Source organism: Actinomycetota bacterium (assembly GCA_040757835.1).
In the GTDB taxonomy this organism is placed as follows: domain Bacteria; phylum Actinomycetota; class Geothermincolia; order Geothermincolales; family RBG-13-55-18; genus SURF-21.
The window spans coordinates 256,952-311,253 of sequence record JBFLWJ010000001.1 but is presented as its reverse complement, the minus strand read 5'-3'; the positions used below and the strand labels follow the sequence as shown (position 1 = coordinate 311,253).

Annotated in this window: 47 protein-coding genes, 1 tRNA gene and 1 riboswitch (1 of these 49 cut by a window edge); of the genes, 15 read left to right on the top strand and 33 right to left on the bottom strand. The window is 64.2% G+C overall.

All coding sequences use genetic code 11. The annotated features are described in order from the left end of the window. Positions 1–437: 437 nt before the first annotated feature. Positions 438–1,592, bottom strand: a complete 1,155-nt coding sequence (locus AB1384_01395) for an MFS transporter (protein ID MEW6552927.1) — start codon at positions 1,590–1,592, stop codon at positions 438–440. Between the two features lie 96 nt (positions 1,593–1,688). Between AB1384_01395 and AB1384_01390 the strand changes: the two genes are divergently transcribed. Beyond that, complete coding sequence (locus tag AB1384_01390) at positions 1,689–2,258, top strand: hypothetical protein (GenBank protein MEW6552926.1); 570 nt, start codon at positions 1,689–1,691, stop codon at positions 2,256–2,258. A gap of 4 nt (positions 2,259–2,262) precedes the next feature. On the opposite strand, the gene AB1384_01385 is transcribed toward AB1384_01390, so the two are convergent. Continuing rightward, on the bottom strand, positions 2,263–2,799 hold the full coding sequence (locus AB1384_01385) for a DUF4190 domain-containing protein (protein ID MEW6552925.1): 537 nt from the start codon (positions 2,797–2,799) through the stop codon (positions 2,263–2,265). A gap of 144 nt (positions 2,800–2,943) precedes the next feature. Here AB1384_01385 and AB1384_01380 point away from each other — a divergent pair, with 144 nt between their 5' ends. Next, on the top strand, positions 2,944–3,759 hold the full coding sequence (locus AB1384_01380; GenBank protein ID MEW6552924.1) for a 5'-methylthioadenosine/S-adenosylhomocysteine nucleosidase: 816 nt from the start codon (positions 2,944–2,946) through the stop codon (positions 3,757–3,759). A 41-nt stretch (positions 3,760–3,800) separates the two neighbouring features. Further along, positions 3,801–4,220 carry a hypothetical protein gene (locus tag AB1384_01375; GenBank protein ID MEW6552923.1) on the top strand — a complete coding sequence of 140 codons (420 nt, stop codon included), beginning with the start codon at positions 3,801–3,803 and terminating at the stop codon, positions 4,218–4,220. Between the two features lie 81 nt (positions 4,221–4,301). Here AB1384_01375 and phaC read toward each other — a convergent pair whose 3' ends face one another. The 3 genes from phaC to AB1384_01360 are packed head-to-tail and all read right to left on the bottom strand — an operon-like array spanning position 4,302 to position 7,026. Next, positions 4,302–5,624: a class III poly(R)-hydroxyalkanoic acid synthase subunit PhaC gene (phaC, locus tag AB1384_01370; protein MEW6552922.1), complete on the bottom strand. Its 1,323-nt coding sequence runs from the start codon at positions 5,622–5,624 to the stop codon at positions 4,302–4,304. Between the two features lie 2 nt (positions 5,625–5,626). Then, positions 5,627–6,745 carry a poly(R)-hydroxyalkanoic acid synthase subunit PhaE gene (locus tag AB1384_01365; protein MEW6552921.1) on the bottom strand — a complete coding sequence of 373 codons (1,119 nt, stop codon included), beginning with the start codon at positions 6,743–6,745 and terminating at the stop codon, positions 5,627–5,629. Positions 6,746–6,765: 20 nt separating this feature from the next. Beyond that, positions 6,766–7,026 (bottom strand): hypothetical protein, encoded by a 261-nt coding sequence (locus AB1384_01360; GenBank protein MEW6552920.1) that lies wholly within the window; start codon positions 7,024–7,026, stop codon positions 6,766–6,768. Positions 7,027–7,310: 284 nt separating this feature from the next. On the opposite strand from AB1384_01360, the gene AB1384_01355 reads away from it, so the two are divergent. Together AB1384_01355 and AB1384_01350 are read left to right on the top strand one after the other, a co-directional pair. Then, complete coding sequence (locus tag AB1384_01355) at positions 7,311–7,877, top strand: hypothetical protein (protein ID MEW6552919.1); 567 nt, start codon at positions 7,311–7,313, stop codon at positions 7,875–7,877. A gap of 55 nt (positions 7,878–7,932) precedes the next feature. Beyond that, positions 7,933–8,934, top strand: a complete 1,002-nt coding sequence (locus tag AB1384_01350; protein ID MEW6552918.1) for a 4Fe-4S dicluster-binding protein — start codon at positions 7,933–7,935, stop codon at positions 8,932–8,934. A 616-nt stretch (positions 8,935–9,550) separates the two neighbouring features. On the opposite strand, the gene AB1384_01345 is transcribed toward AB1384_01350, so the two are convergent. After that, positions 9,551–10,399 (bottom strand): MaoC/PaaZ C-terminal domain-containing protein, encoded by an 849-nt coding sequence (locus tag AB1384_01345; GenBank protein MEW6552917.1) that lies wholly within the window; start codon positions 10,397–10,399, stop codon positions 9,551–9,553. A 36-nt stretch (positions 10,400–10,435) separates the two neighbouring features. Continuing rightward, on the bottom strand, positions 10,436–11,350 hold the full coding sequence (locus AB1384_01340) for an SDR family oxidoreductase (GenBank protein ID MEW6552916.1): 915 nt from the start codon (positions 11,348–11,350) through the stop codon (positions 10,436–10,438). Positions 11,351–11,724: 374 nt separating this feature from the next. On the opposite strand from AB1384_01340, the gene AB1384_01335 reads away from it, so the two are divergent. The 8 genes from AB1384_01335 (at position 11,725) to AB1384_01300 (ending at position 20,705) form a co-directional block, all read left to right on the top strand. Then, positions 11,725–12,309 carry a protease complex subunit PrcB family protein gene (locus AB1384_01335; GenBank protein ID MEW6552915.1) on the top strand — a complete coding sequence of 195 codons (585 nt, stop codon included), beginning with the start codon at positions 11,725–11,727 and terminating at the stop codon, positions 12,307–12,309. 26 nt (positions 12,310–12,335) lie between these two features. After that, positions 12,336–13,787, top strand: a complete 1,452-nt coding sequence (locus AB1384_01330) for an NAD(P)/FAD-dependent oxidoreductase (protein ID MEW6552914.1) — start codon at positions 12,336–12,338, stop codon at positions 13,785–13,787. Between the two features lie 169 nt (positions 13,788–13,956). Further along, positions 13,957–15,177, top strand: coding sequence for an acyl-CoA dehydrogenase family protein (locus AB1384_01325; protein MEW6552913.1), 1,221 nt, complete (start codon positions 13,957–13,959; stop codon positions 15,175–15,177). Positions 15,178–15,343: 166 nt separating this feature from the next. Continuing rightward, complete coding sequence (locus tag AB1384_01320) at positions 15,344–16,312, top strand: AIM24 family protein (GenBank protein MEW6552912.1); 969 nt, start codon at positions 15,344–15,346, stop codon at positions 16,310–16,312. Between the two features lie 271 nt (positions 16,313–16,583). Next, positions 16,584–17,696 (top strand): 2-hydroxyacyl-CoA dehydratase family protein, encoded by a 1,113-nt coding sequence (locus tag AB1384_01315; protein ID MEW6552911.1) that lies wholly within the window; start codon positions 16,584–16,586, stop codon positions 17,694–17,696. A gap of 5 nt (positions 17,697–17,701) precedes the next feature. Continuing rightward, positions 17,702–19,108: a 2-hydroxyacyl-CoA dehydratase family protein gene (locus AB1384_01310; protein ID MEW6552910.1), complete on the top strand. Its 1,407-nt coding sequence runs from the start codon at positions 17,702–17,704 to the stop codon at positions 19,106–19,108. 96 nt (positions 19,109–19,204) lie between these two features. After that, on the top strand, positions 19,205–19,927 hold the full coding sequence (locus tag AB1384_01305; protein MEW6552909.1) for a hypothetical protein: 723 nt from the start codon (positions 19,205–19,207) through the stop codon (positions 19,925–19,927). Positions 19,928–19,931: 4 nt separating this feature from the next. Then, the gene (locus AB1384_01300; protein MEW6552908.1) at positions 19,932–20,705 is read left to right on the top strand and encodes an AAA family ATPase; all 774 of its coding nucleotides are present in this window, start codon (positions 19,932–19,934) and stop codon (positions 20,703–20,705) included. 69 nt (positions 20,706–20,774) lie between these two features. On the opposite strand, the gene AB1384_01295 is transcribed toward AB1384_01300, so the two are convergent. From AB1384_01295 to AB1384_01275, 5 genes are all read right to left on the bottom strand, one after another. After that, positions 20,775–21,632: a hypothetical protein gene (locus AB1384_01295; protein MEW6552907.1), complete on the bottom strand. Its 858-nt coding sequence runs from the start codon at positions 21,630–21,632 to the stop codon at positions 20,775–20,777. Positions 21,633–21,864: 232 nt separating this feature from the next. Beyond that, a complete protein-coding gene (locus AB1384_01290; GenBank protein ID MEW6552906.1) occupies positions 21,865–23,703 on the bottom strand; it encodes an AMP-binding protein in 1,839 nt (612 codons plus the stop codon). A 482-nt stretch (positions 23,704–24,185) separates the two neighbouring features. Continuing rightward, positions 24,186–24,569 carry a hypothetical protein gene (locus tag AB1384_01285; GenBank protein ID MEW6552905.1) on the bottom strand — a complete coding sequence of 128 codons (384 nt, stop codon included), beginning with the start codon at positions 24,567–24,569 and terminating at the stop codon, positions 24,186–24,188. Positions 24,570–24,610: 41 nt separating this feature from the next. Next, on the bottom strand, positions 24,611–25,462 hold the full coding sequence (locus tag AB1384_01280) for a substrate-binding domain-containing protein (GenBank protein MEW6552904.1): 852 nt from the start codon (positions 25,460–25,462) through the stop codon (positions 24,611–24,613). A 135-nt stretch (positions 25,463–25,597) separates the two neighbouring features. After that, positions 25,598–31,081 (bottom strand): multicopper oxidase domain-containing protein, encoded by a 5,484-nt coding sequence (locus AB1384_01275; GenBank protein MEW6552903.1) that lies wholly within the window; start codon positions 31,079–31,081, stop codon positions 25,598–25,600. A 232-nt stretch (positions 31,082–31,313) separates the two neighbouring features. On the opposite strand from AB1384_01275, the gene AB1384_01270 reads away from it, so the two are divergent. Both AB1384_01270 and AB1384_01265 read left to right on the top strand, forming a co-directional pair. Next, positions 31,314–32,465, top strand: a complete 1,152-nt coding sequence (locus tag AB1384_01270; protein MEW6552902.1) for an ABC transporter permease — start codon at positions 31,314–31,316, stop codon at positions 32,463–32,465. Then, complete coding sequence (locus tag AB1384_01265) at positions 32,458–33,732, top strand: ABC transporter ATP-binding protein (protein MEW6552901.1); 1,275 nt, start codon at positions 32,458–32,460, stop codon at positions 33,730–33,732. The genes AB1384_01270 and AB1384_01265 overlap by 8 nt, the downstream gene beginning before the upstream one ends. 125 nt (positions 33,733–33,857) lie before the next feature. On the opposite strand, the gene AB1384_01260 is transcribed toward AB1384_01265, so the two are convergent. From AB1384_01260 to murC, 21 genes are all read right to left on the bottom strand, one after another. Next, positions 33,858–34,358: a hypothetical protein gene (locus AB1384_01260; GenBank protein ID MEW6552900.1), complete on the bottom strand. Its 501-nt coding sequence runs from the start codon at positions 34,356–34,358 to the stop codon at positions 33,858–33,860. A 146-nt stretch (positions 34,359–34,504) separates the two neighbouring features. Beyond that, positions 34,505–34,963, bottom strand: a complete 459-nt coding sequence (locus AB1384_01255) for a flavodoxin family protein (protein MEW6552899.1) — start codon at positions 34,961–34,963, stop codon at positions 34,505–34,507. Positions 34,964–35,238: 275 nt separating this feature from the next. Next, positions 35,239–35,315, bottom strand: a tRNA-Ala gene (locus AB1384_01250). Positions 35,316–35,400: 85 nt separating this feature from the next. Continuing rightward, the gene (gene rsfS / locus AB1384_01245) at positions 35,401–35,751 is read right to left on the bottom strand and encodes a ribosome silencing factor (GenBank protein MEW6552898.1); all 351 of its coding nucleotides are present in this window, start codon (positions 35,749–35,751) and stop codon (positions 35,401–35,403) included. A gap of 88 nt (positions 35,752–35,839) precedes the next feature. Then, positions 35,840–37,135 carry a LytR C-terminal domain-containing protein gene (locus tag AB1384_01240; protein ID MEW6552897.1) on the bottom strand — a complete coding sequence of 432 codons (1,296 nt, stop codon included), beginning with the start codon at positions 37,133–37,135 and terminating at the stop codon, positions 35,840–35,842. Continuing rightward, positions 37,132–37,761, bottom strand: a complete 630-nt coding sequence (gene nadD / locus AB1384_01235) for a nicotinate-nucleotide adenylyltransferase (protein ID MEW6552896.1) — start codon at positions 37,759–37,761, stop codon at positions 37,132–37,134. Before nadD ends, AB1384_01240 begins: the two co-directional genes overlap by 4 nt. A 1-nt stretch (position 37,762) precedes the next feature. After that, complete coding sequence (locus AB1384_01230; protein MEW6552895.1) at positions 37,763–39,010, bottom strand: glutamate-5-semialdehyde dehydrogenase; 1,248 nt, start codon at positions 39,008–39,010, stop codon at positions 37,763–37,765. A gap of 66 nt (positions 39,011–39,076) precedes the next feature. Next, on the bottom strand, positions 39,077–40,216 hold the full coding sequence (gene proB, locus AB1384_01225; GenBank protein MEW6552894.1) for a glutamate 5-kinase: 1,140 nt from the start codon (positions 40,214–40,216) through the stop codon (positions 39,077–39,079). A gap of 53 nt (positions 40,217–40,269) precedes the next feature. Continuing rightward, positions 40,270–41,550: a GTPase ObgE gene (gene obgE / locus AB1384_01220; GenBank protein MEW6552893.1), complete on the bottom strand. Its 1,281-nt coding sequence runs from the start codon at positions 41,548–41,550 to the stop codon at positions 40,270–40,272. 182 nt (positions 41,551–41,732) lie between these two features. Next, positions 41,733–41,987: a 50S ribosomal protein L27 gene (rpmA, locus tag AB1384_01215; GenBank protein ID MEW6552892.1), complete on the bottom strand. Its 255-nt coding sequence runs from the start codon at positions 41,985–41,987 to the stop codon at positions 41,733–41,735. Between the two features lie 25 nt (positions 41,988–42,012). After that, complete coding sequence (rplU, locus tag AB1384_01210) at positions 42,013–42,384, bottom strand: 50S ribosomal protein L21 (GenBank protein ID MEW6552891.1); 372 nt, start codon at positions 42,382–42,384, stop codon at positions 42,013–42,015. Between the two features lie 124 nt (positions 42,385–42,508). Next, positions 42,509–44,329 (bottom strand): DUF5719 family protein, encoded by a 1,821-nt coding sequence (locus tag AB1384_01205; GenBank protein ID MEW6552890.1) that lies wholly within the window; start codon positions 44,327–44,329, stop codon positions 42,509–42,511. Between the two features lie 118 nt (positions 44,330–44,447). Continuing rightward, a riboswitch (cyclic di-GMP riboswitch) is annotated at positions 44,448–44,537 on the bottom strand. A gap of 385 nt (positions 44,538–44,922) precedes the next feature. Continuing rightward, the gene (locus AB1384_01200; GenBank protein MEW6552889.1) at positions 44,923–45,600 is read right to left on the bottom strand and encodes a sortase; all 678 of its coding nucleotides are present in this window, start codon (positions 45,598–45,600) and stop codon (positions 44,923–44,925) included. A gap of 15 nt (positions 45,601–45,615) precedes the next feature. Further along, a complete protein-coding gene (locus AB1384_01195) occupies positions 45,616–46,896 on the bottom strand; it encodes an Rne/Rng family ribonuclease (protein ID MEW6552888.1) in 1,281 nt (426 codons plus the stop codon). A gap of 82 nt (positions 46,897–46,978) precedes the next feature. Further along, positions 46,979–47,575, bottom strand: a complete 597-nt coding sequence (locus tag AB1384_01190) for a TIGR03936 family radical SAM-associated protein (GenBank protein ID MEW6552887.1) — start codon at positions 47,573–47,575, stop codon at positions 46,979–46,981. A 2-nt stretch (positions 47,576–47,577) separates the two neighbouring features. Continuing rightward, a complete protein-coding gene (locus tag AB1384_01185) occupies positions 47,578–49,431 on the bottom strand; it encodes a TIGR03960 family B12-binding radical SAM protein (GenBank protein ID MEW6552886.1) in 1,854 nt (617 codons plus the stop codon). 226 nt (positions 49,432–49,657) lie between these two features. Further along, positions 49,658–50,719 (bottom strand): cell division protein FtsZ, encoded by a 1,062-nt coding sequence (gene ftsZ, locus AB1384_01180; GenBank protein MEW6552885.1) that lies wholly within the window; start codon positions 50,717–50,719, stop codon positions 49,658–49,660. Between the two features lie 447 nt (positions 50,720–51,166). Further along, the gene (locus tag AB1384_01175) at positions 51,167–52,315 is read right to left on the bottom strand and encodes an FtsQ-type POTRA domain-containing protein (protein MEW6552884.1); all 1,149 of its coding nucleotides are present in this window, start codon (positions 52,313–52,315) and stop codon (positions 51,167–51,169) included. Beyond that, entirely contained in the window at positions 52,312–53,310 is a 999-nt protein-coding gene (locus tag AB1384_01170; GenBank protein MEW6552883.1) for a D-alanine--D-alanine ligase, read from the bottom strand. Before AB1384_01170 ends, AB1384_01175 begins: the two co-directional genes overlap by 4 nt. Then, on the bottom strand, positions 53,307–54,245 hold the full coding sequence (gene murB / locus AB1384_01165) for a UDP-N-acetylmuramate dehydrogenase (protein ID MEW6552882.1): 939 nt from the start codon (positions 54,243–54,245) through the stop codon (positions 53,307–53,309). The genes AB1384_01170 and murB overlap by 4 nt, the downstream gene beginning before the upstream one ends. Before the next feature lie 3 nt (positions 54,246–54,248). Continuing rightward, positions 54,249–54,302 carry the 3' end of a UDP-N-acetylmuramate--L-alanine ligase gene (gene murC / locus AB1384_01160; GenBank protein MEW6552881.1) on the bottom strand. 1,350 nt of this gene lie beyond the right edge of the window, so the window shows 54 of its 1,404 coding nt (coding positions 1,351–1,404); the start codon falls outside the window, past its right edge — the gene reads right to left on this strand; it ends in the stop codon at positions 54,249–54,251.

The following is a 54,302-nucleotide window of genomic DNA, read 5'->3' as shown; positions in this document are numbered from 1 at the left end:
CACTCACCGTCTCAACTCGGGAGACCCGATCCATGCGAGGGCGAACAGACGCGCATCGAGGAGGCCGTTGGATATGAACTCACGCCCGGGTGTCGCCCTATACAAAACCCGCCAGCCCGGGATCCGGTGGTCGGTACGTAGCGCACCCCCATCTGCGCTGCCCCCCACCCGGGGAACTACCGGGTCGATCATGAGATATGGGCGAACAGACGCGCATCGAGGAGGCCGTTGGATATGAACTCACGCCCGGGTGTCGCCCTATACAAAACCCGCCAGCCCGGGATCCGGGGGTCGGTGTATAGCGACCGTCCATCCGTGCTACTACTTGCCCGAGAACTACCAGGTCGGTCTCAGTGAGGCCTTGCGAGCGAGACCGTTACCTGGAGGCTCGGGCTGTAAGAGCACCCGGAGCGAGGACCGTAACCCCGGGTCTCGGGCTATCTTAAACTGTCCCAGACAAGCCAGGCCAGAAACAGGAGCGGCACCGACAGGACGATCATGGTGGTAGGCAGCCCGTGGCGCGAGGCCAGGAAACCCCCGGCGGCCGGACCAAGGATGTATCCGACAGCCCAGGCCATGTTGAATACGCCGTAGGCGGTGCCGTACACGTCCCCTTCCCCTCCACCGGCAATCCTGTCGGCTATGAAGGGCAGGGTGGGGGTCTCGAACAAGGCTATGGATATGCCGCTGAGGGCGAAGAGGACGGCGGTGAGGGCGAGGTTGCGCGAGAACGCCAGCGGGGGGACCACCACTGCCGTGGCCACGAGGCCAAGGGTCATGATGCCTTTCTTGCCCGAGCGGTCGGCGATCTTTCCCACCAGCGGGCTGCTCAGCGAGTATGCCAGGACGGTGAGGGCGAACAGCAACCCGATCCCGGTGCTGCCGAGGCCCAGGTTGTCCTGGAGAAAGACGGGGAAGAGCGGCTCCAGCAGTCCCAGGCTGACCGTGCCCATCATCACGACGACGATGACCAGCACCATGCCGGGATAGGCGAGCACCTTGCGCATCATGTCGCGGTAGTCTGAACGGTTACCGCCCCGCGGCAAGCTCTTCAGCTCGCGGCTCGCAAGGGCCAGGATGCCTCCCGCCACGCAGAAGGCCGCTACCAGCAGGAAGGGTGCCTTGTATCCCAGCCAGTCGTAGAGGACGCCCCCCAGGGCCGGCCCGGCGATGGATCCGGCTCCCATCGCCGCCATCACCATGCCCATGCTGCTCCCCCGCTCCCCCGCCGGATAGACCTCGGCGATGATGGCCAGCCCCACCGACCAGGTGGCCGCCGCGGTCACCCCATCGAGAAAGCGCGAGAGGAAGAGCGCGGCATAGGTCGTTGCGTAGGCGTAGAGAACGAAGGCGCCCGCCATGGCCACCATACCGAAGACCAGAAAAGGCCGGCGCCCGGCGCGGTCCGAGAGGATGCCGAAGGGCACGGCGGCCACGATATTGCCCAGCGCGTACGAGGCGAAGAGCATGCCCAGGCCCAACTCGCCGATACCCAGTTCGCTGGCGTAAACGGGCATGACCGGGACCACCACGCCGTAGCCCAGGCTGTCCACGAAGATGACCACGCACACCAGCACCAGGAGCCTTTTCAAACCCGCACCCCGTATCTTCGCGCCAACTCTCTGCCGTTCCGGCTGCGGCTATTATCGCATGAAGCGCGAACTGCTTGGCCATTGTAGAATAAGCACATGGAAGACCAGCCGCGGCCGACGGACTTCGTCGACTATCAAGGTATATTTTCCAGGACCCTCATCCTGGTGGGCAGGGGCGCAAGCGTGCCTGACGCACTGGAGTCGTGTCTGAAAGATGCCTACCCGCTCACTTACAGGGAGATCCTGGTGGAAGCCAGGAAGATACTCTCCCACCTCAAGCAGGAACGGGAGTGGGGATCGCTGCGGGCGCTGCGTGAGCTCGCGGACAGGCCTGGCCTCGCGGACGAGATGCGCAGGAGCAGGCCTTCCGGGGAGAGGACGGACGGGGATGCCCCCGGCATGAGCCGCTCCGACGTCAATGCCGATTTCCCGCGTATCTTCGCCCTAGCCCAGCGCAAACGGCAGTCGGGGTTCTCCCTCGATGACTCCCTGGAGATGGCCGTGCGCGAACTCTACCCCCAGACCTACCGCAAGGTGACCGAAGCCGCTCGCTTCTACGTCCGAGTGGCGGCGCACAGGCGCGGAGAACACGAGATGCGCGCGCTGCGGGAACTGGCGGAGGACCCTCGGTTCTTCGCCGAGCTCGAGGATTCGCTCCCGGAATAACGGCTCAGGTAGACGTGTAGACCAGCAGGGAGAGGATGACGAGGCCGAGCACCAGGAGCAGGTTCAGCGCCCCCACCAGGATGCCTGCCAGGGCGAAACCGCTCCCCCCCAGCATGCCCCCGCTGTCTCGGATGCGTTCGCGCGACACGAAGCCCGTCGCGATGGCGGCCACGGCCGGCAATATCGGCAGGATTAGGAAACTGGCCAAGGCGCATACCAGGGACACGACAGCCAGGTCATCGGTGCGGCGCTGCCCGCTCACCAGTGGATAAGGCCCGTAGGCGGGATATGGCCCGGGCGGGACCGGCGGCGGCTGGCCGGGGGAAGGCGGCGCTTCCCCGGGAGGCACGGGTGGTGGAACGGCCTGCGGGGTGCCGCCCAGCCCCATGGCGGACTTGAAATCCTGCGGCCCCACCGCTCCCTGCAGGCCCGGTGACGCCGCGGCCCCGAGGTCGGCGCCGCAGGAATTGCAGAAAGCCGCCCCGTCAGGCATGAGCTTGCCGCAGCGCATGCACGCCTTGTAACCCACGCCTTCTTCCATGAACGAATCACCTTTTCTCTTCAGCCCTCCCGGGAGCGGCTTGCGAACTTCCCCGCCCCGCGGACCACTGCTACTATATTCCCGGTATCCTTGATTCTACCTTCAAGACCGTGGCGCCGTATTCGCCCTAGATGAGGAGGCCCCGTGATCGGCCTGTTGTGCGCGACCCCCCGGGAACTGGAGACGGTCATCCCCCTGCTGGCGGATACCGCCGACTCCGCCTCACCGTCCGGGACCAGGCTGGTCAGGGGAAGAGCGGGCGGGTCCGAGGTCCTGGCCTTCTCCGCCGGGATAGGAAAGGTCTCCGCGGCGGCAGGGGCCCGCTTCCTCATCGATCGTTTTACCCTGCATGCCATGCTGGTCTTCGGTATGGCCGGCGCCCTCTCCCCCCTGCTGCAGGTGGGCGACCTGGTCATCGCCGACGTGCTCGTGCCCGCCGACGTGGGGGTGGCACATTCCGGCGGCTATCATACCACGGGTCCGGGCCAGTGCGAAAACGGGCGTCTCGTCTTCTGCCCTTCCTTCGAGGTGCCGCCGTCCATGCTGCGGCGCGTCCATATGGCGGCGGAGGACGCCGGCCTGCCTTACCGGCTGGGCAAGGTGCTCACCTGCGACCAGATAGTCCTCGAGCCCGAGCTCCGCTCCCACCTCGGCGAGGCCTTCGGCGCGTTGGCGGTGGAGATGGAGGGGGCCGCCGTGGCGCAGGTGGCGGCCACCGAAGGCCTGCCCTTCGCCGCCGTGCGCGCCATCAGCGACGAGCTCTCCCACGATTTCGTCGGGTTCGAACGGCTCCTGGAATACCGTGGGCAGGCCCGCCGCAACATCTGGCACAATCGCTTCAGGCTCGCGGTGAGCGGCGCGGACACCGTGGCCAGGGCCAGGGAGATGTCTCGCGGCAGGGATGCCGCCCTGGCCAGTCTCGGCGTCTTTCTCCGCTCCTTTCTCGCCGAACCTGGCTGAGGGGCGGGTCGCTGCAATATAATCGCAGCATGGGAAAGAACGTGAGTCTGGACGTGAGCTGGGGGCGCCGCCTGCTCGGCGCGCTCCTCGGGGCCACCGGCCTGGGGACCACCACCTTCTGGATCCTCTTCTTCTCCGGGGCGATGAAAGCCACCGAGACGGAGCAGGACGAGGCCTTCGAACGCGCCTTCCCCCTTGCGGACGCGTGGATGAGTTCCCTGTGCATGCTGGCCGCGTGGCACCTGTGGAGGGGTGAAAGGGAGGGCGAGTTCCTGGGCACGGCCGCCGCCAGCTCCCTGGTCTTCCTGGCCCTCTTGGACATCCTCTACTCGCTGGAGAACCGCAAGTACTGGCCTCTGGACAGCAACCGCGCCACCATGCTGGCCATCAACCTCTGGACGCTGGGCCTGGGCGTGTCAACGCTGGCTTATCTCTGGAAGACCACCCTGCGGGAAGGCTGATTCAGGCCGCCGAAGCGCCGCCGGCGGATTTCTTCCGCACGGAATACGCGATTGCTCCATCCGCCTCGCCCTGCCTGCTGCTCAGGCCTTCTTCGCCTGCCCCGCCTTTGTTGCCTTCCCCGGCACGGCCTTCTTCTTGGCGGCAGCCTTCCTGGCAGGCGCGGCCTCCTTCTTTGCGGGCGGCTTCTTGGCCGCTCCGCCCTTCTTCTTCGCGGCCGCTCCCCCCTTCTTTGACGCAGCCGGCTTGGAACTCCTGGCGGCCGCCCTCATCTTCGCCTGTGGGTGTTCCTCGGTCCCCAAGGCGGGAAGGCCGCATACCTGGTGCCCGTCCCTGCCCTCCGGGCAGCGTTCGATGAGGAACTCGGAGACGGACGGCGCCAGCTCCTTCTGTGAGCGCGAGCTGACGTAGATGCCTATGTGTCCCCCGGGGAAGCTGTACAGGGTCTTGTCCTCGCTCCCCACCAGGTCGTTCAAGGGGATGGTAGAAGCCGGGGGGACCAGGTGGTCCTCGGTGGCATAGATGTTGAGCAGGGGCATGGTGATACGTCCCAGATCGACGCGCCGGTCCCCTATCATCAGCTCTCCCTTTACCAGTTTGTTCTCTTGGTAGAGGTCCTTCAGGAACTTGCGGTATGCCTCTCCCGCCTGGGCCGGGCTGTCGAAGATCCATTTCTCCATGCGCACGAAATTGGCCACCGTGGCGGGGTCGTCCAGGTTGTCCATGAGCCCGACGTATTTGTCCACCATGAGCTGGAACGGCTTGAGCATGAGGAAGCCTACGTTCATGAACTCGCCCGGGATGATGCCCATCGTGTCCACCATGTTGTCGATGTCCATGTACTGGCTCCATACGTTGAGCAGCCCGTCCGTGGTGTGGAAGTCGACCGGCGCCACCATGGTGATGAGGTTGCGGATCTTCTCCGGGTAGAGCGCCGAATAGATAATGGAAAAGGTGCCGCCCTGGCATACGCCCAACAGGTTGATGCGGTCGCATCCGGTCCTATCCCGCACGAAATCCACGCAATCATTGAGGTACACGTCGATGTAGTCCTCCATTGTCACGTAGCGGTCGCCGTGGTCGGGGTAGCCCCAGTCGATGATGTAGATGTCCAGCCCCTGTCCCAGGAGGTTGCGGATGAGGCTGCGGTCGGACTGCAGGTCCATCATGTACTGCCGGTTGACCAGGGCGTAACAGATGAGGATGGGCGTCGGACAGGTGAGGGCATCGCCTGGCAGATAATGGTAGAGCTTCATCTTGTCCTCTTCGAATACCAGCTCCTTGGGCGTGGGCTCCACCTCGACGTCGCTGATGGTGGTGAGGATCTCGGCGCCCTTTACCAGCTTGCGGTTGATGTCCTCCAGCTCCTCCACGAAGAAATTGGGGTCCATGAACTCCTTGAACATGCCTATCCCTCCCCTCCGGCCGCCCTGAGCTCCTTGAGCTCCTTCTTCAAGGTCCTGACCTCGCGCTTCAGCCGGTCCACGGTCTTGTAGAGATGGTCCATCTCCGAGCGGTTCGGGAAGGGAAGCTCCTTTGTGACCTCCTCCACATATGCCTGGAAATCGCGCCTGAACTGCATGCCCCTGTCCACCAGTTTCCCCTGCAGCCTGGCGAACTCCTCGGTGCGGAAGAGCTCGATGTAGAGTTCCTCGCTGGTCTCCCACCACAGGCGGTAGAATTCCCGGAAGGACATGGGCTCGGCTTCTCCCTCCGCCTGCACGGAGGCCAGTTTCTCCTGCAGCTTCTGGAAGGACTGCGCACCCGCCCCCTGGAGGGCCGCGTAAAACTCCGTGAGGACGATATTGAACTCGGTGATGGAGTCCACGGCATGCCCGAGCTTCTCCGCCGCTTCCCGGTAGTACCCCATGGCCGGGGCGCGCAGCAGCCTCCCGAAGCTCTCCTCGTATGCCTTCCTCCACCCCTCGTAGACCTCGGTGGCCGCGTCGACGGAGGGCCTCTCCATCTTCAGGCCGCTGTCCATGAGGCCGCGGGAGTACTCGAGCCAGGGCGACCAGAGATGGGTCGCAAGCCCCGCCATGAGCAGGGGTATCTCGGCGTCATACAGCTCGGCTATCCACCGCAGCTGCTCCGGCAGGGCCGGCGCGAAGACCCTCTGCACGATATCGCGGTACTCCCCGGCCCATTCCTCCAGCGCTTTGCTGACCGCCTCGAAGTCGTACTCGCCGCCCTCCCCCACGGCCTTGCGGTAGGCTTCGAACATCTGCATCCACATGGCATAGAGTCGCGAGTAGACGTCTGTAGCCTGGAACATCTTCATGTACGTATCGGGGCCGATACCCTGGCTCGGCACGGCGAACTTCTCCATCATCTCCCGCGTATACGCGGCCCACTGTCGATAGTAGTCCATCGCGTCAGGCAACGACGCCGAACCCGCCTCCCCTCCGCCGCCCCGAGACGGTGCCGCCATGCGGCTCCAGGCACCCATCCAGTCCCGGAACATGCCCGCCTGCATCTCCTGCCACTTTTTCCACACATCCGGCCACGGATCTGTCTTTTCCTGCATGAGGCGTCCCTTCTACGTGATTATTCCTGGGCCAGCAGGTCTTCCATCTTGCGCAGCCCTTCCTCCAGGTTGCGGCGGAACTCCTCACGTCCCTTGCGCATGTTCTCGAGCCACTCCTGCAGGACTTTCTCGCCTTCCTTCTGGAGCTCTCCGCTCTGGTCCAGCAGGGTCCTCCACATCTTCTCCACCTGCTCCTGCACGGAGTTCATGGTGTCGAAGGACATGAGCATGCCCGAGCGCATTCCCTCCATGACCGTCTTCTGCATCATCTTTGGGTCCATCTTCGATCCCCCCTTTTTCCATATGAGGTCTTTTCCTCTATAATTCCTTTCTAGACCAGCCGGTAAACATGGACAATGAGCCGGGTCAGGCCCTCTCTGCTGGGCCTGCTCGCTGCATCGGAGGTGGGCGAGGCCTCCTTTAACGCCGCCCAACGGAGCAGGCCGCCACCGTTCCATCCCGGCACGTATCTGCGCTATAGTAGGTCAATACCGAACGGCTGCCGGATGGAACTCTTACGCTGCAAGGGGTGAAGACTATGTGCCGCATCATCGCCAAAGCGTGTATGACACTTTTCATGCCCGTCCTGCTGGCCTCCCTGCTCTTTGCCGGCTGCGGCAGCGCCGACAGCGGCGACTACGAGCATGAAGTGGCCGAGATCAACCGGGCAACATCGCAGAAGCTCGAGGAATCGCTTCATCTCCTCGGCAAGGAGGAGCACGGTGAGCAAGAGGGGCAGGTGGAGGAAGAGGCGCATGCCGAAGAGGAGACGGAGGGAGAGGGACAGGTAGAGGAAGAGGAGCATGCCGAAGAAGAAAGTCAGGCAGAACTGCTCGTCAAGGCACTCGAAGAAGCGGTGATGATCCTGAAAGAGGCCTTGTTGGAACTGGAAGACGTCAAAGTGCCTGCCGGCATGGAAGACTATCACCTTCAACTGGCATCCTTCTACAACGCTAACCTGGCCGCCTACGAGGGATACCTGGCCGCCCTCGAGCCCACCGCGGAACATGCCGGGAGCGAGGAGGAGGGCTCCGGGTCCCACGATGAGGAGTCCACGGGCGAGGAGGGGGCTCCCCAGGAGGGGGAGGCTCCCCACCAGGAGGGGGAACCGGCTGAAAGCGCCGGCCACTGATGTATAATCTTGATATAACCCCACCGGCACCGGATGGTTTAACAGGAGGGACGGGATGAACGAGGAAGACCTGTACGAGAAGTTGGCCGAGCGCATACTCACCAAGGGGAGCAAGTTCATACCTGACCTCTTCCGCATGGTCGCGGATGAAGACGAGGCACGTATCATGCTGGCGACCCCCGGCACCGCCCCCGAGCTGGCCGAGAAGCTCGGGTACTCCCTTGAGGAGATGGAGGAGAAGCTCGATTTCCTCTATCGCAAGGGCCTCATCTTCAAGGCCGCAAAGCCCCAGGGCACCCTGTACCGCATGGGGCGCGACATCACCCAGTTTCACGACGCCACCATCCTCTGGGACGGCGTGACCCAGGAATACCTCGACCTGTGGCGGCGCCAGACCCAGGAGGAGCTGCCGGACTACATCAACATGGTCAGCATGATCCTGCCCAAGCCGGTCACGCGCGTTGTGACCGTCGGCCAGCCGGTGGAGGCGAGGCAGAACGTCCTCGCCTACGATGACGTGGAACAGATAGTCAAGGACGCTGGTCGCCTGGCCGTGGCCAAGTGCACCTGCCGCCTGGTGGACGGCAAGTGCGGCAAACCCCTGGAGGTCTGCCTGCAGCTGGGCAAGGGCGCCGATTACGCCATCGACCGGGGCAGCGGCCGCGAGATCAGCGTCGAGGAGGCCATGGAGATCGTCCGCATGGCCGAGGAGGCCGGCCTCATCCACGTGGCCATGAACAAGATGTACGGCAGCCATATCATCTGCAACTGCTGCGAGGACTGCTGCGTTGCCTTCGGACTGCCCATCCCCGCAACCGCCATCGTCGATCCCAGCCGCTTCCTGGCGGTGGTGGACGAGGACGCCTGCAGCGGTTGCGGCGACTGCGTCGGCCGCTGCTTCTTCGACGCCATAACGCTGCAGGAGCGTGACGGCGAGGAGGTTTCGGCGATCGACGCCGAGCTGTGCATGGGGTGCGGGCTGTGCCAGGTGACATGCCCCGAGGACGCGATCTCCATGAAAGTGGTGCGCGAGGAGTCCTTCATCCCCAACTACTAAAGGCTGCCCTTAAGGTAGCGACCGGCATTTTCATCCTCGGTGGTGTCGCGGCCACGATTCATGGATGACAGACCCTATATGAGATAAGGCACAACCCCGGATAGAGCCACGCTGCCCGATCCGTGCCCGTTAAGAGTGCGGGCAAAAGCAACGATATTCAACCTGTGGGCAGATTATTCGAACTCCTGTTAATGGCTTCAGTATATCCGCACATGTAACGGGAACGGCCGAGGAAGAAACATTTCGGCAAAGAACCGACACGGGAAGGGACAGAGGATCATGGCGGCTTCTATCCCCTTGATATGATGCAGGAAGAAGAAGGATTCCGCGAGCATCTGGCCGCGCGGCGGCTTGGCACCCTGAAGGAGGCGATCTGGGGCAAGGAGGAGCTGCAGCTGAGCCGGGAAAACCCCCGTATGCAACCTGCTCCTTATCGGCCTGGCCCAGGGCCTGTTCGAGCTGGTGTCTGGCCAGGATGGTACGGTGGAATGGAATATGGCCGATGATGGCGACCTCACGGCGGAGGTTTCGTCCTGGCGGCTCCAGGCCTCGACAGGCTGACAGGGAATAAAGAGGGCGGGGATCGAAGCCCCCGCCCTCATGCGTTTCGTCAGATCTAAGGGTTCAACCAAACCGCCGCGTTGGTGATGCAGTACTCCTCCGGGCGCTCGAGGGTGGTGCAGCGGAAGACGATCTTGTCGTCAGCCTCCTGCCACATCTGGGTGACGATGGTGTCGCCGGGAAACGCCGGGCGGCTGAAGCGCACCTTGATGGCCTTGAACTTGGAGGTGTCGTTGCCGCAGTACTCGCGCAGCACCGCACGTCCCGCGTGGCCGAAGGTACACAAGCCGTGGATTATGGGCCGGTCGAATCCTGCCATGGCGGCGAAGTTCGGGTCGACGTGCAGGGGATTGTAGTCACCCGACAGGCGGTAGATCATGGACTGGATGGGAAGGGTCTTCAGCTCTAAGACCTTGTCGGGGTCGCGGTCGGGGGGCTCGTTGCCCGGTTCCGGGCCGCGCTCTCCGCCGAACCCGCCCTCGCCGCGGATGAAACTGGAAAAGGTGTTGTAGAAGACCACCTCTCCCGACTCGTCCACGGTGTCGGCATCCAGGTCGATGACCGCGCCCTTGGTCTTGTCCCACACCGCGGCGATCTTCGGCTTGGTGGTGAGCTTGCCCGAGGTGGGGATGGGCTTGCGGATCTCCAGGTACTGCTCGCCGTGGACCAGCATGACCAGGTTGATGTCTACCCCCTCCACCGCCACCAGGCCCATGAGGGCCGGGAAGGGCGGGATGACCCCGAAGGTGGGTATGGCTTCCAGGCCGTTCTCGTACACGAACTTCAGTTCGTCCGCCTCGTAGCCGGCACCGATACCCAGATTGTAGAGCATGACGTCCCGGGTGGTGTATTCGTAGTCGAGCGGCGGCAATTCCTTCCCTACTACTGACAGATCGATCGGCATCTTATCAACCCCTTTCCTAATCGATGGCCGACTTCCTTAGCCGCCCTGGTTCATCTTGCCCAGGATGGCACCGGTCTGTTCGGTGGCGCTCCCGTAGGCCACGGCCCCTTCGAGGCTGGTGATCTTGTCTATGTTCTCGTCGATCATCTCCAGGGTGATTGGCTGCTTCACATCGAAGATCACGCCCGGCCCCTCCATGAACGCGGCGCGGCTGAAATAGCCGCCGCCGGCTGAGAGGGTATAGCCGGAGAACGTACAGTTCTCCGAGCAGGCCCATACCACCAGGGGCGATACGTACTCGGGCTTGAGTAGATCCAGCAGGTCGGGGGGGAGGATGGTGGCGGTCATGCGGGTCCCCGCCACGGGGACGATGACGTTGGCCATTATGTTGTACTTGGCCCCCTCCTGCTTGAGGACGTGCATGAGGCCGACGATGCCCATCTTGGCCGCGCCGTAGTTGGCCTGCCCGAAGTTGCCATATACCCCGGCTGCTGAAGCCGCCGACACGATACGGCCGTAGTTGTTCTCCCGCATGTGGGGGAAGGCCGCCTTGGAGCAGAAGAAGGTGCCGTCGAGGTGGACGGCCATGACCTTCTCGTAGTCCTCCATCTCCATCTTGATGAAGCTCTTGTCGCGCAGGATGCCGGCGTTGTTGATCAGGATGTCGACTTTTCCGTAGGCGTCGATCGCCGTCTTGATGATGTTCGACGCGCCCTCCCAGTCGGCCACGCTGTCGAAGTTGGGGACGGCCTCTCCGCCGAGGTCCTTGATCTCCTGGACCATCTTCTCCGCAGCGGTATGCCCGGAACCGGTACCGTCGAAGGCGCCGCCCAGGTCGTTTACCACGACCTTTGCACCACGGCTGGCAAGGAGCAAGGCGTATTCCCTACCCAGGCCGCCGCCGGCCCCGGTCACTACTGCGACGCGGTCGTCAAATCGTACCTCTGCCATTAACCCTCTCCTTTCCTTCCTCGGGGGAGCGCCCCCCATGGTCTATCGCCGCTTGTTTCCAGGCATTATGCCGGAGACGAGGCTCTCCTGACTTATCCCTATACCTTACCGTATACGCTGCAGGCCGCCAGAGCGGCTTTTTCATTATATACCCAATGCAGTCCACGTTACAGACAGCCCTTCAACGGTCCTAGTCGTGCTGCGCATCACCCTGAGCTTGAACTGCTTACCGAACTCCTCGATATTACCACATGGGGTTCCCCATATCGCTTACGCGCCAGCCGCTGACTTGCCGCACCGTCCACCCGCCCTGTAATGTGAGGGTATGGCAGGACAAGAGACACGGAATTCCCGATATTGAGAGGGTGATCGCCTTGCGCAAAGGTTACCGTTCCTCGAGGATCGGATGGTGTTTTGCCTCCGTCCTTCTCTGTCTCGTGCTGGCCGCCGCGACCGGGTGCGGCGACGAGCCGCCGCCATCCCAGGGCAGCACGGATGGGAGCGGAGGCAACGATATCCCCTTGCAGACCCTCGCCCAGGGGGTGAACAGCGAGTACGGCCGCATCGACGAAATACCAATCCCGCAGGACGCCCCTCCGGAATGCCTGGCCATCAGCGACGAGGAGGAGTTCCAGCGCCTCGTCTCCCAGGCCTTCTTCCAGGAGACCATCCCCGGCGTGGACTTCGATAGATACATCGTCATCGCGGCCATGCAGGGCCCCAAGCCCACCGCCGGCTATGCCATAACCGTGGCAAGAGCCGCCCAGGATGGCGGCGATGTTGCCGTCGTGATCGAAGTCACGGAACCGGATCCGGGGGCCATAACCGCCCAGGTGCTCACCAGCCCCTATCACCTGGTCCTGGCCGAGCGGGCCTCCTTCGACCCCCGGGGGGAGCTGGTCTTTGTCTTCCGGGACGGCGACGGCACCCTCATCTCCCAGGGGTTCACGGAAGTCTGACCCCGTACCGTCCCCGAGGAGCGGCCATGCCTGAAAGCAGAACGGCAGTGATCGGATCAGGGCCGGGCGGTTCCGCCTTCGCGGCCCTCATGGCCCACGCAGGACACCAGGTGGTCCTGGTGGAGAAGAACGGGTTTCCGGGCGGAAAGTGCTCGTCCACGAGGCACGACGGGTACGTGGCCGACACCGGCGTACACATGTTCGGACGCGGCCAGTGGGGGCCTTTCGGGGACATAACCCGTATCCTGGGCGAAGGCCCGGGCTGGTCGGCCAGGACCCCTTCCTTCACCCTCAGCCTGCGGGGTGGGAGGATGGAGATGGGATCCTCCCAATTCCATCCCGTCTCGGTGGCCAGCTCCATCAAGGGGCGGCTCAGGGGCTGGCAGAAAATGCGCTGGCCATCCACCGCCGTAAAGGCGGCACGGGAACAAGGCTTCGGTGGCCTACTCTCACTGGGCAGGCGCTTCAGCGACAAGCGCTATCCGCTCTACGGCGAGCTCCAGGACGTGAGCGTGCGCGACTTTTTCAGCCGCCTATCCGACTCCGACGATTTTCTGCAGACCTTCCACGCCATGGCCATGCTGACCATGGTCCTTCCCTGGCACCGCGCCAGCATGGGCGAGTTCGCCTTTATACTGGCCAGCACCATGCGGTCATCACAGCTCTGCTATCCCTACGGCGGTTCCGGGGCCATACCCGCTTCTTTCCTGCGCGCTCTCACCGCGCAAGGCGGAGAGCTGCGCCTGGGCTGTGAAGCTGCCGCCATCGAGACCAGGGGTGGCAGGGTACGCGGCATCACCACCGCGGCGGGCGAGTTCATCGCGGCGGACAGGGTCGTCTCGAGCGCCGGGATTAAAAAGACCATCGCCATGGCAGGGCGCGAGGCCTTCCCGGCAGAGTACCTCGCAGCGGCCGATGCGCTGCGGGATTCCGAGGCTTTCATCGCTGTCAAATATTTCCTCGACCGCAAGATATCCTCCATGCGCACGCCCTGCCTCCTGCATATGCCCGATCTGTCGCCGCACTGCATGTTCGACTACCTCGAGGACGGGAGCGTGCCCGACGACCTCTTCCTCTTCGTGACCGCACCCGGTATCTGGGATCCCTCCCTGGTGCCGCCGGGGAAAGACTGCCTCATCGTCGGGGTGCCTGCGCCCAGCGACCTGCAGCGGGTCGATCAGGCGGCATCCCTGCTGGCACGGGCAGAAGAGATAGCCGCCTTTCTCTTTCCGGAGATATCCGGAGCCACGGTGGCGGTGGAGAGGGTGCTCACAACGCAGGTCTCGGGCCTGAGCGGAAGGACGGCAGGCGAATGCATCGGCATAGCCCAGGAGGTCGGCCAGAGCGGAACCAACCGTCCCGCAACGTCCACCCCGGTCCAGGGGCTCTACCTCGTGGGTGCCGACGCCGGCGGCCGGGGCATAGGCACGGAGATGGCCGCGGACAGCGCGCTGCGCCTCTACTACCATCTGCGGTGACCGGTCACGGCGGGCCTTACCCGCGTGGTCCGCGCGTGCGGGTAGCCGCAGCATTATATGCTAGACTTGAGACCTGACCATCCAAGCCGGCACACCCGGGAGGCGCCGCCATGTTCCCCGTGACCGCGAGCGGCAAGTGATACGTTTCTGTTAAGAGGGAGGGTCGATCATGGATTTCGAGTTCACCGAAGACCAGAAGATGTTCCGTGAGAGCGTCAGGGAGTTCCTGGACAGGGAGATCGCTCCGCTCGTGGACGAGCAGGAGAGGAAGGGGCCCATGACCAAGGAAGAGGCCACGGACGTCCTCAAACGTTTCAAAAAGATCGGTATAGGATACGACCTCGAGAGCATGAAAGAGATGGGCGGCGACCCCCTGGCCATCGCCATCCTAGCGGAGGAGATGTTCCGGGTATGGCCCAGCGCGGCCGGCCTCTTCGGCCTGACCTTCCCCGCGGGCCTGGTCAATATCGCCCCCGAGGAGATGCGCAAGCGCCTGCTCCCCCGGCTCATGGAGAACGAGCTCATCGGCTGTTACGCCATCACCGAACCGGAAGCCGGCTCCGACAACCGGGCCATGCGCACCACCGCCGTGCCGGACGGTGATTTCTACTTGGTCAACGGGACCAAGACCTGGATAACCAACGGGCCCGTGGCCGACCTGTGCCTGCTTGTAGCCAACGACGAGAAGGGGGAGCGCATCTTCCTCCTCGTGGACAAGGAGGAATCGCCCTTCGAGACATCCGACCTCCACAAGCTGGGCTGGAGAGCCGCCCCCACCGGCGAGCTGTACTTCAACGACTGCCGTGTCCCCAAGGGCAACAACGTGGTGCAGATGGCCTTGGCGGCCATGGCCGAGGCCGCCGCCAGGAAGCCCCCGGGGGAATCGGGCGGTATCGGCACCCTGGGTATGCTGGGGAGGATGTCTCCCGAGAACATCATCTTCTCCTTCCTGCGCAGCGGCATGGCCCTGGCGGCGGCGGGGATCTCCCAGGCGGCATTGGACGCCGCCATCGACTACGCCAGGGAGAGGTCGCAGTTCGGACGGCCCATCGGCAGGCTCCAGCTCATCCAGGAGAAGCTCTACGACATGAAGGCGCTGACGGTCACGTCGCGGCTCCTGGGTTACTGGGCGTTCACGCTGGCCGTCAACGGTGACCCCGATGCGCGCATGGCGTCGTCCCTGGCCAAGGGCTACGCCTGTGAGGCCGCGGTAAAGGTGGCCTCCGACGCCATCCAGGTGCACGGGGGTATGGGCCTCTCCGACGAATACCCCCTGGAGAGATACTTCCGCGACGCCAGGATGCTGACCATCCCGGACGGCACCACCGAGATCCAGAAGCTGATCGTCGGGCGCGAGCTGCTCGGCTCGGGTTTTACCGCGTATGCATAGCATGCGGACCGTACGCAGATGAGAATACATGCGCGGCGGCAAGGGCGGTAAATATTATACCGCCACCTGTCGATATTCTCTTGTGTCCCGGGCTTATAATCAGGTTATGTCCGCTGTGCGGTCCAGGCAGTCGTTTAGCCCTGTCTCGTCTAGAAGGAGGTAAGAGATGTTCTGCCCTAATTGTGGCCAGGAAAACGCGGATGGCGCCGCGTTCTGCCGTTTCTGCGGCCAGTCCCTGCAGGGCGCCGCGGCGGCAACCGCGGAGCAGGCGCCGCCGCCCGCGCCGGAAGCTGCACCGGCGGCCGCCCCGGCAGCGCCGCCCCCACAGCCGGTCGTCGCGCCCAGCGGAGCCGGGACACCCTTCTCCGAGGAGCTGGCGCCCACCAGCCTTTCAGCGCTGGTGCAGGAGTCACTGGAGGTCGAGAGCACCAACGCCTTCAACCTCCAGAACAAGAAGCTGCTGCGCGTGAACATGGGAGCTTCCGGCGGCCAGGTGCTGGCTAAGGCCGGCTCCATGATCGCCTACCAGGGCCAGATAAGCTTCGCGCGCCAGGGGAGCGGCGGGGCGGCCAAATGGCTGAAGAAGGCGGTGTCGGGAGAATCCTTCACCCTCATGCTTGCGCAGGGCACGGGCGACCTCTTCCTCGCCGATGGCGGTAACGACATCGTGCTGGTCTATCTAAACAACGAGGCCATCACCGTAGAGGCCATCAACCTCCTCGCCTTCAGCCCCAGCATCGCCTGGGACATCACGATGATCAAGGGAGGCGCCGGGATGATGGCCGGTGGTCTGTGGACGGTGGCGCTCACCGGAACCGGCTACGTCGCCCTGTGCTCCGACGGTGAACCCATGACCATGAAAGTGACGCCGCAGTCGCCCACTTTCACCGACCCCAACGCCACCATCGCCTGGTCGCAGTCGCTCAATCCCTCCATCCACGTGGACGCCAACCTCTCCAGCCTGCGGGGGATCTTCGGTTCCACCCACGGCGAGCTCTTCCAGCTGGCGTTCCAGGGCGATGGTTTCGTCATCGTGCAGCCCAGCGAGTTGGCGCCCACGACCCAGCTCCAGAACCCCAAGAGCGGGGGCAGCGGTCCCGCCGGAGGCATCCTGGGCGGCATCCTCGGACAGTAAGACTTTAAACCGGCGAAGCCCCGCGGCCAGCCGCGGGGCTCTCTTTTCGAGGGGAAATCCCCCTAATAATGCGCGGGCTTTCCCCACTTGCCGCCCTCCCACGATTGAACATAGAATCATCCATTATACGGCTGTTTCGATAAGCCCCCCCTAGCGGTGGGGCCGCCACGGTACCGGCTTCTCGCCTGCCTCACCCTTATAGTGCCGCGAGAGGGGATACGGCAGACTTCAGTCAGTGATGGCGACCGGGATAAAGGGAGGGACCCCCGCCATGGAAGACCTCTTGGATTACGCCAGCGACATCTTCAACCCCCACCTGCGGAAGTGGAAGGAAGACGGTGGCCGCATCGTCGGCTACATGTGCGTGGCCACGCCGCGGGAGGTCCTCGACGCCGCCGGCGTATTGCCGTACCGCATCCGCGCCCTGGGCAACCCGGACAGGGAGCTTGCCGACGCCTATATGGCCCGCTTCAACTGCGGCTTCTGCCGGGCCTGCCTTCAGCTCGGCCTCGACGGCAGCTACGACTTCCTGGACGGGCTGGTGGAGACCAACGGATGCGATCACCTGCGCGGCATGTTCGAGAACTGGCAGTACGTCAAGGGACTTGACTTCTTCCATTACCTTCACGTCCCCCACCTCATGACCGCGGAGGCGCTGGAGTTCTTCGCGGAGGAGCTGGAGCTGTACCGGGAGGCCGTATCCGCCCACTTCGGGGCGGACGTTTCCGATGATGCGCTGCGCGAAGCGATGCAGAGGAACAACCGCGTGAGGTCCAGGATGCGGGAGCTCTTCGCGCTGCGCGAGCGGGTTCGCCCGGGCTTGACCGGCACCGAGGCCCTGGCCACGCTTCTTCTGGAATCCTCGCTGCCCCCCGCGGTCTTCGAGGGATTCCTGGACGGCCTGCTCGCGGTGCGCCGGGAAGCCGAGATATCCGGGTACCGGGCCAGGCTGCTCCTGGCGGGCAGCGCCAGCGACGAGCTGGGGCTGGTGAGGGAAATCGAGGACGTAGGCGGCCTGGTGGCCACCGACGCCCTCTGTTACGGGACGCGCGCCTTCTGGGCCCTGCCAGAGCTGGACGGTGATCCCATCCACGCCATGGCGTACGCCTACCTCGCTAACCTCTACTGCGCGCGCATGTACGACGACTACCCCCACCGCCTTGACTTCGTTTTAGCCGCGGCGCGGCGGGCAGAGGTGGACGGGGCAGTGCTGGTCTATAACAAGTTCTGCGACCTGCACGGTGTCGAGAACGTCAGCCTCCGCTCGGACCTGGAGGAGGAAGGGATACCGGTGCTGGTACTGGAGAAGGAATACGGGGCGGGTGCGGATATCGGGCGCATCAGGACCAGGGTGCAGGCCTTCCTGGAGAGGATCGGGGGGTGATGGGGATGGCGCACGAGACTGCAAACGGGATGCCGGGGCTCTTCGACCGGGCTTATTCCCTATTCGCGCTGGTAGGGACCCTGCCGGACGATATGAGCGACGAGGAGCTGGAGGGACTGCTGCACGTGGTCCCGCCGGACCTGCGCAGCACCCTGGCGGCTATACTGCACCCGCGGCACCGCCGGGCGGGGATGGTCTACCTGAAGATGATCTCCGCCTGGCTGGAGGATGCTTTTCACGCCAGGGAACGGGGGAAAAAGCTCCTTATGGGGACCTTCAACTACCTGCCCGAGTTCATCCACGCCTTCGAGGGAGCCGAGCTCCTCACCAGCGAGGTGGTCACCACCCTGGGCGTCGTGGCGCTGGCGGGGCAGGGCGAGCGCTACTGGGATTACGCCATGGGCCTGGGTATACCGGACTTTCTCTGCTCGGCCAACACCATCGCCCTCGGCTCGGTGCTCACCGGCAGCGACTTCATTCCCGACGGCATCGTCCAGAGCGCTCCCGGCGCCTGCGACGCCAACTCCAAGATCCACGAGTTCGTGGCCCGCGAATACGACATCCCCCAGTTCTTCATCGAGAAGCCCAACTACACCGACTGGAGAGGAAGGGAACAGTACCAGAAAAACTTCGAGGCCAGCCTGCGGCAGCTCGAGGGATTCATCGGAGAGAAGCTGGACGAGGGCCGGCTGCGTGCGGTGCTGGAGAGGGCCAACCGCTGCACCGAGCTCTATTACGAGCTCTGGGACCTGCGCAAGCTGGTGCCCTGCCCCGTCCCCAATATCTTCTCCCTCTTCACATATTCGGCGCGTTTCACCATGTGGGGCACGGATGAGGCGATAGGGCTGCTTACCATCATGGTCGAGACCGTCAAGGAGATCCTGGAGAATGGTGACTATATCGCGGAAGAGAGGGCCCGCACCGTATGGACCTACCTCCCTTACTTCTTCGATTTCGACGGCTTCTTCACCTGGCTGGACGAACAGGGCATCGTGTACATGACCGACGTGCTCATGTCCTGCTTCCCCACCATCATCGACACCACGGATATGGAGAGCATGGTGCGCGGGCTCGCGGAATCGGCCTGGAACATGCCCATGACCCGGCAGATGGGGGGGGATTCCATGCTGGTGCGCTGGCTGGACGATATCGTCCACTGCGTAAAAGACCTCGGAGCCACCGCGGCCGTCTACTGCGGCCACCACTCCTGCAAGCAGACCTGGAGCGTGGCGTCGGCGGTACGCAACGAAATACAGAAGAGGGCGGGCGTCCCCACCCTCCTGCTGCAGGGCGACTCCTGGATCAAGCGCATGACCCCCATGAGCGTGCTGCAGGAGGAGATCTCGGCTTTCGTGGACAACGTACTGACCCGCAGGCCCCGCACCTCCCGGCGCAGGAGCGCGGGCGATTGACGGTGATTTGGATCCGGCAACCGTACCGGCCTGCCGTTATACTGTTTATATGAGCGGTACGAGTGGTGGTGCCGCGTTGACGGACAGGGGGTAGAGATGGGGCTGTTCGACCAGCCTCTTGCGGAGATAAGGGAATACATCAAGAACAAGTACGACCAGGGGTCGGCGAGGGAACTCCCGTTCACCCCGGTGATCCCGCGAGCCGATGGCCCCCAGGTCATCCTGAGCGAGGACACCGGCCTGGAGCTGGGCAACCCGGGCATGGCCTCCCGTTCCCTGCTATTGTGGGACCCAGGGGAAGGCGTGCGGGACGGGCGCATCACCCTGGTGGGACCGGACTTTGCCGCGGCGGAATCCCCCAGCCTCCCCTTCGCGCAGGTCATCATGGTGGGGGGCGAGTTCAGCGACGAGTACGACTGCTACCGCGACCTGCGCGACGCCACCTACAACGTTCGCCTGCGGGGTTTCATGACCCGCGTCTTCCCGGGGCGCCAGTCCATCTGGTGCCGCGTGGGCAAGGAGGCCCTCGCCGGGGGCTTCAGCGCCCAGGTCCTGGGCAGTTCCCTCATCCAGTCCCTGAAGAGGCTGGATTTCGTGCGCAGCGTGGAGGTCCTCTTCGTCACCTCTTCGCGGGAGGAAGTAGAGGAGCTCAGCGGTGCGGCGGACAAGGTGCTGGACATCGTGGAAGCCCTGATCAAGATGTACGAGGAGATGAACTTCGACTGCGAGGAGTGCGAGTACGTGGACGTCTGCGACGAGGTGGTCGAACTGCGGCAGATCCGCGAGAAGCTCCAGGCGGAGCGGGAAGGCGGCGAGTGACATCGTGGCGGAAGCAGTGGCTAACGGCAAGGTGATAGCCGTATGCGGCAAGGGCGGCGTAGGAAAGACCACTATATCCGCCCTCATCTCGCGCCTCCTCTACGAGGACGGCAGCGGCAAGGTGCTGGTGGTCGACGCAGATCCGGCCGTGGGGCTGGGCATGGCCCTGAACCGCTTCCCCAAGCGCACCGTGAACGACGTGCGCAAGGAGATCATCGGAAGCGTGCGTGAGCGGTCCACGGACAGTGTCGACCTGGCCGCCTCCGTGGACTACAAGATGATGGAGATCGTGATGGACTCCGGCAACCTGGGTTTCCTCTCCGTAGGCCGCCCCGAGGAGGAGGGCTGCTACTGTCAGCTCAACACCCTGCTGCGAGAGGCCATCGAGTCCCTCTCCGCCCACTTCGAGGTGACCCTCATCGATGCCGAGGCGGGGGTGGAGCAGATCAACCGCCGCGTCATGCGCTCCGTCACCCACCTGCTGCTGGTGAGCGACACCGCGCTCAAGGCGGTGCGCGTGGCCGAATCCATACGCGAGGTGGCCGCCGACGCCGTCAATTACAGCAAGATGGGGCTGCTGGTCAACCGCGCCCGGGACGAGGGGGAGGCGCTCCGCCTGTCGTCGCGCAGCGACCTGCCCCTGCTGGGCTGGATCCCCGAGGACGAGACGGTGAGGAAGTTCGACTCCGAGGCCAGGAGCTTCCTGGAACTGCCGTCCTGCCCCGCCCTGGAGGCGGTGAGGTCCAGCGTGCTGCAGGGCGGCTTCTTAAGCGACTGATAGGACACTCGGCTTCGCAGCAGCCTTCAAAACAAATATCGCCAAACGCTCCGATCGGTTCACCGGTTATTATTCGTCTATCTCTTTATCCATCTTGCGCAGGATCAGCTGCCCGCTGCGCAACAGTCCCTGCAGGGCCGCGTAAGCGCTGCCGGGATCGACCTCCGCCTCGCCCTGGAAGGTGCCGTCGGCGATCTCCTCGGCCATGCGGTTGAGCGCGTCGATGGGTTCCGTCACGTACTTGCCCGTGAAATAGCGCAGGCCGAAGGTGGTGATGAGCAGGGTGAGGATGATAGCGATGACCGAAGCTATCGACATGCGCAGGATGAGGTCGTTACGCTGGCTGACGAAATAATCCTCTACCTCCTGCATCTCCTGTGTGCGGTCAACTATGATATTGACATAGAACTTGTCGAAGCCGAAGTCACTCAGATCGATAGGATAGAATACGGACACGAAGTAGCCTTCCTGGCCACCCAGGCTGTCCATGACCACGTGATCCCCTCCGGTCGGCATGGTAGGAATCTCACCCGGGTCGATATCCTTGCCGGTCTCCGTGAAATAGGTGACCACCTCTCCATCAACGGTCACCCCTACGTACTCCAGCGGGTTGCTCATGGCCGCAAGCTGAACAACCAGCTCGTATAGGGGTAGCGCCTCACCCTGCAGGACTTGGTTTAACAGCTCCTGGTTCAGCATCCCCAAAAACTTCGCGTTGGTGCTGATCGAGTCCGTATGCATTCCCAGGTCCTTGATGGTCACAACTGTCTTGTCCAGGACCATCTGCTTGTTCTTCTCGATGTTATCGTTGGTGGTCGTGATGACGTCGAACATGAAGTAGGCGATGACCCCCAGCACCAGGGCCAGGGTCATCAGGGTCACCGCGAGGATAAGCTTCCTTACCTCACGTCCTGTTATGCGTCTCATACCATCTCCTCCCCCACCGCACTCTCCGATTTCAGCCCAATAGAATTAAACGCCCCTTCTTTGTTCCATGACGGGTTCTGCCTGTCCTCTTTTTTAACACCGGTAAGTAAAGTGGCCGTGTATGGGGCTTGGAGGCCCCGCCAGGCGATACCAGAACTGATGGAGCGGCCGGGGTACGGTGCGGCGTTCGCCCGCTTGCGGGCGGTCTCCCGCCACACCCCGCTACGGCGCGTCAGCTCTCGTTGAGCTCTTCCAGCTCCATCTCGCGCAGCAACTTCTTGTTCACCTTGAAGACCTCGGTGAGGGGCATCTCATCCAGGAAAGTGACGGACTTCGGAACGGCGTATTTGGCCACTTTCTCCCGCAGATAGGCGATGTAGTCGTCCTCGCTGACCTTGCCCTTGTAGCCCTCCCGTACCTGTACGAAGACCCTTATGCGCTCGCTTCCCTCCCGCTCGGGGTCGGGGACGCCGATGGTGGCTGCCACCTCGGTGGCGGGATGGTCATAGAGGATGTCATCGACCTCCCGCGTGTACACCTTATACCCGGAGACGATGGCCATGTCCTTGGTGCGGTCCACGATGGAGAAATAGCCGTTCTCGTCCATCTTCACCACGTCGCCGGTATGCACGAAGCCCTCGTCGTCCAGGCCTCTGCCCGGCTCCGGCCAGTAGCCCAGCATGCGCTGGGGGCCGGAGAGCAGCATCTCCCCCACCCGGCCGTCATCGACCATCTCCCGGAAGGGGATGACCGCGCCCGTGTCCACCTCGACCACCTTGACCACGGTATCGGGTACCGGGATGCCGATGGTGGCTCGCTTCTCCACGTTCTTGAGGCTGGCCTTCCTGCGGTTCATGTCGGAGACCAGGCCCATGATCCCCAGGAATATCTTTCCATACAACTTCGGGCCCATCAGCTTCGCCTGCAGGTTCATGAAGCCGGCGCTCACGGGGTTGAAGAGGAGCCTGTTCATGATGGGCACCATCTTGCGCCCGCCCATGGCGCGGATGTTGGCGGAGACGTTGAAATGGGTGACGGGGCCAAGCTCGGAGAGGCCGTATCCCTCGGAGACGAAGCTCTTGCTCTCCTGCTCGAACTTCTCCTGCACGTTGGGCGGAAGGGCCGCTGACCCGGAGATGCCGATGACCCGCGTGGCCTTGATGTCCTCCTCGAGCAGCTTCATGAACTGCGTCGGCACCCCGAACTGCAGCACCGGGTTGTACTCCTCGATCATCCTCAGCATTCCCCTGGTGTCCCGGGGGTCGGTGACGATGAGCAGGTTGCAGTACATCCCTCCGATCATGGTGTGCATGATGCAGTGGCCGTAAGAATGGAAGAAGGGCAGCCCGATGAGCGCCGAGGTGTTGCCCTTGAGGATCTTGGTGATGGGGCCGAACACGGCGGGGTTCTGCAGGGCGTTGGCCACCACGTTGCGGTGGGTGAGCATGCAGCCCTTGGGGAGCCCGGTAGTCCCCCCGGTGAAGAGCAGGGTCTCCAGGTCGCGCGCGGGGTCGATGCTCACGCGCGGGGGCACGGGGCTGGCCCCCGCGATGGCCTCGGTCAACCACACCGCGTCCGGCAGCTCCTCGCGCTTAGAGGGACGGTCGGAATAATCCTCGACCCTGGTGATGATGATGTTCGGGGTGCCCATGAACTCCCCCAGCGCCTCCGCCAGGGGGAGGTTCTCCTCCAGGCAGATGAGCCCCTTGGGCGAGCATTCCTTGAACTTGTGGGAGAGGGTGTCGAGGGGCTCGAGGAAACTGCAGGGCACGTGCACCGCGCCGGCCTTGGATATCCCGGCATCGGCGATGATGAACTGGATCGATGTCGGCAGGAGGGTCGCCACCCGGTCGCCCTTCTCCACCCCCATGGCGGCCAGGGCGCTGGCCAGGCGGTTAGCGTGGTCCTTCAGCTCCGGATAGGTCATCTCCAGCCCCAGCTGCACGCAGCCCAGCTTGGGCCGCTTCTCGGCCGCCTGGTCCAGGAAGAAATGGGTCGGCTCGTTGGGGTACGGTTCCAGCGTCTCCGGGATGCCGACGGTCTTGTACTCTTTGAACCATGGATAATCCATCTGTCCGACCCCCTTCTGCGATCTATCCCTTCATGACCGTACGATTATACACTTTTCCCAATAATATTCGCCTATATAAATGTACGCTATGCCGCACGTCCACAAGGCAACCCGCGCCCCTTCGTCGGCGCCTGTCCTGAAAGACACGCTCAAACATACCCTGACCGATGCAGTCGAAACCCCGCTCGCCAGGGCTATGGTGGTTCAGAACTGACGCGTCATTACTATACTTCCACGTTACCGAGTAGTCAACAAAACCGACAGCTGGCGGGGGCACCCAGTGAAGGGCAGGGGCGTGAGGGCGCAGCGCGCCGGCCGCTAGGATTAATCCCTACCGGGATGAGTGCCCCTCCCGTGGATTAAGAGGCCACGTACCCGGACCGCTACGCAAGACGGCATGAAACGGCTGCGGGCGCGATTTGCCGCACAGCCGTATAACTTTCCGCTCGACCGCATAGTAGAGGTATGGCCAGGAGCGAGGACTATTTATATACTATGCTCTCCGCGACGATGTTCGGCGAGCCCTGGGCCACGTAGATCTTGCCGGTGACCTGCATGCGGGTATGCAGCTTCGATTCCGGCGGAAGCGGCGCGGTGTCGCTGACCTCCACCCTCACCGCATGTACCCCGTCTTTGAGCAGGAAGCAGGCTGAGCAGTAGCCGACGGCATAATCGCCCTCCGTGGTCACGATGACGCTGTCGAACGCCTCCGGGTCCCTGGCTATCTCCTCCACCGTCACCTGTTTCGCGTCCGGGTCAACAAGGTCTGCCGTCTGCGCCGCTCCCGACGAGCCGCCACAGCCGCTCGCCACCAGCCCCGACAGTACCAGCACTGTCACGGCCAGCGGCAACAAGGTTCTCTTCATGCGTACCTCCCCGTATCACGTGATCTCATGCGGCCGCCCACCTACATGTTCATGGGCTCCTCTTCGGCCTCCTGTGTCGCGTTGGGATGGTAGATGACCACACCGGACTCCTCGTAGGACCCGATCATCTCCTGCCCGGATTCTCCAACCAGGAACTCCGCCAGTCTCTGCGCTCCCTCCACATTCATCTCGGCCTCGGGGAACAGCGCGGGATCGATGACCACCAGCGAATACTGGTTCATGAGCATGGTGCACCCCTCGACCAGCTTGGCAAGGTCCAGGCTGTCCTTGTTCTCCAGCCAGGTGGACATGTCGCAGACGGTGTAGGCCTGCTGCCCGTCGGCCACGGCCAGGGTGGCCTCCATGTCCTCGCCGGTCCTGGTGAACCAGGCCTGTCCTTCCGGATTGACGCCGCACTTGTTCCAGTAGCCCATGACCTTGGCGTCCAGGTCGGACCCATCACCGCAACATACGAAGTCCGCGCCTGCCGTGCCGATCTTCTTGCACGATTTACCGGGACAGTCGAGGCCCTTGATCTGTGCCGGGTCGCTCTCGGGCCCGACCACGATGAAGTCGCTGTAGAAGACGTCCGATGCTGAGAGCGCATACTCCTGTTTCATCCACTCGTCCAGGGCCATCTTGTTGCTCACCAGAAGGGCGTCGGCCTCACCCCGGGCTCCCGCCTCCAGCACTTCCCTGCTGCTGCCGAAGGTCTTCGTCTCCACCTTGATGCCGTAGTCCTCCTCGAACTGCTCGACCAGCATCCCGTACAGCGGGGACGAGGCCGTCTCGCCCGTGGTCGCTACGGTCACCGTGGCCGTGCCGCATCCGGTGACCAGGATGCCGGTCGCTATCAATGCGACCAGCAGGACCTCCGCCGCTATTCGCTTCATTAACCCCATAACTGCCATGCTTTCAGCACCCCTTTCTCATATAGACTCTACTGCGATTCCGATCACGCTCCAGGCCGCCGCGACGGCATGACTGCCTGCGCGACGGCCTGAGCACATTACCCTCTCATATGTTCCTCATGGATTGGTGACCGCGTTCGATACGATCGGCGCGGAGTCGTTGTCCATGACCGGGAACTCGGGCACTGCGCTGCCCACCCTGTTCCTGGCCGTCAAGCGGTAGTACCTTGTCCCGGTCCAGATGCTGGTATCGGTATAGGTAGTGCTGTCCGCTGCGACTGAGGTCAGCACGTTCCACGGTCCGGTGGCGGACTCTCCCCACTCGATGAGGAACTCGCTCTCCACCTCCGAGTTGTCCGTCCAGGACAGGTCAACCGCTGGAGACGTGCCCGTGGCGGTCAGGCCCGATGGGTCCTGGGGTTTGAGCACGAAGCCCATGGCGTGCATCATATCCATCTCTTCGTGGGAAAGGAGGTGGCAGTGGAGCACGAACTCCCAGCCGAAGTTGACGAACTGGTTGGCGATGACGCCGCCGGCCCCGTAGGCGGTCACCGGGTTGCCGTTGGGATCGAAGTACCCACCCGGTCCCCCGGTCAACAGGGCACCTTCCGGTTTGGTCGGGTCCATGAGGCGTACACTGTTGGGCAGCTCGAAGGGCAGGCCGACCGGGGTCACCGGCCGCATGGCTACGATGGTGTCCTCCAGCGGGTTGACCCGCACCGTCTCCTTCCAACCCAGCTCGTTAGGGTCTGGTCCCCTCGTCTGATTGTCCCAGGCGACGCGGTTGATTATCTGCACGTCGTATTTGTGGAAGTGGATGGTGTGGGTGTCAACGCCGTTATGGGTGATCTTCCAGATCTGGGTCCCGTCGCCCAGCGTGGTCTTGGCGCCCTGGGTCACGCTGTCCAGGTGCATGTCCACGGGCGGGGAGATGAACGGGTAGAGCACGAATCCCCGGTTCTGCGGGGTGACTACCCCCACCTGGAGTCCCAGGAAACCGCTCATACGGCCGTATTCCTTGTCGTAGGCCTCGCCCATCTCGTCCTGGATGGCCTTGGGCTCGAACGGTATGGTTATGCCCGTGGCCACGGCAGTCGCTCCCGTGCCCCCGCCACCGCTCAAGGTGACGGTGGGAGCGGAGACGTAGCCGTCGCCGGCAGCGGTCAGCAACAGGCCTGTTACCTGCCCGGAGCCCACTACGGCCGTGGCCAGCGCACCCGCTCCGCCGCCGCCAGTGATGGTCACCGTCGGCGCGGAAGTGTAGTCGCTGCCCGGGTTGGTCAGGTTTATCGCCGTCAGCGAGTAGGGGACTATGGCGGCTGCCGCGGCGGCGCCACTGCCGTCTCCGCCCACCAGGGCCACGGTAGGCGCCGAGGTGTAGGCGCTGCCGGTGTCCAACAGCACGACCCCGGTTACCTGGTTCAGACCCACCACGGCCGTGCCCGCGCCTCCGGTGCCGCCTTCGCCGCCCGTGAAAGTGACGGTGGGCGGATCGGGGTCATAGCCGCTGCCGCCGTTGGTGATGGTAACGCCGGTGATGAAGCCGGCTCCGTCTATGGTAGCGATGCCCTCGGCGCCGGTGCCGCTGCCGCCCGTGAAAGTAACATCGGGCGGGACGGTATAGCCACCGCTGCCGGGGTCGGTAATGGTGACGCCGGTTACGCCGGAAATCTGCGCTTCCGCGGTTGCGCCGGTGCCGCCTCCGCCCGAGAAGACCACGCTGGGCGCGACGGTGTAGCCGCTGCCCGGGGCCGTCACGGTCACTCCGGCGACCGGGCTCCCGTCCATGACCGCTTCCGCCGTGGCTCCGCTGCCTCCTCCGCCCGCGATGGTGACTGCCGGGATCGATGTATAACCGGCACCGCCATTATCCAGGGTGACGCTCGTCAGGCCCGATATCGACGCCGTCGCTGTGGCGCCGGCGCCTCCCCCGCCCGCGATACTCACGGCAGGAGCCGAGGTATAGCCGTTACCGCCATTGGTGACCTGCAGCCCCGGCAGGGGTCCGTTGAAGAAGGTCATCTCGGTGTCGTATATCTGGCCCCAGTGATCCGGGAAAGCAGCGTTATAGGCCGAGTCGTAGGCGGATTGCGGCACGATGATCTCGTCCTGGGAGGCCGCGAAGGCGCCTTCCCGCACATCAGTGGACCTGAAGGCATTGAAGAGCCTGTCGACGTTGTAAGCGGGAGGCGCCGGGTTGGCGGCCACCTTTATCTGCATGATGGTCCTGGTGTTGGGGCCATAGCCAGGCTGGGTGCCGGGCGAGCCGCCCGTATCCGTCAGGTCCGGGGCCCCGGTGTAGTAGTCATAACGGGGGTCCAGGGCAGGGAAAGGCGCGGGCGAATCGTTGTAGAGTATGAGCGTCTGACCCGCGAACTGGGAGAAGTCGACTACGACATCGGCTCTCTCCGCCGGCCCCAGGATGAGGTTACCGCCGTCCACGTTGCCGGCGTTGAAGGTCGTCGGGTCCCGGTTCCAGGTGACCGGCTGGTTGGGGAGCACCACCGGCGCCGGGAGGAATCCGCCCTCGGTGCCGATCTGGATCATCTCCGGCCCCTTGGTGGCCGGGTCTGGAACACCGCCCTCCCGGCCGTCCGTCGGCCATGTCTCCGGATAGTCCGGGTTAAACGCGGCGGGGACCATCTTCACCTCTCCGGCACCCCCGTCGTTGAGGGTCCCGTCCTCCCGCCACATTTCGTTGTTGGATACCGCCTTATAAAGTTGCAGGTTCCAGAAACGGTCGTTGGCGGCGTTGAGGATGCGGAAGCGGTAAGCCTGGGGCTCCACCTCCAACACCGGGTAGGCGGTGCCGTTTACCACAGGGGTGTCCATGAAGGCCTCCATGACCATGGACGGCAGGGGCGTACCGGGTATCTCCGGCGGCTGCCACGGCGCGTTGACGGGATCATAGTATGGATTGGGCTGCGGCCCCTGCACCAGCGCCGTGGTGGGTGGCCAGAACCACGGGCCGTAGTGCCAGCGGGCCATGGCGTTCATGCCGCCGGGGTCGGCCGGGTTCTGGTTGGGCATGTACACGTGGGGCAGCCAGAGGTTGCCCATGCCGCCCCAGATGGCCTTGTCCCAGGTGGGGTCCTGGGCGGTCAGCTGGGCGTCGTCGGGCACGAAGGTCTTGTCCTGGATGACCAGGGGGATCTCCTCGGAGGGGATGATCCCGTTGGCGATGAGGGACTGCTCCACCGCGTCCCGGATGATATAGGGCGCCGCCTCACCCACGTAGACGTTGAGGCGGGTTATGCCCACGGCATGGTCGTGGTAGAAGAGCAGCCTGCTGCTCTGCTGGTTGGTGTAGTAATAAGTGGCCGCGCCGTCGCCTGGGTCCGGCATGTCGGGTACGTTGCGCTGGCTCTCACCCCGGTCGTAGTCCGGGTCGTCCGTCTCCCCCGCCGGGGTTATCCACTGGAAGGGGGTGCCATCGCTGATCCACGGCGTGTTGCCGCCGTGCAGGTGGACGGCGGCGCGGTTCTGCGAGTACTCCACGTTGGGGTCGGGACCCATCCCGGCACCCATCAGGGTTGTGTCTGTGGGCACGAAGAGGTCTCCGCCTTCCCCCGTGGGCAGGTTGTTGGTGAACTTGAGGCGCACCGGGCGGTCCCGCTCGGCGACGATTATGGGGCCGAGGTAATGGAACTGGCTCACCGTCGGGTCGGTGGTGTTGGTCTGCCGGTAGCCGCGCAGCTGGGTGGGGGGCAGGTCGGAGTGGAGCTGCTCGTAGTACTCGCCCAGCTCGATCTCGTAGTAGTCCGACCCGGGGTAGGTGGTCGTGTCTGGCACGGCCACCGGGATGTACTGGCCGAGGTTGTTGGAGTTCTCCTCCCCCAGGCCCGGCAGGGTGTCCACGAACTTCCTCATGCCGGTCCCCGGCACCACGGTCATGCTCGGCTCGGCGATATTCACCGCCAGGCCCACTGTGTCGTGGCCGCCGGTCCATTTGCCGCCGTAGTTGAAGTACATGGGGCGCTCCGCCACGATATACTGGCCGTTGGTGCACTCCACACGGGCGCTGAAGTCGTGGGCGCCGTCGTCGCCGGTGCCCAGTTTCGCCCTGGGGTTGACGGTGACGCGGGTGCTGTTCTTGACCGTGAACGAATCGGTGTCCGTGTTCCCGTCGCCCTTCATGTAGGTGATGGTCACGTCGGCGTCGATGAGGCCGGGGTTCTGGATGCAGATATAGGGGTCGAAATCCGGCCGGGCCGTTCCCTCGGCGAAGAAGAAGATGGCGGCGGGAAGAGGAGCTCCGACCACGTTGTGCCCGCCGCTCCACATCCCCCGGTAGTTGAAGTACATAGGGCGCTCCACCACGATCTGCTGGTTGTTGGTGCACTCCACCCGGGCGCTGAAGTCGTGGGCGCCGTCGTCGCCCGTCCCCAGCTTGTCCCGGGGCGAGATGGTGACACGGGTGTTCTTGGTCACGGTGAGCGGGAGTTCTACGATGGTGCTGTCACCCGTCATGTAGGTCACGGTGACCTCGGCGTCGGCGTCGCTCGGGTTCTGGATACAGATGTAGGGGTCGAAATCCGGCCTGGTGGTACCCTCCGCGAAGTAGAAGGTGGTCGAGGTGCCGGTGGCGCCGACGACGTTATGCCCGCCTGTCCACTTGCCGCCGTAGTTGAAGTACATGGGGCGCTCGGCCACGATGAGCTGGCCGTTGGTGCATTCCACTTTGGCGCTGAAGTCGTGGGCGTCGTCGTCGCCGGTGCCGAGCACCGTCTTCGGGTTCACCGTCGCACGCGAATGCATGGGAACGATCAAATGTTCCGTGTCCGTGGTGGCGTCGCCCCTCATGTAGGTTATGGTCACGTCGGCATCGGCGTCGCCTGGGTTCTGGATGCAGATGTAAGGGTCGAAGTTTGGGCGCGTGGTGCCCTCCGCGAAGTAGAAGACAGGGGCCGGAGCGGTGGCGCCGATGACGTCGTGTCCGCCGGTCCATCCACCGTAGTAGTCGAAATACATGGGGCGCTCGGCCACGATGTACTGGCCGTTGGTGCACTCCACCTTGGCGCTGAAGTCGTGGGCGCCGTCGTCGCCCGTGCCGAGGGTGGCGCGGGGCGAGACGGTGGCGCGCGAGTCCGCGGGCACGGTAAGCTGCATGGTGTCCGTGGTGGCGTCGCCCTTCATGTAGGTGATGGTCACGTCGGCATCGGCGTCGCCTGGGTTCTGGATGCAGATGTAAGGGTCGAAGTTGGGGCGCGTGGTGCCCTCCGCGAAGTAGAAGGTGTTCGTGCCCGGGGGATTGGGGACGGGCGTGGGCAGCAGCTCTGGCAGTGGGCTGAGGGCGTAGTTCGGCGTCGAGCCGAAGTAGTCCGGTATATCACCCGGCCCCGGCTGCGCCAGCTGGGTCTCGATGGTCCCGGCCTCCAGGCCGGCAGCCTTGGCCCTGGCGGCGGCGGCCTCCCGGTCCTCCTGGTTCATGTCCTTCTTGCCTTCGGGCCAGGAGCCTTTGCCCCAGCCGCCCTCCACCTGGGCGGCTACATCACCGGGGCCTCGCGCCCCTGAAGCCATCCGTGACGGCAGCGTGCTGCCTCCGACCAGAAAAGCCACCAGCAGCAAAAGAGCGACAACGGATGCGAACCGACCCCTCATTACGCCTACCTCCATTAATGACGATCCAGATACACGATCTTCCTGCCTATTTTTTAGGAATTCCCCCTGCGGGACGCTTTAAACCATTTTTCCCTTGATGACCGTCAACCCCCTCTGGCCGTGAGCCATGTACTTGTTTAATCCAGCCTGCGCGTGGCAATAAAGTGTAACGAGAGTCGCGAGCGCGAAGGCTGTCCGATCTTGCGGAATCAACGGATGGTAAGGGTTCGGCATGAGGCTGGTTAACCTGGCATGGAAGAACCTCCAGAGGCACCGGGTACGCACCGTCCTCACGGTCATGGGGATCGTCGTATCCGCCATGACCCTGTTCGCGATACTCTCCTTCAACAGCGGATACGATAAGGCGCTCAACGAGGAGATGACCTCGTCGGGGGCCCATCTCTACATCTCCATGGAGGGCTGCCCCATGCAGGCGGCGTCCCTGGTCCTGCACGGCGGAGAGATACCCACCTACCTGGACCAGCTCCTGCTCACCTACGCGCAGGCCATCCCCGAGGTGCGGGCGGCGGGGGGGATGCTCATCTCAACGGTGATCTCGGGCGGGAAGGCTGACCTCTTCTACGGCATCACCGACGAGATCAGGGAACTGAAGCCGAAGTGGGAACTGGAGGGGTCGTGGTTCGAGGGCCCCGACTCGGTCATCCTCGGCTATGACCTGGCGAAGGACTTCGGCAAGCAACCGGGTGACACCATGTTCATCGAGAGCCTGGACCGGGAGTTCCAGGTAAGCGGCACCCTCAGGAAGAACGGCAGTGAGGACGACGGCTTCTATTTCCTGCCCCTGGCGACGGCGCAGGAGATATTCGCGCGCCCTTCTCAGCTGACCATCATCGCGGTGCAGCTCAAAGACACCTCGTATCTGCGTGATGTCCAGACCCAACTGGAGAAACGGGGCGCCTACGTGGTCCCCTCCACCGACATAACCGAGCTGATAAGCGACACCATGGGGGGCACCAAGTCGATGCTGCTTGTGATCGTGGTCATCGTGCTCCTCGTCGCCGGCCTGTTCATATTCAACACCATCCTCATGGCGACCTTCGAGCGCAACCAGGAGTTCGGCTTCCTGCGCTGTGTCGGTGCCCACAAGAAGCATATCTTCGGGCTTATCGCCATAGAGACCATGCTCATCTGCGCCGCGGGAGCGCTTCTGGGGGTCACCGCCGGCTACTTCCTCTCCTTCGCCATAGACGGTTGGATACGCGGTTTCCTGGCCTACGCTCCAGCCGGCCAGATACTGCGACCCGACCTGGCGGGGATGCTCCTGACCCTGGGCGTCGTCTTCGTGGTGGGAGCCTTGGCGGGACTCTATCCCGGCTACCGGGCTTCACGGGTCTCACCCATAGAGGCGGTGCACAATGAATGACATCGTCGTGATCGCGGACGCGGTGAGGACGTACCCGCGCGGCGTTGAGGAAATCCGCGCCATAGACGGTGTGGACCTGAGTATAGAGCGGGGGGACTTCGTGGCGGTGGTGGGGCGTTCCGGTTCCGGCAAGACCACTCTGCTCAACCTCATCGGATGCGTGGACCTGCCGACGGAAGGCAAGGTCACCGTACACGGCGTGGAGACGGGGAACCTGCCGGATAAAGCGCTCGCCACCATCCGATCCACCACCATCGGCTTCGTCTTCCAGCAGTTCTTCCTCATCCCCACCCTCACGGCGCTGGAAAACGTGATGGTCCCCGGGAGGTTCCGCGCCGGCGGGAACGGCGACCTCAAGACCAGGGCCAGGGAGCTGCTGGATATGGTGGGGCTGGCCGATCGCGTAGACCACCTGCCCCACGAACTCTCCGGGGGAGAGATGCAGCGGGTAGCCCTGGCCCGGGCGCTCATCAACGATCCCGCGATCCTGCTTGCTGACGAACCCACCGGCAACCTGGACACCAGGAGCGCGCAGCAGATAGCGGAGATCTTCGAGGAGTTGAACGCGCGGGGGCTTACCATAGTCGTGGTCACCCACAGCCCCGAGCTCACCGGCAATGCCCGCAGGGTCCTGCAGTTGCAGGATGGCAAGTTCGTCGCGGACGAACGGATGAAACCCGTGCCGGTCCGGGAAGCGCAGCGCCCTGGGGAAGACGAACCCGAGCCCCTCACGGTCCCCAGGTACATGCCCTCGTCCCTGAAGAGGAGGAACTGGGGATCACCCGCCGCGGCGGCGGCCATGGTCCTGTTGGGGGCGCTCACCCTCACGACCGCTTTCATGCCCTTCATCGGGAAGTTCAGCGGCATCGACCTCATGGAACGCGGTTTTTTCGCCGTCGAATTCTACGTGGACAACTATCTCACCCGGATCATCGCCTCCGAGCCGGCGACCATCCTGACCGGGCTGTGGCCGCTGGTTCTCGGGTTGCTGCTCGCCGCGGCGGGCGTTCTCTTCCTCTTCAACCTGCAGAGGATCGGCCGCTGGTCTGCCCTGGCAATCGGGGTGTGCGCAACCGCGGTCGCCGCTGTTGACATCCTAATGATCCAGAACCGCCTGGGAGAGGGCGTCGCGGTGGAATACGGCCTGTGGGTGCTCCTCGGCGCCGGGATCGCCACCGTCGTCCTCGCAGCGATGCTCTTCGTGCTGGCCCGGTACGGGAACCGGGGCACGGCCGGCCGTGAGGCCACGGCGGAAACAACGGCTTAAGGCCACGCCGTCGCAGTCCGGAAAAAGGGCCGGATCATGCCCCAGCCTTCCACCGTACACGGGGAAACAAGACATGAAAGGGGCCGGCCTGGATGACCGGCCCTGTGGTTCCGTCTCTCGACGGCCTATTCGCTTCCGCTGAGCCTGCCGATGTAGATGAGCACTTCCCCACCTTCGTCGGTGACGGTCACCGTCACCACCGACTCGTCCGAAAGGTCCACCATCCAGGTCGCCTCGCCGGTCGCCGTGTCGGTGATGAGGGGGTCACCCAGCTCATCGGTGTAGAAACCCACCACGTCATCGAAGCTGTCTCCCGTGGTGAACTCGCCGCCGGCGGTGGTGAAGTCGCCTTCCTCTCCGCTGGCCGAGACCACGCCGCCGCTGCCCGGCACGTACTCCGCATCGGGGTAGATGGGGGCCCCGAGGTCGTCCTCGCTGGGGGCCTTATCCGAGACGTCATAGCTGATGTCGCCCTCATCGGTCTCGTAGGTGATCTCGCCCCCGTCTTCCTCCACCGTCACGTCGCCGAAGGGGGTCTCGACGGTCTTCTTGTCACCACATCCAGTGGCAAAGATAAGGCCGGCGACCAACCCCAACAGCATCAACAACACCAGGGTCTTCTTCAACTGCCTCCCTCCTTCTCGCTCTTCGCGGCTCGGTCCCGCGGGCCGGTCCCGCGGCCGTCCAATACTATAACATTTTCAGCCTACCTACAGCATGACGGCGGGCGGCGAGAATGTCCAATCCGGGTCACTGCCCGCCCGGGTCCCCATCAGCCCTTCAGCCTTGCCCCGACGTCCCTGCCGAAGGACCTTGCCGCCTCCTCCCCGTCCTCCAGCAGGGGCCCCCTCATGCCGCCCACGGCGTTGTCGAAGGGCTCGGCCAGGGGCTTCAGCCCCCGCGCCGCCAGCTCGGCGTGGATGTCCTTGGCCGCGGACGGCTGGCCTTTCTCGCAGGTCGTCTCCATGCAGGTCCCGAAGGCCGCGAAGGGCTTCCCCTTCCAGCTCTCGCCCAGGTTCTTCTTGATGAACTTCTTCACCGGCCCGCTGTTCCTCCCGGCCCGGGTGGGTGAGCCGACGACCACGAAGGCGAGGTCTCCCTCGAGGTCTTTGCTCTGCTTGGCGTTTATCAGCACCACCTCGTGACCGGCCTCCTGCAGTCCCTGCTGCACCGCTCTCGCCGTCTTCTCGTTGTTTCCGTACCTGCTGTAGTAGACCACCGCCCCTTTCACGACCAGCTCCTTTCCGTGATCGGCTGACAAGTTCGCTGCGACCGTCCTTCACTTGTTATCATCTTATTTCCCCACCCGCCCGTGGCCTAACCTCGGCCTAATCCTCTCCCATGACTACCAGGTTTTCCGAAACGCCGTCTGGGACCGTTCCCGACGAGGTTGCCTGGTGATGCCGAATAGCGCGGAAACGTATCACGCTTGCTAGCCAGGCAGACAGATCAGCGCTGTCAATCAATATGTAACAGGAAAACAGGGCCTTGCGGCCCTGTTTATGCTGGTGGAGCCGATGGGACTTGAACCCACGACCTCTACCATGCCAAGGTAGCGCTCTCCCAGGCTGAGCTACGGCCCCATAAACATACCTCATGCAGTATAAGTACTGCGAAATCCAGCGTCAAACGCGGGGGTGAGCGGCGGCAGCCTTTCCGGTGGGATTCTCACCCAGATTCGGCGAAACCGGGGGCGCTGTCCTCCCATTCCACCAGGGGGGCGTCCTTCCACAGCCTCTCTATCTCGTAGTATTCCCGCTCCTCCTGGCGGAAGATGTGCACCACGACATCGATGTAGTCGAGCAGCACCCAACGCCGGTGCTGCACGCCCTCCCGGCGGACCGGCTTGACGCCCATCGCGGCCAGATGCTCCTCCACCGCCTCCTGTATGCTCTTCACCTGCCTGTCGGTGTTGCCGCTGCAGATGATGAAGTAGTCCGTGATGATCAGGACATCCCTCATGTCCAGGACCAGGATATCGTGGGCTTTCTTGTCCGAGGCGGCCCTTGCCGCCGCTATGGCCGTCTCTTTGCTTTCCGCTGCCGTACACCTCCCTGGCTCCAGTTTCCCGTTCCGTATCGAGGCCCGCGCCTCCTACTATAGATTATCACACCGCGAGGTCCCTGCCCGCGATGAGGATGATCTCCGGGCCAGGTCCCGGTTCCGAGACCACGTCCGTCACCGTCAGCAGCACCCCCAGGTAGCGCGCGAAGGCCTCGGCCCTGGGGTCCACGCTGCGGTAGATTATCGTGCTGACCTCGTGGGTGAAATCGTTGATCTCCTCACCGTCTACGGTGACTTTGGCGTTGCCTCCCGTACCGGCCACCGGAACGCCAAGCGAGTTCAGGCGGTCCCCCACCTTCTTTCCCAGGTCGGGGACACCGCAGCCGTTCAGGACCTCCACCGCCGGCACCGCCTTGATGGCCAGTGCCCCCCCGTCCAGCCCGGCGAAGGCCTGCAGCATCGAGGCGATATAGTCACTGTCCCCCGTGGCCGAACCGGTGCCGGGGTCCAGGAGGTAGCCGTCACCCAGGGAGGAGAGCATCCCTCCCAGCTCTTCCAGGCCGTACGGTTGGAGAGCGTAGAAGAACTCCGGCAGGTAGGTCCCGGCCCTCTCTCCGCGCGCGTCGAAAGCCGCCCAGGTATCGGACCGGTCGGTGGCCATGAGGTAGAAGAGCAGGCGGTCGGCGTCCTTCACCTCCTGCCCCGCGACGAGGAAGTTGGTCTCGCCGTTGACGGGGTTTACGAACACCGTGTTCTCCGCCAGGACCGCGGCGGGGGGTCCCAGCCCCTGCAAGAGCCTAACAGCCTCCCAGAATTCAACCAGCAGCAGGTAATCCACCTCCGTTCCCGCTATGTTGCTCACGGTGGAGCGCAGGAGGTCCTCACCCCCCTCTTCCCGCAGGGTTCGCGCGAGGTCGACCTGCTGGCCGGAGGCGTTGTAGGCGACCGAACTCTCGGGTACGAGGTACGCCTCACCGCCGCCCGTGTCGCGGTCGTAGGTGTACAGCATGAGGTAGATGAGCTCTCTTTCCGCCTGCGCCCCGGTGCCGGTGTAGACGCCCAGGAGAACGCTCACCTCGCCCTCGAACTCACCGGCGCTCTGGGGATCGGTAAAGAAGAGGTACTCCGGGGCGTCCTCCTCGCCGTCATCGGGGGAAGCGAAGCGATCGCCGATCCAGGAGCCGGCCTCTCTGGCCACGTTGATGTAGGGGATGTCCAGGATGGCCCCGACCGCGAGCACGCACAGCGCCAGGAGGACCACCACCAGCAGGACGCGCCTCTTCTTCCGGGCCTCCTTCTGGTGCCGCTTGTTCAGACGCGAGAGCTTCTCCTTCTCGGACAGCGGGGCCTTGCCCTCCACGCCTGCGCCGTTCTCCTCTTCCACTTTCTTCCTGCTCAAAGATAGAACCCGTTCTTTTCGATGAACCTCGCTACGCCCTCGGGGACCAAGTAGGTGATGGCCCTGCCTTCCTTCACCCTGCTCCTGATATCGGTGGAGGAGATGGCCAGGGCGGGTATCTCCATCACCAGCACCCTGGGGTCGGTGGCGTGCCGCTCCTTCTCTGCCTCGGGGAGGGATTCCTCGAGCCTCTTGAGGTCGTAGCCGGGGCGGGTGGCGGCGATGAAGGTGGCCTCCCGCAGCACCTTCTCCGGCTCCTTCCAGGTGAGGATCTCGAGGATGGCGTCGGCGCCGGTGATGAAGAACACCTCCGTGTTCCTGCCGTATACGCGGTGCATCTCGCGCACGGTATCTATGGTGTAGGAGGGGCCGACGCGGTCGATCTCCAGGCGCGAGACCTTGAAATGCGGGTTGGTCGCGGTGGCGATGACCGCCATGAGGTAGCGGTCCTCCGGGTCCAGGCTCTCGCGGTCAGTCTTGTGGGGCGGATGGCCGCTGGGCACGAAGAGCACCTGGTCGAGGCGGAACTGCCTCCAGGCCTCCTCCGCGGTGACCAGGTGCCCGTTATGGATGGGGTCGAAGGTGCCCCCCATCACCCCGATACGCTTCAGTCTCAACCTGCCCATCTCAGGACCTCACCTGTCCGTCGCCGTAGATGATGAACTTGGTGGAGGTGAGTTCGCGCAGGCTCATGGGGCCACGGGCGTGCAGTTTCTGGGTGGAGATGCCGATCTCCGCCCCCAGCCCGAACTGGCCGCCGTCGGTGAAACGCGTGGAGGCGTTGACGTAGACGTCGGCGGAATCCACCCTGGCGGTAAAGCGGCGCGCCGCCTCCAGGTCCGCGGTGACGATGGCCTCCGAGTGCCTGGAGCCGTAGGTGTTGATATGGTCTATGGCGTCGTCCAGGGACGGCACCACCCGCACGGCCAGGACGAGGTCCAGGTACTCCTCGTACCAGTCGTCCTCCGTCGCGGCCTCCGCCACGGGCAGGATCTCGCGCGTGCGCTCGCATCCGCGCAGACGTACACCACGCTCCGTAAGGGCCTGCGCGGCGCTGGGCAGGAACTCGGCGGCCACCGCCTCGTGCACCAGCATGGTCTCCATGGCGTTGCATACCCCGGGCCTCTGCGTCTTGGCGTTGAGCACGATCCTCTCGGCCATCCCCAGGTCGGCCGAGGCGTCCACGTAGGTGTGGCAGTTCCCCACCCCGGTCTCGATGACCGGCACGGTGCTCTCCTCGACCACGGTGCGGATGAGGCCCGCCCCGCCGCGCGGGATGAGCACGTCCACGCAGCCGCGCAGGCGCATGAGCTCCCTGGCCGACTCGCGGTCGGTGAGCGGGATGAGCTGGATGCTGCCGGCGGGCAGCCCGGCGCCCTCCGCCGCCCCCGCGATGACCTCGGCGAGCAGGCGATTGGAGTTGATCGCCGAGGAGCTGCCGCGCAGGATGACAGCGTTGCCGGACTTCAAGCACAGGCCGGCGGCGTCTACGGTCACGTTGGGGCGCGCCTCGTAGATGATGCCCACCACGCCCAGGGGGACCCGGACCTTGCGGACCTCCAGGCCGTTGGGAAGGTTCCAGCCCTCAACGATCTCCCCCACCGGGTCGGTGAGGGCGGCCACTTCCCGCAGTCCCCGGGCCATCTCCTCCACCCTCTTCCCGGTTAGGGTGAGGCGGTCCAGGAGGGTGCCCGAGATGCCGCTCTCCTGCCCTGCCCGGCGGTCTTCTTCGTTTGCGGCCAGGATCTCCGGCGTATGGGAGGTCAACGCGGCGGCCATCTCCTCCAGGCCACGGTTCTTACGCTCCGCCGTCGCCACGGCCAGCTCGCGCGCGGCCTTCACCGCCCTGGCTCCAAGCTCCTCCACTACGCTCATGCTGACCTCCGTCCTCTTTACATATCTATCTTAGGTGTGCGGCGCCGATTTCCTGCCGTCCCCGACCTACGGTTCTTCCTTCTCCACGATGACCAGGTAGTCGCGGTGGATGACCTCCTCACCGCGTTCGTCCCCCAGCAGGCGTGCCGCATCCCTGCTGCGCAGCCCCTTCACGCCGTCGAGCTCCCGCGCCGAGAGGCCGCACAGGCCACGCGCCACCCTTTTTCCGCCCTCGTCGATAACCTCGACGGCGTCGCCGGGAGCGAAGTTCCCTTTGCACTCGACCACCCCCGCCGGGAGCAGGCTCTTGCCCCCGTGTAGTATGGCATCGCGGGCCCCGGCATCGATGACGACGGTGCCGCGGGGCCTGGCCCCAAAGGCTATCCAGTGCTTCTGGTCGCGCAGCCTCTTCTTGCTGGGGTGGAAGAAAGTCCCGACCAGCCTCCCCCCGATGATGGCGGAGAGCACCCCGGGATCGCGTCCGCGGGCTATGACCACGCCGATGCCGGAGGCGGTAGCGATACGGGCCGCCTCCAGCTTGGCGCTCATGCCTCCCGATGAGTGCTCCTCGACGGCCCTGCCGGCCGCGGCGATCATCTCCGGGGTTATCCTCTCAACCTCGTGGATGAGGCGGGCCGCGTTGTCCTTCTTGGGGTCGGCGGTGAAGAGGCCCTTGATGTCCGAGAGCATGATGAGCAGGTCGGCCTCGGTGAGCACCGCGACCAGGGCGGCCAGGCGGTCGTTGTCGCCGAAGCGGATCTCCTCCACCGCCACGGTGTCGTTCTCGTTGACCAGCGGCACCACCCCCTGTTCCAGCAGGCGCCGGAAGGCATTGCGAGCGTTGAGGTACTGCTGGCGGTGGGCGAAATCGTACTGCGTGAACAGCACCTGCCCCACCAGGATGCCGCGCTCGGCGAAGAAGCTGCTGTAGAGGTGCAGCAGCTCTCCCTGTCCCACCGAGGAGGCCGCCTGCAGGGAGGGGATGTCCTGGGGGCGCTCCGGCAGCCCCAGCAGCTCCACCCCCGCGGCGATGGCCCCCGAGGAGACCAGTATCACCTCGAGCCCCGCGGCGCGCAGGGAGGCCACCTGCTCCACCAGGTCCTCCATGTGCGAGCGGTCCAGGCGACCCGCGGCGTCACTGAGGGTGTAAGTGCCCACCTTAACCACCACGCGCCTGGCGTCGATATACCTTTTCCTGGGGCTCAACTGCCGCTCCTGTCCACCACCGTCTTCCCTCTCCTCACATTCTATAACGTGCCTCATGGCTCGGGCAGGAAATCGAAGACGTAGTCCCCGATTATCACCGTGTCGCCCTCCTGCGCGCCCTGCCTGGCCAGCTCGTCCTCGACCCCCATCCTCTTCAGCCGCCCCTGCACGTAGGCGAGGGCCTGGGGGTTGCTGATATCCAGGGCGCGCAGGAGCTGCTCTACCCGGTCCCCCAGCACATGGAACCCCTCTTCCTCGCGCACTACCTGGAAGCCGCGCTCCCGCACGGGATCGAAAGTATAGAGGGTCCTCTCTTCGGGGATCCCGGGTACCTCCTCGCCGCGCGCCGCCTCCACCATCTCCGCAATCCTCCATATCAGGCCGGAGACCCCTTCCCCGGTGACGGCAGAGATGGCAAAGAAATCCCATCCCCGCGCGGCAGCCGCCGCCCTGGCCTCCTCCACATACAGGTCATCGGCGACGTCGGTCTTGTTGGCCGCCACCACCTGGGGGCGCTGCAGCAGGCGCGGACTGTAGGAAGACAGCTCCTCGAGCAGGACCTGGAGGGCTTGCGCCGGAGGCCTCTCCGCGGCCTGGGAGACGTCCAGGAGGTGGAGGAGGACGACCGTCCTCTCCACGTGGCGCAGGAACCTCAGGCCCAGCCCCTTGCCCTCGTGGGCGCCCTCGATGAGCCCCGGCAGGTCGGAGATGACGAAGCTGACGTCCTCGCCGGGACGCACTACGCCAAGCACCGGCTCCAGGGTGGTGAAAGGGTAGTCGGCAATGCGCGGCCTGGCAGCCGAGATGCGCGAGATAAGCGTCGACTTGCCCACGTTGGGAAATCCTACCACTCCCACGTCGGCGAGGAGCTTCAGCTCGAGCCTTATTCTTCTTTCCTCTCCCGGCTCCCCCCTCTCGGAGAAGTCCGGCGCGCGCCGTGCCGGCGTGGTAAAGGAGGCGTTGCCCCGTCCTCCCCTGCCCCCCCGCGCCACAACCGCCTCCTTGCCGGCGCGCGAGAGGTCGGCCAGCATCACGCCGTTTTCGTCCCTGGCCTGTGTCCCCACCGGTACCGCCAGCACGAGGTCCTTTCCCGCCGCCCCGTGACAGTTGTTGCTGGCCCCGCTCCCTCCCCGCTCGGCGCGGAAATGGCGTCGCCGGGTATATTCGACAAGGGTGTTTACGCTCTCGGAGGCGCGCAAGACCACCGAGCCCCCCCTGGCCCCGTCCCCCCCATCGGGGCCCCCCAGGGGGCGGAACTTCTCGCGGTGGAAGCTGGCACAGCCGCTTCCTCCGTCGCCGCCGCGTACGAATATCTCCACCTCGTCGATGAACATGCTCTCTCTCCCGGCGTGCCAGTCGCCTGGCCAACTCCAAGAGGCCAGGCCTGATACCCGTCTATCTTCCCGTGTCAGTCTCCCGGCCGATTTCCGGGCCTGACCCCCAGGCCCGGCCGAAAATAAAAGTCCCGGCCGTGCCGGGACCACGTCGATGCCATGACCGCGGCGGAACAGCGCCACTATTCCGCCGGAAGAACGCTCACAAACTGCCTGTCGCCACTTCTGTGATACTTCACGTAACCGTCAACTTTCGCGAAGAGGGTGTAGTCCCTCCCCACCCCGACGTTCTCACCGGGCTTTACCTTGGTCCCCCGTTGCCGCACGAGGATGGAGCCTCCGGTTACGTACTGGCCGCCGAAGCTCTTGGCCCCCAGCCGCTTGGAATGGCTGTCCCGTCCGTTGCGGGAACTGCCGACGCCTTTTTTGCTGGACATCTCTACACCACCTCTTCCGCGACGCTCACTCGGTCCCGGCCTCCGCCTCCGTCTCGCCCTTGTCCTTTTTCGACCGGCCGGCACGTGGGCCGCCACTGATCTTGTCCACCCGCACCTCCGTAAAGAGCTGGCGGTGGCCCTGCTTGCGATGATAACCCTTCTTGGGCTTGTACTTGAAGACGATGACCTTTCTCCCCTTGCCCTGGCGGACCACGGTGCCCTCGACCTTGACCTTCTCGGCCTCCGGTCCCGCCACAACCTTGCCCTCGTTGCTGGCGAGGATCACGCGGTCGAAGACGACCTTATCGCCCTCGTCCAGGTCGAGCTTCTCGACCCGGATTAGCGTTCCCTTCTCCACGCGGTACTGTTTACCGCCCGTCTCTATCACTGCGTACATGCCTACCTCCACGGCTATTTTATCACAGCTAAATACACTAACACGGCCAAAAACCCCTGTAAAGTAGATGTTGAGGGGCCGCCCGATGAGCGGGCGGCCCCTGCTATGAAGCCTTCAACCGGTCTTATCTGACACAACCCTCGGCGAAATACCATGTGGTCGAGGGCTGGCAGGATCCTATGGCGTTGTTGCCGTCCGTGAGCCCGTTGAAGTTGAAGTACTGGGCCAGTTCGACGACGATGGGTCTTTCCGAGGTCACCTTGGTGCTCACGTCGGTGGCCCCCAGGTTCTCGATCTCGTCGACATGGATGGTGTGGCGGGAGTGAGGCCTCATCTCCACCTCGCGGCTCACCGTCAGGCCGTCGGGACGCATGAACAGGACGTCCACGCTGGCGGCCTCATCGCCCGGGTTGAGCAGGAGCACGTACTCGTCGAACTCCCCTCCCGTGAAGCCCTCCGCCACATACCACTGCTGGTTGGCGGCAGGCGCGCCCATGGTGGCGTGCCCACCCTTCCTCCCCTGGTAGTTGAAGTACATGGATCGCTCGGCGACGATGGGCAGGTCGGAATCCACGCTGGTGGAGACGCTCGCCGCCGCCAGGCCCGGCACCTCGTCCACGTGCACGCTCAGGCGCCTGCGCCCCGCCACGCTCACCTTCTTGGAGATCACCGACCCGTCTTCCTTCATGAACTCCAGGTCCACGGTGGCCGTACCGTCGTTGGGGTTCTGCAGCAGCACCCAGGTGTCGAAGGTGTCTCCGGTGTAGCCCTCCGCGAAGAACCAGGTGTTCGAGGTGGAGCTGGCCCCGATGGAATCGTGGCCGCCGTCGTTGCCGGCGTAGTTGAAATACATGGCCCGCTCGGCGACGATGGGGATGTTGGAGGTGACCTGCGTGGAGACCTCGCTCGCCTCAAGCCCGGGGACGTCGTCCACGTGCACGCTGTAGCGGCGGCGCGGCTCAACCGTCACCTGCTTGGTGATGCTCCCTCCGTCGGGGCGCATGAAGCTCAGGGTGACCGTGGCCGCGGAGTCGCTGGGGTTCTGCAGCAGCACCCAGGTGTCGAAGGTGTCTCCGGTGTAGCCCTCCGCGAAGAACCAGGTGTTCGAGGGCTCCCCGGCCCCGATGGAGTCGTGGCCACCGGTCCTCCCGGCATAACGGAAATACATGGCCCGCTCGGCCAGTACAGGCACGTCGCTCTTGACGTCGGTGGAAAACGATCCGCTGCCCATGGTCTCCCGTACCGGCACCGTGAAGCGGCTGTGCCCCGCGATGGTGTAGCTGAAGCTCTTGCACGATCCGTCCTCGCCCTGGAAGGTCACCTCTACCTGTGCCGTCCCGTCATTGGGGTTCATGAGCAGCAAGTAGGAATCGAAGCTGTCCGGCGGTGGTGGGGGCGCCGGGGCAGGAGCGGGGTTACGGTCGGCGCTGGCCGGGACCGGCGAGAAACACATGAACTCCTGGGTGATGTAGAGGCAGTTGCCGCCCTGCACCACCCCGATGCCGATGCAGTTGAAATCGCGCCGCAGGATGTTCTCCCGGTGGGAGGGGCTGTTCATGAGGGCCTGAAAGGCCACGTCTACGCTGGGCGCCTTGGCGATGTTCTCTCCGGCAAGGGTCCACCCCGTGATGCCCCGGGCCGAGATGCGCTGCTGCAGTGTGCCCGAGACCGGTGAGACGTGCGAGAAGAAGTTATACAAGTACATCTCGCTGGAATAGCTGCGGGCCATGTCCGTGAGCTGCTGTTCCGGATACAGGGAAGGCAGCCCGGCGCTGTTGCGTGCCTGGTTGACCAGTTGGATCATGCGCGCTTCCTCGTTGGAGGTGATGACCGCCGCCACCGCCGTGCCCGGTCCGAGCATCAGCGGCTGCAGGATGGCCAGCGTGAGGAACAATGCGCCGAAGAACGTCGCTGCGTCTTTCTGCCACCGAGTGAGCCCTCTCATTTTGGTTCTCCCCTTTTGTCCCTGAGGTCTCGTGGCAAATCTTCCACTTGTCTGCCCATTTTGTTGCCTGAAAACGAAACCGCCCTAACCACCGGGGCGGAAAGGGCTTCGCTTGTGAGGCGGCAGCCTGGCGATCTTAGTCACTCCCGTGACCTTAGACCCATGGCTTTGCGCCCTCTCCTTTCGGAAGAGTTTGCCTTTATCACCTTAGGGATATTCGGTTCTCAATGTTCGGATATTCTATCGACATCTTGTATGGAATACTTGAGGGGTCAGATCATATATATTCAACGCCCCCGGAGAAGGCCGGTCTTGAAACGATTCCACGTCCCGCCAGGGCCTGCAAGCGAGTTGCCGCCGGGGACCTCAACCGGGGGGAACGGCAGATGGACGAAAAAAGCCCTAAAGTAACGTGCAGATAAGGCCGATACCAATATTGCCAAAATATCTACGCCGAGTGAGTTTTGGCCATGACCGGGAAGCCTGCCCACTTTCCGGTCTTTCCTTTGTCCATAGAAATGCAGCTCAAAATCCTTGTGTTCCCATCAGGGGCCGCCCGCCCGTTCCGGCTGCCCCGGCGGTGGGCGCGGGGCTCAGAGGGGCTCGCTTCTGACCAGCCTCGAGATGACCACGATGCGCTGCGCGGCGCTGTACCAGGGATGGCAGGCGGTGAGGGTGAGTTTGGGCTCCCCCGTCTGCTCCAGGACCGTGAGGTCGGTGGGCAGGACGATGCGCTGCTCGTAGACCTCGTAGACGTAACGGTTCTTGGCGGTGATGAGGATGATCTCGTCTCCGGGCACCAGCTGCTCGATGTGGCGGAATGGCGCGCCGTAGGTGGTACGGTGGCCGGAGATGACGGAGTTGCCGGGCTGTCCCGGATAGGCGGTCCCGGGGATGTGGCCGGGGCCGCGCTTGAGGTTTTCCGCATCGTCCAGCCCCCACAGCTCGACCACGATGGCGTCGAGCCCCATGCGCTCCGAGATGATGCGGGCGATGCCGTCCCCCACCGCCACGTCTCCCTCCTCGGAGGGCACCGGGTTCTCCTCCCATTGCCGCATCAGTTCGCCCTGTGCCCGCGCGGCCTGGCGGTCCGTGTAGTAGATATAGAGGTAGATGCCGGCCAGGGACAACAGTCCCGCGAGCACCAGCGAGACGCCGACGATGATGAGTACCTTGCCCTTGCGCCGCCGCTTTCCTCGTGCCGGAGCCTCGGCACCCTCCGGATGTGGCCCGTCCGCGAGCCCTTCCGTGTTGACGTCATCCCCGCTCATGTGGGCCTCCTCCGCTCACGGTTCCCGGAAGACTATGCCGCGCCCGTGGCACGTGGGGCATTTCTCCCCGAAGGCCTCGATGAGGCCTTCGGAGACGTTCTTGCGGGTCATCTCGACCAGGCCGAGCCTGGTGAGCTCGACCACGTAGGTCTTGGTGCGGTCCTTTTCCAGTTCCTGGTTGAGCGCCTTGAGCACGGCGCGGCGGTTCTTGGCCTCGTTCATGTCTATGAAGTCGATGACTATGATGCCCCCGATGTCGCGCAGCCTCAGTTGTCGCACCACCTCCGTGACCGCCTCGATGTTGGTGCGCAGGACGGTCTCCTCCAGGGACTTGTTGCCCACATACCTGCCGGTGTTGACATCGATGGCCGTAAGGGCCTCGGTGGAATCGATGACGATGGAACCGCCGGAGGGCAGGGGCACGCTGCGGCTCAACGCGTCTACGATCTGGCGGTTGATATCCAGCGCCTCGAATACCGGTTTCTCGTCCGCATAACGCACCACGCGCTCCGCCAGCTCCGGGGCGACCAGCCTGAGGTAATGCTTGATGCGCCGGAAGGAGCGGTGCGAATCGACCAGGATACGGTCGAAGCTCGCATCCATGAGGTCCCTCACCACCTTGAGCTCCAGTTCCGGCTCCTGGTAGAGCATGGCCGGGGCGCGTTTCTTTTCGGCGGCGCGGTGTACCTGTCTCCACACCTTGTTCAGGTAGGTAAGGCTCTTCCTCAGTTCCGCCGCTTCGGCGTCCCGGGCCACGGTGCGCACTATGATGCCGACGTCCTTGGGGCGTACCTCCTCGACCACTTTGCGCAGCCGCGCCCTCTCCTCCTCGCCGAGCTTGTGGGAGATGCCCACCGTGGTCACCTGCGGCAGCAGCACCAGGTACCTGCCCGCCAGGGATATGTAGGTAGTCAGGCGGGCCCCCTTGCTGCCCATGGGGTCCTTGGTCACCTGCACCACGATCTCCTGGCCCTGCTTGAGTATCTTGGTGATGTCCTGGCGCTCCCGCTGCCGCGGGCCGTCCACGAAGATGTCCCCCACGTAGAGCAGGGCATTGCGGTTGTGCCCGATGTCCACGAAAGCCGCCTCCATGCCCGGCAGGACGTTCTGGACCCTGCCCTTGTAGATGTCCCCCACTATGGAGCGGCGGTCCTCATGGCTCACGAAGATCTCCTGCAGCGCCCCGTCTTCGAGCACCGCCACCCGCGTCTCCTTTTGATAGCTCGCTACCACTATCTCCTTGCGGGGGTCAGGCGGTTTCGCCGGCCTGCGATGTCCTCTTCTCCTGCTACTCAATCTCGTTCACCCGGGGATCCTCTCCCCTGTCCTTTCCTCAAATATCCAGGCCGCGCACTGCGGGCGCGCCATCCGGCAGCCCTCACGGCGTACGGCCTTCATCCGGTATCTCTTTCAGCCGCCCCTTCGAGCCATCGTAGAAAAAGACCCTCTCCCGCGTGTCCTCAAATACTTCTTCCGGCGAAGCGTATAGACCTGCCCTGGTCACCGCATAGCGCCCAGCCGCCTCCCCGCGCTGCTCCGCCAGAGCGCGCACGGCGTCTTTCAGTCTACCCTGGTTCTCTCCGGCCAACGCCAGCAAGAGATAGGACGTCCCTCCCTCTCCCTCCAGACGGAACAGGCCGTAGCGTGCCCAGCGGGAGAGCTTGGGCATGTTCGGGGCGAGCAGCTGCACCTCGCTCACGTAAAGCCCCTGCGGCAGGAAGCGGTTGATCTTGCCGGCCACTTCGTCCGTGTCAACCTCACCGTCCACGGCCACCTCGAGGTACTCCGCCTCCGCGGCCACCCCCAGGGGCAGGGCGGGCGAGAAACTCATGCGCGGCCGCGGGCTGAAGCCCTCGCTGAACACCATGGGCAGCTCGCACCGCCGCAGCGCCATCTCCATGGCGCGCATCGCCTCGCGGTGGGAAAGGAGTGCCGCACCGTCCTGCTTGCGATATTTCAGGAGCAGCCTCCTCACACTCACTCACCCCCCGCCAGACGTACTCGTGTTCCCGGTTCGGAGCAGGCCCCGCAGTCGCCGCATTCCGCCGTGCGGCAGTCGGGCGTCTCCTCTCCCCGGCGGGCCTTCTCGTACTCTTCCCAGAGGAAATCCCTGTCCACCCCGGCATGCAGGTGGTCCCACGGCAGTACTTCGGAGCGCGGGCGCTCCCTCTCCGTGTACCAGGCCGCGTCTACCCCGGACGCGGCCATGGCCCTCTGCCAGCGCTCCCACGAGAAGAACTCGCTCCAGCTGTCCAGGCACCCTTCGCGCGAAGCGGCCATCACCGCCGGCAGGAGCCTGCGGTCGCCCCGCGCCAGTACCCCCTCCAGGTAGCTCATCTCCCGCATGTGCCACCTCAGGGTGACCCCTTTTATGTGCAGTCCATCTCTGAGCAGGAAGTGGCGGCGGGCTATCTCGGGCAGCGACATCTGGCGCGCCCACTGCAGCGGTGTATGCGCCTTGGGGACGAAAGTGGAGACGCTCACCGCCAGGCGCAGGCCCCGGGCCGGTCCCCCACCGTCCCCCTCGCGCATGATGCGCCTCACCAGGACACAGATCTCTTCCACGTCATCTTCGCTCTCCCCCGGGAGACCCACCATGAAGTAGAGTTTGACCTTCCTCCATCCCTCGCGGTACGCGGCGGCGACCGCCGCCAGCAGGTCCTCATCCGAGACCCCCTTGTTCATGCTCGCGCGCAGGCGGGGCGAGGCGGCCTCCGGGGCGAAGGTGAGCCCGGTGCGCTTGACGCGCCTGAGCCGCGCCGCCAGCTCCACCGAGAAGGTGTCCGTACGCAGTGAGGGCAACGAGACGGCAACGTGCTTCCTCTCCATCTCGTCGGAGAGCCGCTTGGCCAGGGCGAGGATGCGGCTGTAGTCGGCGCTGTTGAGCGAGGAGAGAGAGATCTCGTCACAGCCAGTGTTGCGCACCAGCTCCCAGGCCCAGTCGTAGAGCATCTCCTCCGGTCTCTCGCGCACCGGACGGTAGACCATCCCAGCCTGGCAGAACCGGCATCCCCGCGTGCATCCCCGGAACACCTCCAGGCTGCAGCGGTCGTGCACCGGCTCCACCAGCGGGATCACCGGGCGCCTGGGCAGACGCCTGGATGCGAGGTCCGCGAGCAGGCGCTTGCGCACGGGAAAGGGCGCGCCGGGTACGGGCTCCACCGCGGCGATCTCGCCGCTCGCCAGGTAGCTCACGTTGTAGAGGGAAGGAACATAGACGCCGGGTAAGGCGGCGCACTCCCGCACCAGTCCCTCTCGGCTTCCCCCACCCTTTTTCTTCCAGTCCTTCACGAGGTCTATGAGCTCGTGGATGATCTCCTCTCCCTCGCCGAGCACGATGATGTCGAAGAGTCCCGCCACGGGCTCAGGGTTATAGGCCCCCGGTCCTCCCCCCACCACCAGGGGGGCGTCTTCGCCGCGCTCCGCCGCGAGCGCGGCCATACCCGCCAGGCCAAGGACCCTGACCACGTTGGCGAAGGTCAGCTCGTGCTGGAGGGTGATGCCCAGGATGTCGAACTCCGCCAGGGGGACGCGGCTCTCGAGCCCGTATAGCACGGCGCCCCGGCGCTCCATGGCCTCCTGCATGTCCACCCAGGGGAGGTAGGCGCGGTCCGCCATGGCGTCTTCCCTCTCATTGATCTCCTCGTATAGGATGGAGAGCCCGAGATGGGACATGCCTATCTCGTAGGCGTCCGGATAGACGAGGGCGCACGTGACCGCGGCGCTGCCGAACGGCTTGCGGTAGGCGTTCACCTCGATTCCCAGATATCGTCCCGGGCGGGTGACCCCCGCCAGCTCCTCCCCGAGGAAACCTTCCGTCTCCCTTATCAAACCTCTCCTCCATCGTTCACCGGCGTGTCAGCCGCCGGGCCGGTTCCTATCGGCCCGGCCTGATACCCGTCTTTTAATGCTTCCCGGACGTCAGGCCGTGACCCTCGGAAACTTCACAGCGCTGACCCACCGTAAATAAAAGGCGGCCTGTGGCCGCCTCACGCACGACGCTTATCCGGTGCTGGACCGGTTGAAGGGGTGGCCGGCTACCCGCGCCCGGGATCGTCTACTTGTTGCGCAGGAATACCGGGATGTCCAGCTCCTCGGACTCGAAGACCATGGTCTTCTCGGGTGGTGCCTCCGTCCTCGTGGGCCGGCGTCCCGGCTGTTGCGGGATGGTGCCGAACTCGAACCCGGTGGCGATCACCGTCACCTTGAGCTCATCACCCAGCGAATCGTCGATCACCGCGCCGAAGATGATGTTCGCGTCGGGGTCCGCAACGCTGGCGATGATCTCCGCCGCCTCGTTGACCTCGAAGAGGCCCAGGTCCGTCCCGCCCGAGATGTTGAGCAGGATCCCCTTGGCCCCCTCGATGGAGGCCTCGAGCAGCGGGCTCGAGATGGCCGCGCGGGCCGCCTCCGAGGCGCGGTTCTCTCCGGTGCCCACGCCGATGCCCATGAGCGCCGAACCCGCGTTGGACATGATCGTCCTTACGTCAGCGAAGTCCAGGTTGATCAGACCCGGCACGGTGATGAGGTCGGTGATGCCCTGCACGCCCTGGCGCAGGATGTCGTCGGCCATACGGAAGGCGTTGAGGATCGAGGTCTTCTGCTCCGCGACCTCCAGGAGACGGTCGTTGGGGATGATGATCAGCGTGTCCACCTTGTCCTTGAGTTTTTCAATCCCCGCCTCCGCCTGCTGTGCCCTCTTGCGGCCCTCGAATGAGAACGGGCGGGTCACCACGCCGATGGTCAGGGCTCCCTGTTCCTTGGCGATCTCCGCTACGATGGGAGATGCCCCCGTCCCGGTGCCGCCCCCCTTACCCGCGGTGATGAAGACCATGTCCGCGCCCTTGATGGACTCCGACACCGCCTCTTTGTTCTCCAGCGCCGCTTGCTCACCGACCTCCGGGTTGGAGCCTGCCCCCAACCCGCGGGTGATGTTGCCGCCGATATACACCTTGACATCGGCGTCGGACATGAGGAGGGCTTGTGCGTCGGTGTTGATTGCCACGAACTCCACTCCCTTGAGCCCGGCATCGATCATGCGGTTGATGGCGTTGGTCCCGCCACCCCCCACACCGACCACCTTGATTACCGCCAGGTAATTGGTTGCGGTCTCCGGCATTTCCAGTCCCTCCTTTATCCATTGCCCCTTCGCAAAACCCGTGAGGCGCGTTTTCAAAGTCTAAACCAATACTTTAAACTCTTCTATTTCCAGTACGGGATGGATCCCCGCCATACATCCTCTCTAATCTACGACAAGCGTCTCTTCAACTCCTTCCCGCCGCCGGCCTTTCTTCATACTTTTTCCAGTCCGGCGGTCTGCTCGATTCGACCCTCCGCCAATCTCGTGCCAGCCAATCTCTTTGCCCCGCAACAAAGGGCCTTTAAGCTCCATCTATGCGTAGCGCCCTTCACGTTGCCGCCCGTGCTTCCTTTCCCGGCCCACCCAGCTCTCCCGGGCGTCTCCTGGATTATTATACCTTAACGGTAACATTATACTTGTAAAATAGCCTAAATGTTAAGTCTCGATGTATATCGGCTGAAACGGGCGTGCTTTAAAGTGACGGGCTCAGGTATTGCCGAGGGGCTTGATGACGGGATGCTCGGGGTAGGATACGTCTAGATATTCGATGGCACCGTAGCGCTGCACCAGCACGCTCAAGGCCATGAGGGCGATGGTGTTCTTACGGGCAAAGTCCTCGGCATCGCCATAGATCACGGTGGTCCCGTCCGCAACGATATACATCCCGCCGCCCCCGCCTATCCCCACCGCCGCGGTCCTGTCCCGTAGCGCCTGGGGCAGGCTGCCGATGAGCGAGGTGACCGATGCGAACTCGATGCCGCTCAACTCGTGGCCAGGCAGCAGCAACGGAAGCGTGAGGTCTCTTATCTCAACAAGGCCCGGCGGCACGGCTTCCACGCTCTCCAGGACCATCCCTTCCTGGTCGATGAGGGCATACCTGCCGTTCTGGAGGACATACCCGCTGGGGCGCCGTTCCACGATCTTTATCTTCACGCTGTTGGGAAAGTGCCGGGTGATATCCGCCCTGGCGATATATGGCTCGGAGAGGAGCGCGCTCTCCACGGCCCCTACGTCCATCTTGAGCAGATGGGTATCGCCGTTGATACCGCTGAGGGCGCGCAGGTAATCGGGCTGTAGTTTCCCGTTGCCCTCGAACTCGACCACCTTTATATTGAGCACCCCGGTCCCGGTGTAGACCCAGAGCAGGGCAGCCAGGGAGGCCACCAGCACCGCTCCCAGGAATGCGGTCCTTGCCGCGCTGCCTCCATGTCCCCGGGGGCGGTCTAGCATCCCTGTTGCCTGTGGTCGGACCGCAACGGCCTCTTCCGCTCCCGTGCCCGGAGCAACCGCGGTCATCCCGGCCGCGGAAGCGGGCTCCCTGTGCCTGCTCTTCTTTTCCCTACGCTTCCCGCGTCCGGTCTCGGGAGATGTGGCCGTCGGGTTTTTCCGCGCTCTGTCGTGCGTGCGTGCCGGCGGTACTTCCCGCCGCCGTTCGCTTTTGGAACGCGGCGCAGTCTCCTGCCCGGCCGGCGCCTCCACCGCGACCGCCTTCTCCGCCGACTTGCGTCCACCGCCGCGCCCGGTACGCCCTGGGGCGCGGGATGCCGCCCTCGACTTCTTCCTCGCCTCCACCCGCGACTTGGCGCGTGAAGCCCTGACCCTGGCGCCCCGTGTCCTCTCCACCTTGTCACTCATGGCTGGTCTTTTTCCCGTCTCTCCTGGTCGTCTCCTGCACATCTCCTGCCGCGGTCGGTCTTCAGCCGCGCCGTGTCCAGGACCATCTCCACCACCCGGTTGAAAGAAAGCCCTGCCGCGGCGGCCGCCTTTGGTATCAGGCTCAACTCGGTCATCCCCGGGATGGTGTTCACCTCCAGGCAATATGGTCTGCCGGCATCGTCGAGCATGAAGTCGATGCGGGAAAAGCCCTCGCACCCCAGGACGCGGTGGGCCCTGAGCGAGAGGCGCTGCAGTTCCCGCGCCAGCTCCTCCGGGATGGGAGCGGGCACGATGTACTCGGTCATGCCCCCGGTGTACTTGCATTCGTAATCGTAGAAACCCTTGCTGGCCACGACCTCGAGGACGGGAAGCAGCAAAGGTTCCTCTCCCAGCAGGCCCACGGTCATCTCCCTGCCCTCGATATAGCGCTCCACCAGCACGATGTCGTCGTACCGCAGCGCCTCCGCGATGGCGTTCTCCAGCTCCTCCCGGTTGTAGGCCCTGCCCGCACCGACGGTGGAGCCCTCACAGTTCGGTTTGGCGATGCAGGGGAAACCGAGGTCCAGGGATACGCCCCTGGCCACCTCGCCAAGCCCGGAAGCGTCTACCTCCGCTGCGGTCACAACCACGTCGTCAGCCACCGGGATGCCCTGGGACCGGAAGACGTGCTTGGTCATGCTCTTGTCGAGAGCCACGGCGCTGGCCGCCACCCCCGACCCGGTATAGGGGATGCCGAGCAGTTCCAGCAGGGACTGGATGGAACCGTCCTCGCCCATGCTCCCGTGCAGCACGACGAAGGCCGCGTCGACTTTCCCGCGTAACTCGAGCAGTTGGCCGACGACCTCCACGCCCACATCGATCTCCAGGACCTCGTGGCCGAGCTCCGCGAGCGCCTTCGACACCGCCGCCCCCGAACGCAGCGAGACCTCTCTCTCCGCCGAAATCCCTCCTTTGAGCACCGCCACTCGACTCATACCACACCCTCTCCCATCTCTCCCACCAGCCTGATCTCCTCGTGCAGCTGGACGCCTTCCCTGCGCATCACCTCGTCCTTGATGCGCACGATCAGGCGGTAAACGTCTTCAGCCCTGGCGCCGCCGACGTTGACGATGAAGTTGGCATGCATCTCCGAGACCATGGCCCCGCCGATGCGCGTCCCCTTCAGGCCACATCCGTCGATGAGCTCGCCCGCGGCTGCCCCGGGCGGATTGCGGAAGACGCTCCCCGCGGATGGCTGCCTCAAGGGTTGGTTCTCCCTCCGCCACGCCATTACCTCCCCACGTCGCGCGTACAGGGAGTGCGCATCCGCCTCGTGCAATTCAATACCGGCTTCGAAGACGATGTGCCCTTCCGCGATATTGCTGTGCCGGTAGGAGAAGTCGAGGTCCTTTCGCTTCAGTTCTCTCACCTTCACCCCGTACCCCTCCAACCCCATCACCGCCACCCGTGTGACCGACTGGCCGATGGTCGAGCCGCAGGCGCCTGCGTTCATCCGCACAGCTCCACCCACGCTCGCCGGGATCCCCGCCAGGTCCTCCAGGCCCCCCAGGCCCATCTCGATGGCCCAGTTTATCAGCCGGTTCAGGTCACAGCCTCCCTCAACGTAAACTTCACATTTACCTTTCCTGGTGATCCTCTGCAGCCCTTTTCCCACCACCACCACCACCCCGTCGAAACCGCGGTCCGATACGAGTACGTTTGACCCCCTCCCCAGCACCAGCAGGGGCAGACCCGATTCTCCGACCGCCGACAACAGAAGTGAGAGGTCCTCGCGGCCCTCGGGGACAGCCAGCAGGGAGGCGGGCCCGCCGATGCGGAAGGTGGTGAACTCCGCCAGGGGGACCATCTCCCTGATGGTCCCGGCGAACCCCTTCCGCAGCCGCTCGCGAACCTCCGCTACGTCCGTCACCGCTCAACTCTCCCCCGGCCCGCAGGGCCCTTCGCTCTCCCTGTCCAGGATGCCGGC

Bases quoted from the DNA above. Each gene is read 5' to 3' on its own strand.
- AB1384_01390 (MEW6552926.1), top strand. From the start codon at position 1,689: ATGGAAGACCAGCCGCGGCCGACGGACTTCGTCGACTATCAAGGTATA.
- AB1384_01385 (MEW6552925.1), bottom strand. From the start codon at position 2,799: ATGGAAGAAGGCGTGGGTTACAAGGCGTGCATGCGCTGCGGCAAGCTC.
- phaC (MEW6552922.1), bottom strand. From the start codon at position 5,624: ATGTTCAAGGAGTTCATGGACCCCAATTTCTTCGTGGAGGAGCTGGAG.
- AB1384_01365 (MEW6552921.1), bottom strand. From the start codon at position 6,745: ATGCAGGAAAAGACAGATCCGTGGCCGGATGTGTGGAAAAAGTGGCAG.
- AB1384_01360 (MEW6552920.1), bottom strand. From the start codon at position 7,026: ATGGACCCAAAGATGATGCAGAAGACGGTCATGGAGGGAATGCGCTCG.
- AB1384_01355 (MEW6552919.1), top strand. From the start codon at position 7,311: ATGACACTTTTCATGCCCGTCCTGCTGGCCTCCCTGCTCTTTGCCGGC.
- AB1384_01350 (MEW6552918.1), top strand. From the start codon at position 7,933: ATGAACGAGGAAGACCTGTACGAGAAGTTGGCCGAGCGCATACTCACC.
- AB1384_01345 (MEW6552917.1), bottom strand. From the start codon at position 10,399: ATGCCGATCGATCTGTCAGTAGTAGGGAAGGAATTGCCGCCGCTCGAC.
- AB1384_01340 (MEW6552916.1), bottom strand. From the start codon at position 11,350: ATGGCAGAGGTACGATTTGACGACCGCGTCGCAGTAGTGACCGGGGCC.
- AB1384_01330 (MEW6552914.1), top strand. From the start codon at position 12,336: ATGCCTGAAAGCAGAACGGCAGTGATCGGATCAGGGCCGGGCGGTTCC.
- AB1384_01325 (MEW6552913.1), top strand. From the start codon at position 13,957: ATGGATTTCGAGTTCACCGAAGACCAGAAGATGTTCCGTGAGAGCGTC.
- AB1384_01320 (MEW6552912.1), top strand. From the start codon at position 15,344: ATGTTCTGCCCTAATTGTGGCCAGGAAAACGCGGATGGCGCCGCGTTC.
- AB1384_01315 (MEW6552911.1), top strand. From the start codon at position 16,584: ATGGAAGACCTCTTGGATTACGCCAGCGACATCTTCAACCCCCACCTG.
- AB1384_01310 (MEW6552910.1), top strand. From the start codon at position 17,702: ATGGCGCACGAGACTGCAAACGGGATGCCGGGGCTCTTCGACCGGGCT.
- AB1384_01305 (MEW6552909.1), top strand. From the start codon at position 19,205: ATGGGGCTGTTCGACCAGCCTCTTGCGGAGATAAGGGAATACATCAAG.
- AB1384_01295 (MEW6552907.1), bottom strand. From the start codon at position 21,632: ATGAGACGCATAACAGGACGTGAGGTAAGGAAGCTTATCCTCGCGGTG.
- AB1384_01290 (MEW6552906.1), bottom strand. From the start codon at position 23,703: ATGGATTATCCATGGTTCAAAGAGTACAAGACCGTCGGCATCCCGGAG.
- AB1384_01285 (MEW6552905.1), bottom strand. From the start codon at position 24,569: ATGAAGAGAACCTTGTTGCCGCTGGCCGTGACAGTGCTGGTACTGTCG.
- AB1384_01280 (MEW6552904.1), bottom strand. From the start codon at position 25,462: ATGAAGCGAATAGCGGCGGAGGTCCTGCTGGTCGCATTGATAGCGACC.
- AB1384_01275 (MEW6552903.1), bottom strand. From the start codon at position 31,081: ATGAGGGGTCGGTTCGCATCCGTTGTCGCTCTTTTGCTGCTGGTGGCT.
- AB1384_01270 (MEW6552902.1), top strand. From the start codon at position 31,314: ATGAGGCTGGTTAACCTGGCATGGAAGAACCTCCAGAGGCACCGGGTA.
- AB1384_01265 (MEW6552901.1), top strand. From the start codon at position 32,458: ATGAATGACATCGTCGTGATCGCGGACGCGGTGAGGACGTACCCGCGC.
- nadD (MEW6552896.1), bottom strand. From the start codon at position 37,761: ATGGGCAGGTTGAGACTGAAGCGTATCGGGGTGATGGGGGGCACCTTC.
- AB1384_01230 (MEW6552895.1), bottom strand. From the start codon at position 39,010: ATGAGCGTAGTGGAGGAGCTTGGAGCCAGGGCGGTGAAGGCCGCGCGC.
- obgE (MEW6552893.1), bottom strand. From the start codon at position 41,550: ATGTTCATCGACGAGGTGGAGATATTCGTACGCGGCGGCGACGGAGGA.
- rpmA (MEW6552892.1), bottom strand. From the start codon at position 41,987: ATGTCCAGCAAAAAAGGCGTCGGCAGTTCCCGCAACGGACGGGACAGC.
- rplU (MEW6552891.1), bottom strand. From the start codon at position 42,384: ATGTACGCAGTGATAGAGACGGGCGGTAAACAGTACCGCGTGGAGAAG.
- AB1384_01205 (MEW6552890.1), bottom strand. From the start codon at position 44,329: ATGAGAGGGCTCACTCGGTGGCAGAAAGACGCAGCGACGTTCTTCGGC.
- AB1384_01200 (MEW6552889.1), bottom strand. From the start codon at position 45,600: ATGAGCGGGGATGACGTCAACACGGAAGGGCTCGCGGACGGGCCACAT.
- ftsZ (MEW6552885.1), bottom strand. From the start codon at position 50,719: ATGCCGGAGACCGCAACCAATTACCTGGCGGTAATCAAGGTGGTCGGT.
- AB1384_01175 (MEW6552884.1), bottom strand. From the start codon at position 52,315: ATGAGTGACAAGGTGGAGAGGACACGGGGCGCCAGGGTCAGGGCTTCA.
- AB1384_01170 (MEW6552883.1), bottom strand. From the start codon at position 53,310: ATGAGTCGAGTGGCGGTGCTCAAAGGAGGGATTTCGGCGGAGAGAGAG.